We start from the raw sequence: 57,671 nt of genomic DNA on the forward strand, positions 1-57,671 counted from the left end.
GGTGAGAGTCTCGCACTCGAAATGGCAGATGCCTACGTCATTTTTAGATAATTCGGTCATAAGGTTAGGCTGATGAACTTTGTAGTGGTTCACCCAAGCCCCCCACCCAACTAGCCCGCAACACGCACTGTTTCCAAACGCTTTACCACAACCAACGCCCTCCATCACTTCTCCACTGTTTGTCCGCTTTCTCTCCCATCTTGGTGATCTAGATCCTTATTTAATGGCTCCACTTAAAAAAGGAGCTCGACATGAACTATCCACAGACCCTAACCACCGCAGCAGCAGTTGCACTCGTCCTTGGCTTTACCCAGAACGCTTTGGCGTCCGAATCCGCCGACCGATTACCCCAACACACGGGTGTCGGCGCCGGTGCCGTGATCGGTGCGCTACTGGGTGGCCCCGTTGGTTTGGTCGCCGGTGCCACCTTTGGCAACTTTATCGGCGTTGACCGCATCAAAGACAACGAATTGCAGACATCGGAATCGGCCCTCACCAAGACCCTGGGTGAATTGGCGGTTGCCAACCAAACCTTGGCACAACAGCGCGACCTGGTCGCCGAGTTAAAAGCCGAAGCGGGCGCCAAAGATGCCCAGGTTTTGGCGCTGCGCTCGCTGGTCACCGACATGCCCGTGGCCGTGCGCTTCGAGTCCAATTCGGCGGCGATCGCCGATACCTATACACCCACGTTGGATGCGCTGGCCAAAGCCGGCAAGGCCGTCGACGGTCTCAATGTGGCGGTAGTGGGGCACGCGGATCCGACTGGATCGGACAGCACCAATCAGGCACTCAGTGAAACCCGGGCCGCGGTAGTCGCCAGTGATTTGATCGCGCGCGGCATGAATGGCGAATCCGTGACCTGGATTGGGCTGGGTGAAACCGTCCCCACCGGACATGCGCAGCACGATCGCCGCGCTGAATTGCGTTTGAGCTTCGAGGTGCCGGTGCATGAAGGACTTCATTCTGCTCAGCAATAACGGCGTGCGGCGCCCTGTGGTGCCCTTTGATATCCAAAGCGTTCGCATAGTGCGTGCGCATTGGACCGATCAGGGGTTTGCGCTGGAAGTTCAGCGCGAAGTGCCAGGGCGCCACGCTCGACACCCTGCTAGGTCCGCGCGCTGACGGCGCGGCTTTAGGCCACTGTGACACTGCCGGTGGCCTCTTTTTTTCACGTAGGGACTGCGGTGCCCAATTGCCTGGACTTCGAGTAACGACGTTCCGATATTCACAGAGAGAAACCTATGCGCCACTTCCTTAGCTTAAGCCTATGGCTACTCAGCACTGCCGCGGCGGCTCAGCCATCGTTCAGCTGTGCCGGCACCGTTAACATGCCGGACCAAATGATCTGTGACAGCGTGACCTTGTCGGCGCTGGACAACGCGTTGGCCGAGGCCTACGCCGATGCCACGCGCAACACCGCCGAATTAATCGAACTGCGTAAACGGCAACGCGCGTGGGTCGTCGAACGCAACAACTGTCGCACCGACCCGTGTTTGGCGCAGTCCTATCAAGCCCGTATCAGCGCGGTGACTGCCTTGACGCGGCCGCTTGAAAATAGCGAATACAGCGCCGGGCGTGGCAAGGCCGAAGTCCGCTATGAATTGAAAAAAGCCATCGATCCGGCGGCCGCTTTGGGGCCCTTTGTGCGTGTTACCGACACGGCCGGGCGCGACGTCGAGCATGGCATTTTGTTGAAGGACCGAACCCTGACCATCACTGGGTTGGAGCCGTCCACCGACTACGACATCCGATTTCGAAAGGGGCTGCCGCTGAGTGCCGGCGCACTTAAAGCGGATCAAGTGGTACGCGCGAACACGCCGGCGCTGCGACCGGGCCTGCAGCTGGTCAACGGCCGTGGTGTCGTCACCTTGCCGGCGGGCAAGTCGCCTGTGGTTCAGTACCGGGCGACCGGGCGCGAGGCTTTGCATGTGCGGGTGTCGGGCATTTTGCCTGCGGTCGCCATTCGCGCGTTACAGTCCGGCGGGCTGGACCGGCTCGGCTACACGTCACGGGCGGATGAAAAATTATTGCACCAGCAAATCATCCAGCTAACGCCAGATCGCTATGGCCAAGCCGAGGGTTCGATTGCGCTGGGCTCGATGGGCCTGCCGGCGGGCACGGCGACCTTGATTGAAGTGTCATCGTGTCGCGACACGGCCTGTGATCGCCGCTATGACCGTGAATCGATCACGGTGGTGCCATCGGCCATGGCCCTATCGGCCGCGCGGGCCGGCGATGCGATTTGGGTGTCGATCCGTGACTACACAACCGCACAGCTGATACGAAGCGGCAGCGTGACCTTGTATGCGCGCAACTCAGAAGCCTTAGGTCGCTTCCCGATCGAGCAAGACGGCTACGCACGTATTCCCAGTGCGTTACTGGACGGTACAAACGGTCAGCGTCCGTCGCTGCTGGCGGCCGAGCATTCCCAGGGCCACAGCTACCTATCGCTACTGGATGCGCCATTGTCGCTAAGCCAACTGCCGGTTCAGGGCGCCCAATCCAGTGTATTAGGCAGTGCCTATTTGCGTACCGAGCGCGGTGTCTATCGCCCCAGCGAGTCGGTTCACTTTTCAGGCATTGCCCGGGCCACCGACCAACAGCCGTTGGCATCGACCGGCCTGCTGCTTGAAGTCGTGCGCCCCGATGGCAAGCGTATCGATCGCCGTCCCGTCCAAAGTGATCACAATGGACTGGTCACGGCCTCGCTCCAGCTCGGTGCCATTGCCAAGCGCGGCACGTACCGGGCGGTGCTAAAACGCGGCGAATCGGTCATCGGGCGCACCCGCTTTCAGGTTCAGGACTTTGTCCCCGAAACCATGGAGGTGGCGATCCATGATGTTCCGGTGGCGATCAGTCCGGCCGACACGCTGACGGTCAACACCCAAAGCGATTACTTGTTTGGTGCGCCGGGCAGTCACCGGCCGATTACGCTGACGTTGCGCCAACAGCCCGATCGGAGGGCGTTCGCCGCGTTTGACGGGTTTGTGTTTGGCGGGTTGGATGATCAAAACGATCGCATGGCGCTGCTGGATTCGACCACGCTGACCACGGCCCAGGGCGGTGAGGCCCGCTTTAGCTTTGCGCCGGCCGTGCTGTCAGCCATGGCCGGCGCGGCGGTACCGCAGCGGCTGTCGCTAACTGCCGAGCTGGAAGAGCTGTCAGGACGTATTACGCGCCAGGCCACATCGACCCTTGTCGCCACACAGCCGCGCTGGGTGGGTGTAAAGCCCGTGGACGGTGCGCGCTGGTATGCCACCAACAGCCAACCCCAATACAGCGTGATGGTCGCCGACAGTTTCACCGGCCAGGCCCATGACGGTGGTGTGCGTTGGCGGTTGATTAAAGAGGACTGGGATTACTACTGGTACACCCAAAATGGTGACTGGAATTACTCCGTCACCTATCAGGACGTCGGCATACGCGACAGCGGAACCGTCATGGTCGAAAACGGGCTTGGCACCTTGACGCTGCCGCCATTGGCGTATGGCCGCTACAAACTCGAGTTAATGCCCTCGGTCGGTCAGCCGACCCAGACCCGTTTGCAAGTAGGGTGGTGGAGCACCTCGGGTGCCAATGCCGCGATCCCCGACACCCTCGACATGGCGGTCTCGAACCCGACACCGGCGGCGGGTCAGGCCGTGACGGTGACCTTGGAAGCACCCTTTAATGGCCGCGCCGAAATCATGGTTGTGGGCGAGGGTGTTCATCAAACCTTGGACGTGGCGCTGGTGGATCGTAAAGCTGAAATCAGCGTGACACCGCCGGAGTCCGCCGATCAGGTCTATATCTTGGCCAAGGCCTACCGTGCCGGACAACCCGATGCCCCCGGGCCATCCCGTGCCGTGGGCGCGGCTCACCTAACGATTGAGCCGGAGCGGTTTTTGCAGGCGACCCGGCTAACGCTGCCCGACCTTGTCCGGCCCAACACCCGCGTCCAGATCGAAGTTGACGCGCCCGGTTCCCGTGATGGCGCCACGGTGGTGGCGACCCTGGTCGATGTCGGGATTTTGAACCTGACCGGCCATGCCAAGGCCGCACCGCATGATTGGTTTACGCGTAAACGTGCACTGGATGCGACGCTGTATGACGGCTACGGCTTGGTCGCCCGGATGCTGTCTGACTTTGGCGGGCAAACGCTGACCATTGGCGGTGACGAGGGTGGTGAAGCCGATGCACAGGCCACTTTCTTTGAAACCATCGCACGCCAAAGCAACCCGGTCCGGGTCAAAAACGGCAAGGCGCTGATCGGTGTGGATATCGGCCAGCTTAACGGCCGGGTGCGGGTCGATGTTATGGGCAGCGATGGCGCGCGATCGCTTCAAGCCAGCGGTGACATTACCGTGCGTGACCCGGTGGCGGTGACCTCGTCGGTGCCGCGAACCCTGGCCCACGGTGACCAGTTTATCGCCAGTGCCGGGCTGACGCTGACCGAAGGCGACGCCCAACGCGCGAAACTGACGTGGCGCACCGAAGGGCCCTTTAGCATCCAACGCCCCCTGGCCACCGTTGACTTCCAAGGTGCCGGGCAAACGCAAACGGTGCGCACGCCGGTCGCGGTGACGGCTAACGGCGCGGGGCGTATTGCACTGGACGTTGAGCTTGCGGACGGCGAGGTGTTGTCGTACGCCTGGCCGGTAACGGCGCGGGCACCTGGATCGATTATTACGCTGCGCGAACGCTTTGAGTTACCCGCTAACGGATCCAAATCGCTGCCAATGTCGATGCTGGAATCGCTCGAAGATGGCACCGCGTCGGTATCGGTCTCACGGGTGCCAATGCCGGATGCGTCGTCGCTGCTGGCGAGCCTGAGCCGCTACCCCTATGGCTGCTTGGAACAAACGGTGTCGAAGGCCATACCGCTGGCGTTGATGGACGCGGCCACGGCCGAATCCGTGGGCTTTGCACAGGCGCAGCGACAGTTGGCGCGCAGTTACCGGCGGCTGGCGGATCTGCAGCAACCGTCCGGCTTGTTTAACCTGTGGTCTTGGCGCGGCGACAGCGAACGCTGGCTCAGCCTGTACGCACTGGATTTCCTGCGCCTGCCGATACCCGACCGGGTGTTTGACAGCGCCGAGTTTGACTCACTGGAGCGCCTGCGCGTGAACATGATCGACGCCATGCGGCCGAACTTGAACAACCTGGCGCGCGCGTCCGATACCGATGTCAAAGCCTACGCGCTGATGCACCTAGCCGAGTCGGGCCAGCCGGACGTGGGTGAGATGCGTTATTTGCTGCAACAGGCCTCGGACCTATCACCGACCGCATTGGCGCAACTGGGTTACGGTTTTGCGGTGACGGGGGACGACGCGCGGGCGCGGGCGGCATTACGGGCCGCGACCCAGTCGAATACCACGGCGTATCGCTATTCCAGTTACCGCTCGCCGCTGCGAGCCCGTGCCGCGACCGCCTATTACGCGATCAAAGCCGAACAAGCGGCCCTTAGCCGCGATGCGATTGGCCTGATGGACCGTTCGTTTAGCGACGAGCGCCGGCTCAGCACCCAGGAAAAGGCCTGGGTGTATCGCGCGGTCAATGCAGCGGCGGTACTTGGTGGTGCGAATGACGCCGACTGGTCCTTGAGCGGTGATGCGCACCCCAATGTGATCCCGATCGACGACGTAAAGCGCGTGATCGAAAGCCGGATCGATACACCGCTGTACGTGACCTTTGCGGCCACCGGTGCCCGGGCCGATGCGCCTGCGCCGGATGCGTTGCGCCGGGCGATTGGCTGGTTGACCGATACGCCGGCCGCGGTCCGCACCGAGCGCACTCTGTATCGCTACGATGCCCAGTTCAACCCGTTGCCGCTGGCGACTGAGTCGCAACATATCGAGGTTAACCAGGGGGATCTGATCATGAGTGTGGTGACCACGCGCACCGAGGGTGTGCAGGTTGATGGCGAATGGCTGGTCGAGGAAAAAGCACCGGGCGGGTTGGAAGTCGAGAACCCGAATCTGGGCGGTTTAGATGCCATCGGGCTTTTGGAATCCATGGGCGAGGACACGCGCCAATACGACGAGGGCAACGCGGTCTACTTGGATGATCGCTATACGCGGGTGACCGAGATTACCCGGTTCCAAAAACGCTCGGATGCACTGACGCTAGCCAGCAATCCGCCAAAGTCCGGTTGGTTGCGGACGCTGTCGTTGTGGCGCGCGGTGACGCCGGGTGTGTACCGCTACCCGGGGGCGGCGGTGGAGAACATGCTAAACCCGAGCCTGAACGCGCAATCGCCGTCACTGACCTTGACCGTCCGTGCGCGCTAGCCTGAAGGCATGGTGGGGCGCCTGGCTGGGGGTCCTGGTGCTGGTCACGGGCCTGACTGGCGAGTGGCTCATTCACGCCTCGGCCCTGCCACTAACCGCGCTGGGTCAGCAAAGCCTGGTGTTAGCGACGGCGGAGGGTCATTGGCTGCACGTGCGGGTATCCGAGGATCGGTATCGGTTAGCGCCCCAGGGCAGGATCAGCCAGACCTACATCGATTTGTTGCTGGCCTACGAGGACCGCAGGTTTTGGACCCATGGTGGCGTTGATGCGGTCGCAATTGTGCGCGCGGCGACAAATAACTTGGCCCATGGCGGCATTGTGTCAGGGGCATCGACGCTGTCGATGCAGGTCAGCCGGTTGCTGCGGCCGCATGCGCGGACGTTGGCAGGTAAAGCCAGCCAAGCGCTCGGTGCTCTGTGGTTGGAGCGTCATTTTTCCAAGCAGGACATTTTGAATGCGTATTTCACCTTGGCGCCGTTTGGCGCAAACGTGGAGGGCATCGAGATGGCCAGCCGGTATTGGTTTAACAAAGCCCCGCGTGATCTGAGCCATGCCGAATCAGCGTTGTTGGTGGCGCTGCCACAGAGCCCGGCCCGGCACCGCCCGGACACACATCCGGTGCAGGCGAGGGCGGCGCGGGACCGTGTGCTGCGCAAGGGCTTTGAGAGCGGACTGCTGAGTTACCAGGCCTATCAAGACGCTATCCTGAGTCCGCTGCCAAGCCAGCCACACCGGTTTGCGCAGGGCAACCATCACCTGGCGGATCGCGCCCAGATGGCGGGGCATAGTGGGCGGGTGACGACGACGATCCAATCCGCGTTACAGGATCAGGTCAGCCAATTATCCCAGCGTTGGTGGCTGCCCGAGCGCGAGAACCTGTCGGTGTTGGTCGTTGGCCGCGACGGGGCCTTGCTGGCCCACGCCGGCTCCACGGGATATTTTGATAGCCAGCGCAAAGGCGCGATCGATTTTTCTCAGCGCTTTCGCTCACCCGGCTCGACGTTAAAGCCGCTGATATACGCCATGGCCGAAACGGCGGGGGTGCTGCGTTATGAGGAAGTCTACGTGGATGCGCCGCATGATTTTGGCGGCTACAGCCCGGTGAACTTTGATCGCTCCAACAAAGGCGCACAAACCTTTGGCAAGGCATTGGCGCAATCGCACAACCGGGCGGCGGTCGAGGCCTTGGACCGGTTATCGCCAGCCGCCTTCATGGCGCGGGTGCGCCAGGCGGGCATTGATGTCGAGGGTGAAACCAACTTGTCGGCGGCGGTTGGTGGCATCGGGGTGTCATTGCAATCCGTGGCGGGCCTGTATATCGCGTTTTTAAATGGGGGCGAGGCCAGGCGCGTTACTTGGGTCGCACGCGACCAGGCTGCGCCGGGTCAATCCATCATCGATGAACCATCCGCCGCCCGAACTAACTTCCATTTGCGCCAGGCCGCGTTGCCGGCGAATGTCCCACGTCGAGGCGTCCTAAATAATTTCGGATTAAAAACCGGAACAGGTCCGCGTGGCAGCGACACCTTAGCGATCGCCTACACCGATCATTTCGTGGTGGCGGTGTGGGTGGGCAGCCCAGACAACGACCCACGCCCGCACAGCACAGGGCTGGCATCGGCCGCCCCCTTGGCGCTTGAGGTGCTTGGGCTTTTGCCCGAGTCGGCCGCCCCCTATTCGGTGGCGACGGGGCCACCGATCCCGCGACACGACTCGGGTCGCCCATCAATACACCTGGCCTTCCCAGCGGACGGAACCGAGTTGGCGTTTCCACCCGGTGAACGGCGCATTACGCCTGTGATTGTCGGGGCGACGTATCCGGTCACGGTGGTGCTGAATGATCGATATGTGCAGACATTGGACAAACCCGGTGATGCGGTTGAGTTTCCAAGTGCTGGGTTCTGGGCGCTGGCGTATACGGATGCTGAGTCAAGTCAGTTGGCCGGGAAAGTTAGGGTGTGGTCGACCCACGATTGAGTCGATCGGTTTGACGTAACAAAGCCTTACGGCGAAGCCAACTGCACAAATTACGCACACGGCGCCGGTTATCCATGCCAAGACATGAAGTGATATAGGTACCGCTGCGGCCAATCGGACTGCCTGTGGTTCGAATCCACATCGGGGCGCCATACTGGGCTAAGTGCCTGCTTTGCGCAGGCACCCAGCGACACGCTACGCCAGATCTTGTGTCAGCGATCCCTGTGCTTCGGGTGAGATTTCGTCGACCCGGACGTTATAGGCCGCATGATCAATACCCATTGCGATGCTTTGACCGGCCTTGACCGCATTAATGCTGCCCGGGTCCAGCTCAAATCGGACAAAGTGCACGGCGGAGGTTTTGGTCTCATTAGCGCGTTCAAGGTCCTCATCGGCGATGGCGTAAATTCGATCACAGCCGGCGATTTGAACGTATAGGTGATTCTCGACGCCCTTAAGTTCCATCAAGCGTTGGGCTCGCTCATCGGCATCGACATACTCAATCATCATCGTCGCTTTCCAGTTGGTGCCATCTGGGATCAGCGGATTGTAGGCTTCCAGTTCATCCTCAATGCCCTCATCGTCGAAGGTTTTTTCAATCCGTAGCATCTCTTGAATTTGATAACGCAGGGTAACCTCGTTCTCAAATGCCAAGGTGACATGATCTCCAAGGTAGATACGGCGCTGATTTTTGCACTCAATCGCTTCGGTGCGAAGGGTGTCGCGCTGGCGGTGATACTGCTCAAGCGACAGCAGAGAGTCACGGCTGATATGTGGCATGTTGCCTCCTAAATTCCGTATGCCTTACGAACCAATGAAATGGGGTGCGCAAGGTCTGGGTTGTTTTGATGGTTTTGCTCAATTCCCTGGGCGATGTGCTGCCCTCCCAAGGGACAGTCCGAGCTGATGTAGTCGGGCTCTGCCTGATTCATCTGACGAAATACCGGACGGCCGATCTTCATCGACTTTTCATGGAACTCTTTCTTAATGCCGTAAGTGCCCGCGTGCCCACTGCAGCGCTCGGTGGTTTTGACCGTTACGCCGGGCAGCGTCTTCAAGAACGCCTCGGTCTTTTTGCCAATGTTCTGGACCCGGCCGTGACAGGGTGCATGGTAGGCAATGGTGCCGAGCTCGACGTTAAAGTCGTTTTTCAACAGACCATCCTTTGTTCGCTGCACCAGGTAATCAAAAGGGTCCCAAAAGGCGTCTTTGACCGCTTGCACATCCGCATCCTCGGGATACATCAGCGGTAATTCCTGTTTGAACATCAAGGTGCAGCTGGGGACTAAGCTGGTTAGCGCGTACCCTTCGCGGGCCAGTTTAGCCAGGTGAGGGATGTTAATGCGTTTTAACCGGTCCACCCCGTCAAGGTCGCCTTGTTCGAGCTTCGGCATGCCGCAGCAGACTTCTTTTTCGGCAACAGTCCACGGCACTTCGTTGTGTTCTAAAACGGCGACAAAATCATGGCCGATGCCAGGTTCGTTGTAATTGACATAACAGGTTGCGAACAAGGCAACTTTACCGGGTGTCCGTTTGCCGTCTTTTACGTCGAAGGACAGGTTGGGGTTGGCCGCGCTGCGGAATTTTTTGCTGGCAAACTCGGGCAGCCAGGCATCTTTATGAATGCCCAACGCCTTTTCTGCGACCGCACGAGCAGGGGACCATTTGTTGACCGCATTAATAGTCTCGGTCACCAGTGGAATACCGGCCATATGACCCAGCCCGTCAGTGCTCGACAGAACTTTATCCCGCACGCTTCCGCCGGATTCCTTAAATTCGATGGCTTTGTACTGAAGCATCAAGTGAGGAAAGTCGACATTAAAGGGGTGGGGTGGAACGTATGGGCATTTAGCGACGTAGCACATGTCGCACAGGTAACATTGGTCGACCACTTTCTTGTAGTCGGCTTTGTCGACGCCATCAACCTCGAGAGTCTCACTCTCGTCAATGAGGTCGAACAGCGTGGGGAAGCTGTCGCATAGGCTGACGCATCGGCGACAACCGTGACAGACATCAAACACGCGCTCTAATTCTTGGTTCAATGCTGCTTTGTCGTAGTAGGACTCTTCTCGCCACTTAAGCGGGTAACGAGTGGGTGCCTCTAAGTTGCCTTCTTTTGGGGGCGTGGGCATGGTCTGGACTCCGGTTTAAACAGACGCGCGCCCAACGCAGGCGCGCGCTGATCGACTTAGGCTTCTGCTTCTTCTTTGTAAGCGTCCAGAGTTTTCTGGAATTTGTTCGCGTGGCTGCGCTCGGCCTTTGCCAAGGTTTCAAACCAATCCGCGATTTCGTCGAACCCTTCATCGCGTGCGGCTTTTGCCATGCCTGGGTACATGTCCGTGTACTCATGAGTCTCACCGGCGATGGCAGACTCCAGCGCTTCTGCAACGTTACCTGCCGCCAGGCCGGTTTCCGGGTCGCCCGAACCCCCGTTGATTAGGTACTCCATGTGTCCATGGGCATGACCGGTTTCACCTTCGGCCGTGTTACGAAACACATTGGCTACCTCAGGTGCACCTTCGATGTCTGCCATGTTTGCGAAATACAGATACCGGCGGTTTGCCTTGGATTCGCCGGCGAACGCGGCCTTCAAGCTTTCTTCCGTTTTTGTTCCTTTCAGATCCATTATTTTTCTCCAACCTAGTGGGTGTTTTGGATTTCTGTGGGCACTGCCCACTCTTCGATAGTAGGGACGTAAGAAAAAAACGGAAGCCTGCAACGGGCGATTAAGTCAATAGCTCAACGCTATCGCCATGTGTCAGTTTGCAATTGTTCGCTGAATTCGGATCCTAAATTGGGAGGTAACCTGCCACCCAGCAAAGAGTGTTCGAGTGAGAAAGCGGCGTTCGTCTAGTCGAGAGTTCAAACGCGAAGTGGTGTCCATGGTTGTCGATCAGGGGTTTAGTGCCGGTGGCGTTGTAATACCCCCATTTGGAACGTGGCGTTTGACTCAAGCCTCAGCGGCACTTGAGTCGCCACCTTTTGGAGTATCGATCAATTTAACACCTAAACTACGTGCGGCTAACAGTGCTAAAATGATGCACAATTGATCCAGCTTCAGATAGTGGATCACCTCATGTTAAAAGCCATCGCAAACACATGTTTAGCTACCTTTATCGCTGGCGCTCATGCGTCTGATGCTCACTTCCAGTGCACCCAGACCGCCCATGCCCAGGTCAAGCCGAACCGGGTGAATTCGTATGACGTTGAGATGCGTTTGGACAGCAACGCAGGTCGCGTCATCCTGAAAGGGCGTGCCGTGATCATGCAAACACTGAGCCTACCCATTACGCCTCGAGTTGACCCGACGGGGCGGCTTAGGTTTCACGCGCAAATGTCGGATCCACAGGTGATCGTGAGTTATTCAGACGGGGAGCTGTCGTATGTCGACCTTGACTATTTGACGCGAGATAACCGACGCGTGATTAGCGCCTGGATTGCGGACTGCAGGTCGGTATAGGGCTGCGGGGTTAGGCTTCACCCAGTGCGCGTCCACCGCCACTGGCGGACGTCTTGCCTTTGGCGCCATACAAACGTTGGCCTTCGCCGCCGGAAATCACCGTTTTAATCGCATCGGCTTTTTGCTTCAGACGTTGCAGCACTTGGGCGTTGCCCTGGTTTAGATTTTGACAGCGCTCAATGGCCGCTTCAGCGTCCGCGGCACCGCGCTCTAGTTGCTCGGCCAACTCGGCCGTTAGGCTGCCCAGCAACTGACGATGTCCGTCGGCGTCGGGCGTCAAACCCGCATCCGTCAATAACTCACGGCGCAGTTCAATGTTCGTTTCAAGGGTTTTCAGTGCTTGGACTTTTTCGGTCAAGTTGGTCTTGACTGAGGCGGCACTTTGCGCCGCCATGTCATCGCGCTCGATCAGCAGGATCTTTTCGAGCGATTGCGCGCTACGGGTCATTTCACCCAACAGGGCGAGGTATCGCTGTACCGCTGCATTCATTTTGCTATCCGCCGTTTAAGCCCAGCATGGCCGATGCAACTTTATTGGCGTCCACGGTGAAGCTGCCATTGGCGATGGATGCACGAATCGCATCCACACGCGCCTGATCAACCTCACTGGTCGCCGCGGCCCGTTCCTGCACTGCCTGCATTTTCTGGGCTTCGCTGCTCAGCGTAACTGAATCGTTTGATTGCGGTGCCGCCAGCGGAGCAACCTGTGCCGGTTGCGCCGAAACACTAGCCGGCTGCTGTTTGTCAGCGGCCTGCGTGTTTGTCTGCTGGGGGCGACCCCCAATGCCATTAATATCGACTGCCATAATTTGAATTCCGTGATGGTACTCACACTGTTTCGGCAGTGTAGCGCATTTCTTTAACCTTATTTTACGGCATCTGAACGATGCCTTGGGCTAGCACGAAACCACGCACCGTGCGTCCGCTGGCCAAGTTTTTAACACTGACTTGCTCGCCTTGAACGGCGTCACTGAGGGCGGTTCCCATCACCGTGATCTGAATGCCTTGGCTACCGGCCTGAAGCTTTACCGTGTCCCCGCGGTTAACCAAGGTGGGCAGTTCGACCATGCGGCCAATGACGGGCTGACCCTCACGAATGTTGCGCTTGACCTGCTGGCCTAGTAAGCCGTCGAAATCGGTGTGCCACGATCCCCGCAGCTCGCGTTCCAGCACCGTTTCAAGGCGCAGGTCGCGGGCGCCGACGATGTCACCCCGATTCAGGCCACGGGCCGCGACCACCACATCAATTGACTTGGAATAGGTCGCCGATAGGTGGACTTGGGTGACCCCACAGGTGGCTTTGACCATGGCGCTGCCACGGCTTTTGGCCTTTAACGAAAAGTCCCAAGCCTCGTTGCAGTCGGGCAGTTTGACCCGACTGTCCAGCGGTCGAACCATGACCTCTAAGCGATCACCGCCGATCTCGACCTTTAGAAATTCCTCGGCCTGCCGTTGTAACCATTGGTTCAAGTCTGCTTGAGCGGGATGCGCAAGCACTAGCAATACAACGCTCAACATGCGTTTCATGGTGTCCCCCTGTCTGACCGAACCTATACTGTGCCGATCCATTGACGTTTTGATGGACAACGCAAAACCTGTGCCAGAGAGGAAACACATGTCAGGGTTGTTTGAGCGAGTTGACGCTAAAACCGATTACGTGGGTCAAAACCGAGTGGAGCTGCTGTTGTTTCGGCTGGCGGACGAGCAGGTGTATGGCATTAACGTGTTTAAGGTCAAAGAGGTCTTGCGTTGCCCCAAGTTGGCGACCATTCCCAACGGCAGCCCACGCCTGAAAGGCATTGCGCACCTGCGTGGGGAGGCTATTCCGGTTATCGATATGGCTGCGGCGACCGGCTTTGGCGAGCTTCAGGACATCGAAGAGCGCTACATCATTATCACCGAGTACAACTCGCAGGTTCAGGGTTTCCTGGTCCATAGCGTCGAGCGCATCATCAACACCACCTGGGACAAGATCAAAGCTCCGGACGCCGTTTTGGCCAAGGACAGTTATTTGACGGCAATGACCGAAGATAACGGCCGGTTGGTCGAAATCATCGATGTCGAACGGATTCTAAGCGAGTTGGACTACGGCGGTGCTGAGGTCAGCGAAACCTTGGTCCAGGAAGCGTTGCGCGCCAATGTCGGCGGTAATCGCGTGTTGATCGTCGACGATTCACTGGTCGCACGTAAGCAAATACAGCGAGCGCTGGAAAGCCTAGGCATCGAAACGACCATGCTGACCAACGGCCAGGAAGCGCTGGATCTATTAAAGAAGATGGTCGCGGCGGGGCGACGCCCGGCGGATCACTACCTGATGATCGTGACGGATATCGAAATGCCGATCCTAGACGGCTATACACTGACCGCCGAAATCAAATCCGATCCAATGATCCAGGATCTGTATGTATTAATGCACTCGTCCTTGTCCGGCGCGTTCAACGAAGCCATGGCGCTCAAAGTCGGCGCCGACAAATTGGTCGCCAAGTTCAAGCCCGACAGCCTGGCCGAAGCCGTCATGGACCAGATCGCACTGCGCTCGTAGCGCGCCGGAAAACCGGCATCACCGGCAACGCGTTGCCACCGTCAGGTTTCTGACGGACCCCAAAGCCTGCAATCGCGGGCTTTTTCGTACTTGGCACAGCCTTTGCTATTCACTTCATGTGACAAATCAACGTCGCGAGGAGCTTATGGCAATTTCATTCGACAGTGCGTTAGGAAATCAGGTCGCCGGCTTGCAGTTGCGAGTCAAGCGCAGCGAGCTGCTGTCTAACAACATCGCCAACGCCGAGACCCCGGGCTACCGAGCGGTCGACTTCGACTTCGCCAAGGTTTACGACCGCACCCGGGCCACGCCCAGCGGGGCAGTCACAGGCGCCAGTAACGGTCGCCACCTGTCCCTAGGGCTGGGTGCGGACGGGCTGGTGCGCTCCGATGACGTTGAGTTTCGTGACAGCAAATTTGGCTCTCTCGATGGCAACAAAGTCAGCATGGAGCAAGAGCGCGCACGGTTTATGGAAAACCAGATCCGCATGAACGCGACCAACATGTTTTTAAGTAAACGATTCAGCAGCCTGCAAAAAGCGCTGCGGGGAGTTAACGGCTAATGAGTATTGAACGCTTGATGATGACGGCGGCGTCGGCCATGGAGGCCAACAAGGTCCGGATGTCGACGACCGCGTCCAACCTGGCCAATGCCGAGACTTTGGCAAGTAACCCGGACGACGTTTACAAGGCCAAGAAACCGGTCTTTGAAACCCTGCGCGCCGAACAAGTGGCAATCATGGGGGGCCAGATGCCGACCGGCGCCACCGCCGGCGTTCAACTCAAAGCAATCGTCGAAAGTAACGAACCGGCCATCCGCCGCTTCGACCCCGGTCATCCGCTGGCTGACGGTGACGGTTATGTGTTTGCACCGAACGTCAACGTGATGACCGAAATGGCCGACATGATTGCAGCATCGCGGGCCTACCAAGCCAACGTCGAAGTGATGAAAGACGCACGTGAATTATCGCAGCAGCTGCTGCGCATGGGACAAAACTAATGACCAATTCTATCGGCGGCAGCAATGACATCAATTATCTGCAAAGTCAGCTAACCAGTACCCGCACCGAAGCGTCCCAGAACCAGTTGGATCAAGACGCCTTTATGCAGCTGCTGATTGCGCAAATGAAGAACCAGGACCCGACCGCGCCGATCGATGCCAACGAGCAGCTGGTGCAATTGGCCCAATTTAGTCAGGTCGAAGGGCTGGATAAAATCAACGCCAAGATGGAAGAGCTGGTATCGGCGCAATCGTCGGCCCAAGCGCTGCAGGCATCGAGCCTAGTTGGGCGAACGGTGACCGTTGAAACCAGTGCCTTTGACTACCGCGGCGGCCAGATGAACGCCCAGGTAGACCTGCCCAGCTCGACCGGCAACTTGGAAATCCAGGTCCTGGACCAGATCGGGCGCGAAGTCGACCGCATCAGTTTGGGCCAGGAGTCCGCCGGCACGATTAACTTTAATTGGTCCGGTGACAGCCGCGGCGCCCACCGATTTGTCGCCTTGGCGACCGAAGCCACCGGGGACACCTACGCGGTGCCGGTGTACCTGAATGCGAACGTTAACTCGGTCAGCTTGTCGGGCAATTCCACCACCTTGAACTTAAACAGCGTAGGACCCGTGGCCTTAGCCGACGTCCGCGCCATTACCGAATCCACCCAGGAGAACAACGATGTCAATTAACACGGCACTTACCGGCCTGCGCGCCGCACAAAGTCAGTTGGACGTGATTTCCAACAACATCGCCAACGCATCGACCACCGGTTTTAAGCGGTCGCGTGCGGAATTCGCGGACGTTTACGCCAGCGGCGTCGGCTTCTCGGGCGCTACCAGCGCCGGTAACGGTGTGACCCTGGCGGCGATCAGTCAACAATTTGACCAGGGCAACCTGAACTACACCAACAACAGTTTGGATATGGCCATGTCGGGCGAGGGCATGTTCATCCAGCGTGATGGCGACGTCACCACCTATACCCGCTCCGGTGCCATGCAGCTAGATGACGACGGCTTTATTATTTCCAACCAGGGCGCCAGCCTGATGGGCTACTTGGCGGATGCGCAAGGCAACGTCCAGGCCGAATTGAACCCGATTCGTATCGACAGCGCCCAACAGCCGCCGCAGGCGACCACCGACGTCCAAACCCAACTTAACTTGGATTCGGAATCGGCCGTGATCACCTCGGCGTTTGACCCCAGTAACGAGCAGACCTTTAACTACCTGACCACGGTGGCGGTCTACGATTCGTTGGGACGCGACTACACCATGCAACAATATTTCGTCAAAGACGCGGACAACAGCTGGCGCATGTACCCGCGCGTTGACGGCACCGATGTCATGGGCGGCGGTACGCCTTACGTCAATGTCGACTTTTCGGCGGACGGTCAAATCAGTGGCGTCGCCAGCGCCGGAACCGGGGCGGTCGATGTGGCGGCCAAAAATGCCGTCACCCTGACCATTCCGACCAGCATCACCGGCGCGGCCAGCACCTTGGCGTACGAATTCAACCTGACCACGACGACCCAGTACGGTACCGACTTTTCAGTCTCCGAAGTGTCCCAAGACGGTTACACCGCCGGTCGCTTGGCGTCGCTGGACGTCAACGACAACGGCGACATTTTGGCGCGTTACTCCAATGGCCGCTCGGCACTGATGGCGCAAATCGCGATTGCCGACTTTACCAACATGCAGGGCCTCAGCCCGTCGGGTGACTCGGCGTGGTTAGAAACCTCGTCCTCGGGACCTGCGCTGATTGGTAAGCCGGGCACCGGTACCTTGGGCAATATCCAGGCGGGTGCGCTTGAAGAGTCCAACGTCGACACGTCCGAAGAACTGGTCAGCTTGATTACCGCGCAGCGTAACTACCAGGCTAATGCCAAAGTGATCGAGACCGCCGAGACGGTGACTCAGGCAATTCTGAACCTGCGTTAACCCTCGGTACCTGTGAGCTGAAAGCCCCCTTAATTGGGGGCTTTTTAGTTTCTGGCACGCATTTTGTATTGCAATCAGTAGGCGTTGTTTTTTTGGCGTCTGACTGATTAAACCGGCAAAGGTTTGCCGATCGGAGGACAACATGGATAAAGCCATCTACATGGCCAGCCAGACCGCAACTAATATGATGCGGGCCCAGGCACTGGTGGCAAACAACATGGCCAACGCAGCCACCAGCGGCTTCAAGGCCGACCGTTTCACCATGGTCAGCCAAGAAATCACCGGTGGCGAGTACGGTGCACGGTCAACCGCGCGCCTGGCAGGCGGTGGTGTTGATCTGACCGCCGGTCCGATGCAGCAAACCGGTCGTGACTTGGATGTCGCCATCAGCGGTCGCTCGTTGTTCGCCGTTCAGGTCAACGAGGACCAGCAAGCCTTCACCCGTAACGGCGACTTCAAGGTGTCGCCTGAAGGGCTATTGACCACCCAGCAAGGCCAGCCGGTGCTGGGCGAGTTGGGGGTGATTCCAGTGCCGGTTTACGAATCGATTTCGATCGGCCAGGACGGCAGTGTCAGCGTGGTCCCCCCAGGCGGCGGCATGGTTCGGCTGGATCGTCTGAAAATGGTCACCCCGGTTGAAAATTTAGATGTGTTTAAAGGCGACGACGGTTTGATTCGATTCAAGGGCGAGGTGCCGGAACCGGACATTACCGCAACCCTTCAATCTGGATTTTTGGAAGGCTCGAACGTCAATGGCGCCTCCGCCTTGGTCGAGCTGATGAACCTGTCTCGCCAGTTCGAGATGAGTGTGAATTTGATGAGCCGTTTGGACGATGCTGAAAGCAGCGCCAACGACGCCATCTCTAGTAATTAAGCCAGGAGATAACCGATGAACGCAGCACTTTGGGTCGCAAAGACCGGATTGGCAGCCCAGGACAAGGCACTCGCCGTGGTGTCCAACAACCTGGCGAACGTGTCTACCAATGGATTCAAGAAAGACCGCGTCGTCTTTCAGGATTTGTTGTACCAGGTCGAACGTGCGCCGGGCGGCGCCAATGGTGACGATGCGCAGTTGCCATCCGGCATCCAGATCGGCACCGGGGTCAAAATCAGCGGCACCCGCAAGGTATTCAGCAACGGCTCCATGCAGGTCACCGGCCAAGCCCTGGACGTCGCCATTAACGGTCGTGGGTTCTTCCAAATTCAGCGCCCGGACGGCATTGTCGGCTACACCCGTGATGGCCAGTTTCAGGTCAACTCGGACGGTGCCGTGGTGACCGCCGAAGGCTACTTGCTCGAACCCCAGATCAACATTCCGGCCGGCTCATCGGTGATCACCATTGGTAAAGACGGTTCGGTTAGCGCAGTCGAACAGGGCACTGGGCTGTCGACCGTGGTCGGTAACATCACGCTGGCTGACTTTGCTAACCCGGAAGGGTTGTTGGCCATGGGCGGCAACAACTACGTGGAAACCGAAGCCAGTGGCCCGCCCAACATTGGCACGCCGTCCGAAATCGGCTTGGGCTCACTGGAGCAGGGCGCGGTTGAAAACTCCAACGTGTCGAGCGTCGAAGAGTTGGTCAACATGATCACCACACAGCGCGCTTATGAGATGAATTCGAAGGTCATTTCGGCCGCCGATCAGATGCTGTCTTACTTGAATCAACAATTGTAGGGGTCTGATTATGCTGCGAATTATATTGACTGTATCGGCACTCGCTCTGGTCGGATGCGGCGGTGGTGTAATCGCCCCTAAACCGGGCGACGAAGCCTACGCGCCGGTCGTCCAACAAAACGCGCTGCCGCCGGTGATCCCCAATGGATCCATCTACCAAACCGGCCGCACCATGGATTTATTTGCCGATTCCCGGGCGCGCAACATCGGCGATATCGTCACCGTGACCTTGCAGGAATCGACCCAAGCATCCAAAAGCGCCACCAGCAATTCCAGCAAAAGCTCAACCGCCAATATTTCGGCGCCGGTCATAGGCGGTATCGCGCCATCCATATTTGGCAAGCCGTTAACCGCCAGTTTCGGTGACAACGCCCGCGGCTTTAATGGCGCCGGTGCCGCCAATCAATCCAACAGTTTGTCCGGTCAAATTTCGGTCATGGTGGTCGATCGTCTGCCCGGCGGCGTCCTTCGCATCAGCGGCGAGAAATGGCTGGAACTTAACCAGGGCAAGGAATACATCCGCCTGACTGGATTGATTCGCGACCAAGACATTGACCCCAGCAATGGCATTTCCAGTACCAAAATTGCCGACGCTCGGATCGCCTATTCGGGCTCCGGTCCGATTGGCGACGCCAACCGTCCTGGCTGGTTGGCACGATTCTTCAATAGTCCTGTGTGGCCATTTTAGGAGCAGCCCATGAAACGCCTTTTGATTGCAGTATTAAGCCTCAGCGTCCTGACCGCGGATGCCGGTCAGCGCCTCAAAGACTTGGTCAAAATCCAAGGCGTTCGGTCCAACCCGATTTTGGGCTACGGATTGGTTGTCGGATTGACCGGAACCGGTGACAACAGCGCCCTGACCGACCAAACCTACCGCAACCTGGCGCGCGAACTAGGCATTACCCTGGCCGCCAACGCCCGGCCCGGCACCGACAATGTGGCCGTGGTGACCGTGCATGCGGACTTGCCGCCCTTTGCAAAACCGGGTCAAAACCTTGACGTCACCGTGTCCAGCATGGGCAACGCGGCGTCGCTGCGCGGTGGCACGCTGTTGATGACGCCGCTGAAAGGCGCGGACGGCAATATTTACGCGGTCGCCCAGGGCAACATGATTGTCGGCGGATTCGGTGCCAGTGGTGAGGATGGCTCGTCAATCCAAGTCAATATCCCCAGCGTTGGGCGTATCCCCAACGGCGCCATTATCGAACGCGCGGTCCCCAACGGATTTAGCCAGGGCGACGAGATCATCATGAACCTGCATGAGGCCGATTTCACCACCGCCCAGCGTGTCGCCAACGCCATCAACGATTTGTTGGGCGGCGGCGTGGCCGCGCCCATGGACGCGATCAGCATCCGTGTCACGGCGCCGCGCGATCCGTCACAGCGGGTCGAATTTTTAAGCCTGTTGGAAAACGTCGAAGTTGAACCCGATGCGTTCCGCTCGCGGGTCGTGGTTAACAGCCGCACCGGCACCATCGTGATCGGCGAAAATGTGCGGCTGCGACCGACCGCCATTACCCACGGCTCGATGGTCGTGACCGTCACGGAGGACCCCGCGGTGTCCCAGCCCGGTGCTTTTGCGGACGGTGGCACCACGGAAGTCGTGCCGCAATCGACGGTCGACATCGAACAAACGGGCGGTCGCATGTTCCTGTTTGGACCGGCCGTGACCTTGCGTGATCTGGTCGCGGCGGTTAACAAAGTTGGGGCGACGCCGTCGGATTTGATGGGGATTTTGGAAGCCTTGAAGCAGGCCGGCGCACTCGAAGCCGAGCTGGTTGTCCTGTGAACCTGGCGGACTCCAAGGCCGTCGTCGGCGGCTTCTATGACCTCAATGCAGTCACTGAGCTGAAGTTCGGCGACTCCAGCACCGAGACCGAGCGCCTGCAAAAGGTCGCCAAAGAATTCGAAACCCTGTTCGTCAACGAAATGTTGAAAAGCGCGCGCAAGGCCAACGAAGTGTTGGCCGATGACAACCCGCTCAACAGCGAGGAAGTGAAAACCTTTCAGGGCATGCTGGATAACGAGCTTGCGTTAACGCTGGGTCGTCAAGGCAAGCTGGGTGTTGCCGACATGTTAGTACGTCAGTTCGGCGGCGAGCCCAAGACGGCCGTGCCGGCAGAACAGATGGTTCAGCCGCTGCGCCCATTGGCGCGCGAACGTTCGGTCGACAGCGGCGCCATCAATCAAGTCGCACAGGCGGGGCGGGTCGATTTGGGCGGCGTCAAACCTGAGCAAACCCAGTTCGTCAAAAAGATAGCCGCCTTTGCCCAAGGTGCAGCCGACCGTTTGGGCGTGCCGGTCAGCCACATCGTGGCCCAGGCCGCGCTCGAAAGCGGTTGGGGCAAACACGTGCCCAAAGCCGAAGACGGCGGCAGCAGCTATAACTTTTTCGGTATCAAAGCCGGTGGCTGGGACGGTGACAAAGCCGTGATCAACACCCAGGAATACAAACAAGGTCTGTGGGTCACCGAGCAAGCGGCATTCCGTGCCTATTCCGGCATGCGCGAAGCGCTGAACGATTACGCCAGTTTCGTCGAGCGCCCGCGTTACCAAGACGCGATCAACAACCCCGCCGGCTACTTTGAAGCGCTGCAAACGGCCGGCTATGCCACTGACCCCAGCTACGCCGACAAAGCCCGCAGCGTATTAACTCAAGTGGAAAAGATTTTGGCCGTTAACCCCGGTAATCAGGAGACCGGTGCATGAGCATTCTTGGAACCGCGTTAACGGGCCTGCGGACAGCACAAACGCTGATCGACACGACCGGTAACAACATCGCCAACGCGAATACCCCCGGCTACGTTCGCCAGCGCGCGGACGTGTCGACGCTGGGCACGGTGGGTTACCAGTTGGGCGCTCAGGTTGCGCGTATTCGCCGCGATGTGCCGACTGAATTGCAGAACCAAGTGCGCCTGGACGGAGCAAAGAGCTATGCCAGTTCCGCCTACGCGGACGGTGCGACCCGCGTTGACCAGATTTTGGGCGACACTGAATCCGGTTTGAATTCGGTCATGAACAGTTTCTTTTCGTCGGCGCAGGCACTGACCCAAGACCCCTCAAGCACGCCAAACCGTCAAACCTTTTTGGCCCAGGCCGGGGCGATGGCGAATCGCATCAACCAGATGGGCGAGCAGTTATCGCGCGAAGAGGATTACCTCAGCAACTCCATGCGCGTCGGCGCAGATCGCCTCAATCAGCTGGCGGACGAGTTGGTTAGTTTGAATCGTCGTATCGCCGACCAGAGCAACCTACAAACGCCGCCATTGCAGCTGATGGATCAACGTGACCAAGTGCTGTTTGAAATGTCTGACTTGGCCGGCGTCGACGTGTTTCCGCTGGACGCAAATCAAGTCGCAGTCTACTTGTCGGGCGGCAGTGTATTGGTATCCGGGCAATCGAAAATGGATGTGGCCGCCGAAGCCTCGCAGTCCGACCCGACCCGTTTGCAGTTGGTACTGCAAAGCAACGGCAGTACCGTCGGCTTTGTCCCCAATGGCAGGCTGGAAGGCACGCTGGGTGGCCTCAATCAATTGCTGGACGACGTGGTGTTACCCGCACGCAACGAGCTTGGATTGATTGCGATGAGTATAGCCGACGCGGTTAACACCACCTTGGGCCAGGGTTTGGACATGAACGGGGACTTTGGCGCGCCGCTGTTCAAGGACCTGAACAGCGCCGGGTTCTTGCCCGGCCGCGCCATTCCGAACCTCACCAATGGCGCCAACGGTCAAATAACTGTCACGATTGATGACACCCAGGCCATGACGGGCAAAGACTACAACCTCGCGGTGGCCGCCGGTGGTGCCTTTACGGTGCTCGACCGCTTCGGCGCGCCGGTCACCTCGGGTACTCTCAATGCGGGCGCCGATACATCGGTCAGTTTCCACGGCATCACGCTGACCTTAGGCCCGAGCGGCGACTATGTCGCCGGCGATAAATTTGGTATTCAGCCGACGCGACGCGCGGCCGAAGCCTTGTCCGTGGCCCTACAAGACCCCAGCGCACTGGGCTTGGCGGCACCCGTCATTGGCACCGACTCGTTGGCAAATGGTGGCAGCGGTGCCGTCAGTTACGGCGCCACCCTGGCCGTTGGCACCGGCACCAACTTTACGACATCCCCGGCCGCCATGACGCCTGAGCTGAATGTCGAATTCGGCGCGGGCAATACCTATGTGGTTAAGAATGCCGGCACCGGCGCAACGCTTTGGTCATCGACCTATACGCCGGGGCAAACGCTGGACCTGTTTTCGAGCACGCCCGGGGACATCAGTTACACCGGTTTTAGCGCGACCCTGAACGGTTTGCCCGAGGTGGGCGATACTTTCAACTTTGGGTTTAACGCGGGCGGCACGGGCGATAACCGTAACGCTCAAGCCTTGGCCGGCCTGCAAACGGCTGGGTGGCTGAACGGTGGCGAAAAACGATTCAGCGATGCCTATGGTGGCTTGGTTGGGTCGGTCGGTTCCAAAGCGTCACTTGGGCAAATCACGGCGGCGGCGGATCAGTCAATTTACAGCGCCTCCGAGACCCGTTTGGGTGATATCTCGGGGGTCAATTTGGACGAGGAGGCCGCTAACTTGGTGCGCTACCAGCAGTACTACCAGGCATCGGCCCAAGTCATCTCCATTGCCAATGATTTATTCCAAACACTGCTGGGATCATTGAGGTAAGCCATGAATAGACTCTCGACGGCCGCATTCTTTCAACGCTCGATCGACCAAATGACCTCGGCCACCCAACGACTGGAAAAAGCACAGTCCCAAGTGGCTACGGGCAAACGCTTGCAGACCGCTGCGGATGACCCTATCGGGGCGCCTATCGCGGTCGCACTGCGTCAGGCGATGGCGCGGCGCGAGAATTTTGACGCCAACATCGAAAGTGCTCGGCGTACTTTGAATGCCACCGAAAGCAGCCTTAATGCGATCGAGACCGCGATCATGCGTTCGCGTGACCTGGCGTTAAACGCGGGCGACGGCACATTAAGTGATACCGACCGGGGCGCGATCGCGGTTGAATTGCGGTTACGAATCGACGAAATCATGAATCAAATGAACGCCCAAGACGCCAGTGGCGATTTCCTGTACAGCGGGTTCAAGACCAAGACCCAGCCTTTTGTTCGCCAACCCGATGGCACCGTGCAGTTCGCCGGGGACGGGGGTGTCCGTGAAATGCAGATCGGCTCCAATTTGTCGGTCAATGACCGAATCAGCGGTCGCAATACCTTTACGCGGATCCCTGCGCCAACCGCGGCAGCCGCAACCTTGGTGGGCGCGGGCCTTAGCCTGCAAGGCCCGGTTATCAGCGACGCCAGCGATTTTGCGGCGGTCGGGGGCGATAACCTTGAGCTTACTTTTTCCTCGGCGACGGAATTCACCGTCAAACTGGATGGGGTTGCGGTCGAGGTGTTGGTTGACGGCAGCCCGGTTGCAGCGGGCAGCAACGCATCATTTTCCAGCGGCGCGACCATCTCGATTCAGGGCGCATCGATCGAATTGTCCGGCACGCCCGCGGCCGGCAACACTGTGACCGTCACCACCGCAGCCAGCGGCCAGCAGGACCTGGCGTCTGGAATAGACGCACTGGCTGATCGTTTGGAGGCCGGATCAACTGGTTTTGCTGGGCAGTTTATCAGCAGTGACATTCAAGCCACGGTCAGCTTTTTGGACAGTGCGATGGATAAACTGAACGCCATGCGCAGCCAGGTCGGCGTGTCGCTGAACGTGTTGGACTCCGCTCAACAAAGCAACCAACTGGAGAGCATTATCGACCAAGAGCATTTGGGCAAAATTGAAAATGCTGACCTGGCCCAAGCGATCAGCGAGATGACGCTGGCGCAAACAACACTGCAAGCCTCACAGCAGACCTTTGCACGAATCAGCTCGTTGTCGTTGTTCAATTACCTGAACTAGTTCGGCCATTTAAACAGGCAAGAGCGCTGTGACTTCACTGCGTTTTTTCGCCAATAAAATATCAATATGACTTTGGTTATAACCATCCGCGCTTTATTTTTGTGATTTATTCCGTATTAATTAATGTCGGGATGATGCTCACCTGGACTTGGAACCTGAGCTTGGCAGCACCCCGCGTAAAAAAGACTTAATGATATTGCTTGTTCTGCCGAAATATTCCTTAGGCGGCCTTGGCCGACGAACTGTGTGGAAAGCGCTGGGTTGCCAGCTCATCCACAATTCGAATAGGGGAAAGACATCATGGCACTATACATCGGCACTAACTCTGCAAGCTTATCCGCACAACGCTCGCTGATCTCGTCACAAAACAATCTGCAAACCAGCTTTGAACGTCTGTCATCCGGCAGTCGTATCAACAGTGCGGCCGACGATGCCGCGGGCTTGGCGATCGCAAGCCGCTTAAAGGCACAGGCCAGCGGATTGCAGGTAGCACAGCGCAATGCCGCCAACGGCGTGAGCTTAGTCGAGACCGCTGACTCAGCCCTGGGCACAATGACGGACCTGTTGACCCGGGGCCGGGACTTGGTACTTCAATACTCAGACGGCACCTTAAGCGCATCGGACAAAACCGCAATTGACGCCGAACTGACGGACATCAACACCGAGTTGGAGCGCGTGCGCACTAAAACCAGTTTCGCAGGGGTCGACCTGTTAAACGGAGCGGTCACCACCGGTTTGGGTGGCACCAGCGTCAGCATTGGTATCGATGCGGCTGGCACGACCGTTGCCGTGGCCTTGGACACAGCCTTTGACGGTATGACCTTCGCTTCCACCGACGCCCTCAGCAACTCCAAAACTGTGGCTGCGATCGACACCTTGATCGATGAGGTCAACGCGCAACGTGCAAGTTTCGGCGCGCTGGCGAACACCTTTCAATCGGCGATTGAAAACTTGGCAGCCGTTGAACAGGGCGTGACTGCCGCCGCCGGCCGCATCATGGACACCGACTTTGCCCGTGAATCGGCGGAACTGGCAAAAAACCAGATCCTTCAGCAGGCGGGCACATCGATCCTTGCCCAGGCCAACCAATCAACGCAATCGGTGCTGTCGCTGCTTCAGTAAGCCGCATGAAGCGCCGCGACTGAGCGGCGCGCAGGGCAAGCAATAATGATGCAGGAGTGACCGCCAAATGGTCTGTCTGCGCAACCCGGAAGGAAATCAACATGGCCTTATACATTGGAACCAACTCATCGAGCCTATCGGCACAGCGCTCGCTGATATCGTCTCAGAACAACTTACAGACCAGTTTTGAACGGTTGTCCTCAGGCAGCCGTATCAATAGCGCCGCTGACGATGCCGCTGGCCTTGCGATTGCCAGCCGCTTGAAAGCGCAGGCCAGCGGTTTGCAAGTGGCCCAACGCAATGCCGCCAACGGTATCAGTTTGGTTGAGACCGCTGACGCGGCCATGGGCACCATGGTCGACCTGTTGACGCGTGGCCGCGATTTGGTATTGCAGCAAACGGACGGCACATTGTCGGGGGCTGACTTGGATGCCATCGATGCGGAGTTGTCGGACATTTCGACCGAGTTGGAACGTGTCCGCGAAAACACCAGTTTTGCCGGTGTCGATTTGCTGGACGGAACGCTGAGTTTAACTGTCGCGATTGATGCCGCGGGCACGACCCAAACGGTCGCCACCGGTGCGACATTTAATGCCTACGATTTTAACGACCCGACTAAGGACTCGTTAATTGATGCGGCGCTGGCCGCCGGTGCATCCGACGCCAACAAGACCGTGGCGGAAATCGACACATTAATCGACGGTGTTAACGCTCAGCGCGCTGAGTTTGGTGCGCTGGCCAACACCTTTCAATCCGCCATAGAAAACCTGGCGGCGGTCGAGCAGGGCGTAACTGCCGCGGCTGGACGCATCATGGACACTGATTTCGCTCGTGAATCGGCCAATCTGGCGAAGAACCAAATTCTGCAACAAGCCGGCACATCAATATTGGCCCAAGCCAACCAGTCGACTCAGTCGGTGTTGTCTTTGCTCCAATAAGCCGTTCGGCGACTGACGACGAAGCAGCCTAGGGGCTGCTTTTTTTTTGGCTCAAATATGGGCCTGAACAAAGCGCTCAACCCACCCATAAAACTAAGTATTAAATTCATATTTTAACGCAAATTGACCATTAAATTGGGCGCACGCCTAAACCTTCGGATTCTGCCGCCGTTAGCCCCCTTGTAACAGCAACGATCAAACAGTGCAGAAAGGCCCAATACTGGGTTGTCTGCGGGTTCAGGGGATTAAAGATGGCTCTATATATCGGCACCAACACATCCAGCATGGCGGCGCAGCGTTCGCTGATTTCATCGCAATCTAACTTGCGAACCAACTTCGAGCGCTTGTCGTCGGGCAGTCGCATTAACAGCGCCGCCGACGATGCCGCGGGTCTATCAATCGCCAGCCGACTAAAGGCCCAGGCCAGCGGTTTGCAGGTCGCTCAAAAGACCGCTGCGAACGGCATCAGCCTGGTTGAAACCGCCGACGCGGCATTGGGTACGATGACTGATTTGCTGACGCGTGCTCGCGACCTCGTTCTTCAATACAGCGACGGGACTCTGAGTACCAGCGATAAAGCGGCGATTGAATCGGAGCTTGGGGACATCAATACCGAGCTCACACGAGTTTACGAGAAATCCGAGTTTGCCGGCGTAAATCTACTTAACGGTGCGGGCACTGGGATTGGCGCGGCTGCCGGCGTCAACGTAACCGTCGATTCGGCGGGAACGACTGTGGCCGTAAAGCTGGAGACCGCATTTAAAGGGATGCTGTTCGGTAGCACTGACACAATAGATAAAGATAGCACTGTCACGGAAATTGACACATTGATCACCGAGGTCAATGCGCAACGCGCAGGTTTTGGCGCATTAGCCAACACATTTCAGTCGGCGATCGAGAACCTGGCGGCAGTTGAGCAGGGCGTATCCGCCGCAGCCGGCCGCATCATGGACACTGATTTTGCCCGCGAATCCGCAGAGCTGGCCAAAAATCAGATTCTGCAGCAAGCCGGCACGTCGATCTTAGCCCAGGCCAACCAGTCCTCGCAGGCCGTGTTGAGCTTGCTCCAGTAATCAGACCCAACCTTTTATGCGCCAAGCGCGAGTAATCGCACAGGCTCAAGGAGCACATCATGGCCCTTCAAATAGGCACCAATTCGTCAAGCTTGGCCGCCCAGCGCAGCTTGATTACGTCTCAATCTAACTTACAAACCAGTTTCGAACGGTTATCGTCGGGTAGCCGCATTAATAGTGCAGCCGACGATGCCGCCGGCCTGTCGATCGCCAGCCGCCTAAAGGCCCAAGCCAGCGGTTTACAGGTCGCTCAGCGCAACGCGGCTAACGGCATTTCATTGGTCGAGACCGCGGACGCGGCGCTGGGTACCATGACGGACTTGCTGACGCGGGGACGTGATTTGGTCCTGCAGTACTCAGATGGCACCCTCAGCACCTCAGACAAGTCCGCCATCGATGCCGAGCTCGCTGACATCAACACCGAACTTGACCGGGTCCGCACGAAATCTACCTTTGCCGGGGTCAACTTGTTGGACGGGTCGTTTCCGGACGGGGCGGAGGTGTCTAACCTAGGCACCGGCGTATCCATCGCCATTGATGCAGCCGGCACCACAGTGTCTGTGGCTCTGGATTCCACGTTAGGCGGTTATTCATTCACCACCGGAAACGAATCGGTCGGTGACAGTGCGGCCGCGGCGGGTGATGCCGCGCAGGCACTGACCAACGCCACCACGGTGGCCACATTTGACACCTACATGAACGCGGTTAACAAGGCCCGCGCCGAATTCGGCGCCTTGGCGAACACCTTTCAATCCGCGATCGAAAACCTAGCGGCGGTTGAGCAAGGCGTGACCGCAGCGGCCGGGCGCATCATGGACACCGACTTTGCACGAGAATCGGCGGAACTCGCCAAAAATCAGATTTTACAACAGGCCGGAACCTCGATTTTGGCGCAAGCTAACCAGTCGACCCAGTCTGTATTGAGCCTGCTTCAGTAGGCCATTGCCGGGGGCGGCTGGCGCTGTCCCCGGCTGATCGAGCTACCGATTAGAAACTGGATTTAAATGCTTGCTAAATAAATACCTAGCTTTGCCGTAAACCTTCGTAGGCAACTTCGCCTTGGTGTGCCAAAGGTCATCGATTGACCTGGGCCCGGAAGTCGTTACGGAGAGCAACGTATGGCACTTTACATCGGTACTAATTCAGCCAGCCTGTCAGCGCAGCGCAGTCTGATCAGTTCGCAAAACAACCTTCAGACCAGTTTTGAGCGCTTGTCATCGGGCAGCCGCATTAACAGCGCAGCTGATGACGCCGCCGGGCTCGCAATCGCCAGCCGCCTAAAGGCCCAGGCCAGCGGGCTTCAGGTCGCTCAACGTAACGCCGCCAACGGCATATCCCTGGTCGAAACCGCCGATTCGGCGCTGGGCACCATGACGGATTTGCTGACACGTGGGCGTGATTTGGTCCTGCAGTACTCAGACGGCACCCTCAGCACCTCAGACAAGTCCGCCATCGATGCCGAGCTCGCTGACATCAACACCGAACTTGACCGTGTCCGCACGAAATCTACCTTTGCCGGGGTCAACTTGTTGGACGGATCGTTTCCGGACGGGGCGGAGGTGTCTAACCTAGGCACCGGCGTATCCATCGCCATTGATGCAGCCGGCACCACCGTGTCTGTGGCTCTGGATTCCACGTTAGGCAGTTACTCATTCACCACCGGAAACGAATCGGTCGGTGACAGTGCGGCCGCGGCGGGTGATGCCGCGCAGGCACTGACCAACGCCACCACGGTGGCCACATTTGACACCTACATGAACGCGGTTAACAAGGCCCGCGCCGAATTCGGCGCCTTGGCGAACACCTTTCAGTCCGCGATCGAAAACTTGGCTGCGATCGAGCAGGGTGTGACCGCCGCTGCGGGACGGATCATGGACACTGACTTTGCTCGGGAATCGGCGGAACTCGCCAAAAATCAGATTTTACAACAGGCCGGAACCTCCATTCTGGCGCAGGCCAATCAATCAACGCAGTCGGTGCTGAGCTTGCTCCAGTAACGGCGCCTAGCCTTGGCCGAGATTGAGTGTTTTTTTTTTGCATTTTGGACTAAAGCCTTGGACGCGGCGGTCGTTAACAGTACTGAGGGCATGTATTTGCCTTGATGTGGCAAGTGCACAAGACGCACAGCGACGGAAGATATTTGACTGACAGCGGTCAGTGTTTTGAGAGATATGTCTCAAATGCGCTTCCCTGTAAGCCTTTAACTCTCTGGAGCCGTTCAGTTCGATCGGCACCTGATTGGCAGCTCTGGCTGTCAATTTTGACGAGGTACAATCATGAACTCCATTAACACCACTAATGTGAGTAGGGTCCCGGTCAGCAGCGCTCCTGCGGACGTGAAACCGGTAGCACAGCCTAATGTGGCGCCTACACCGGCGGACGCACCGTCGCAGATGCAGCTGGATCAAGTGGTCAGAAAAATTCGGTCGGCATTAGATCGTCCGGATCTTAAAGTTGGCCTTGCAGTCGATAACAACACCGATCGGCTGGTGATCTTGGTGACCAACCCGGACTCCGGCGAACTGATCAAGACTATTCCGTCTGAGGAAGCCTTAGCGCGCTCGGAACGCATGGAAGAAATGCGGAATCTGCTAATCAGCGACCAGGCTTAATGGTATGGCGATCGACTTTGGTAATACCGACTACAAGTCGCTGATCGCAAACCTGGTGGCGGCGGAGCGGAGCTCGCGATCATCCATCGTCGTGAGCAAAGCCGAAACCTATGGCAGCAAGGTCGATGCACTCGCGGCTATTAAAACTACCGTGTCGTCGTTGGGCGCGGCGGCCGGCAAACTGGATTCCTCGCTCGACTTTAAGAAATTCAACGTCACCACCTCGACCGACGGCTATGCCAACGTAATTTCCACCGGCTCTGCGCCGCCCAGCAGTCTAGATATCGAAGTGGTGGCGGTCGGCAAACCTTACCGTGGCTTGTCGTCATTTGACTTGGGCGGATCTGCATCGACCAGTGGCACCTTCTCGTTGACGGTTGGCACGGGGGCGAGCGAGCAAACCATTGCGATTGCCGGCGCTACGTCGCTGCAGGACCTGGCGAGCCAAGTCAACGCATCAGTAGACAATCCTGGCGTCCGCTTGACGGTGATCAACGATGCGGCCGGATCTTCAAAGTTATATGTTGAAAGTACCGAAATCGGTACCGTCAATGCCGTGACCGGGATGAGTGGAACGGGTGATTTTGGTGATCTTGGCGCGCTCGACACGACCGGTTTTGACGCGGCATCCAGCGCCTCGATCAAGGTCAACGGGGTCACCATCACCAATGACGCGAGCAACACGTTTGACAGTGCCATTTCCGGCATCACGATCGAAGCGCTTAAAGCAACCACGGGGGTGGCTGACATTCCGGCCAGCGTCCAAGTCGACGTTAGCCGAGATAAGGAAAGCGTCACCGCCGCCGTCAGCGCTTTTGTGCTGGCCTACAATGAACTTCGTTCCGAAATCCGTGAGGGCCTTAGCTACGACGTGGACACTCAGTCCGCCGGCACGCTTTACGGCGAAAGCCGTATCAAGCAATTAGAGCGCGAACTGACGGCATTAATGAGCAACACCTTTGGCCTGACCGGTGGCGACTTTACCAGCGCTACACAGCTTGGCATCAGCTTCGATAAAGCCGGCAACCTAACGCTAGATACTGACAAGCTCGACAGTGCATTGGACACCGACTTCAATGAAGTGGTCGCCATGTTTGCCGGCGCCTCGTCGGGCCAAGGGGTCACCGAGGGGTTGGCCGACGTATTCGCCGACATGGCCGATCGATACAGCCAATTTAATGGCTACCTAGACAGCCGCCGCACGGCACTGCTGGACTCACTGGACCAGCTTCAATCCAAGCAGGACCGCATCGACCTGCAGTTACTGGGCTATGAAGCCGTGCTGGTTAAGCAGTTCGCGGCGCTCGAAGCGCTGCAGTCTCAGATCGAGGGCACGTCAAGCTTTCTCGACAGTCAGTTCAACGGTACAGACTAATTTAGTTGTACCTGAGTGGCAGTTCGCGCTTAAGCAAACACCGGGTTCGCCGATAACCTTATTACGCAAACTAATGACTCAGGAGTCGCTCACGTGACTGGAACACTTGCAGCCAAGGCCTACTCGAATGTAAATGTCAGCAGCCAATCGGGGGCCAGCAAATCGCGTTTAATCTTAATGCTATTAGACGGCGCTCTTGCGCGAATGGGCGCGGGTGAAGCGGCAATCCAGCGCAAGGACTTCGAAGCCAAGGCGACCAATTTGACCCGGGCGATGGACATTACGCTGGCATTGAAAGCGAGCTTGGATATGGAATCAGGCGGCAAGTTGGCCAGAAACCTCAAAAACGTATACGACTTCGTCGAACGGACTTTGCTACTGGTAATCGCACGCAACGACCTCGAAAAACTAGCCCAGTGTCGCCTGCACCTCAACACTATTCGCGAAGGGTGGGTCACGGTTGTCGATTCTGAACTTAACCCAGGCTAAACGCGCATTGGTCGACATGCTCATTTGTGTCGATAAAAATGAGCTGGACCAAGCGGCCAGGCACGATTCGGATATCGTTCGCTACCTGACTGGATGCGACAAATCCGCCCCGGAAATACGCCAGTTTGTTTCTGATCTGATGTCCGCCTACGAGCGATTGCAGGGGCAACTTAGCGCCGCCGCTATCGACGCGCGGGCCGAGACGCTTCGATCAACAAAAGCCAAGAAATCGGTTACTGCCTACCAAAAAGCGTCACGGTACTAGGTTTCAGCGTCAACCTTTTGACAATCCTTAACTGACTGCTAGATTCAAATCATAACTAAGGAAGGTCAATGGCCCACCAACATGCACTCTTGCTGATCGACAACGACGCTGCCAGCGCACGTGACCGCTCCTTGCTCATGGACTTTGTCGGTGAATCCTATGCACTCGCCGAATCCCATAATTGGGAAGAGTGCGCGGCGCCCATCGGCGGCATTGAAAACGTCCGCATGACCATCATTAGCCGCGTTTCACATTCAAAATTGGCGCCACTGCTGACTGCGATTTTAGACGCCGACCCGACCATGCCGTTCGTCCGCATCGGCGATCATGACCTATCCGGCGTCTCGGACCCGGTCAGACGTGCCTGCATCGCACGGATTGACGAAAAAGGCGGGTACAACCAATGGGTCGACGCCACCCACCGCGCCCAGGTCTACCGCGAACACCTGGCACGCGCGGCTAGCACCGAACGCCGCGAAGTGCACCTGTTTCGATCCTTAGTCGGCACCAGCCGCGTCATCTGCGATGTCCGTGAAATGATGGGCCGAGTCGCCGATTCCGACGCCACCGTCTTGGTGTTGGGTGAATCCGGCACCGGCAAGGAAGTCGTTGCGCGCAACCTGCACTACAACAGCAGCCGCAAAGACAAACCCTTTGTACCGGTCAACTGCGGGGCGATACCGGCCGAGCTGCTAGAGTCCGAACTGTTTGGTCACGAAAAGGGCGCCTTTACCGGGGCCTTCAGCGCGCGGACCGGGCGTTTCGAGCTGGCCCAGGGCGGCACCTTATTTTTAGATGAGATCGGTGATATGCCGCTGACCATGCAGGTCAAGTTGTTGCGGGTTTTGCAGGAACGCACCTTTGAACGCGTCGGCGGCAACAAGGTCATCAAGGCCGATGTGCGCATTATTGCGGCCACTCACCGCAACCTGGAAGACATGGTCCGCGACGGAAAATTCCGCGAAGACCTGTATTACCGCCTTAACGTATTCCCAATTGAAATGCCGGCATTGCGTCAGCGCACCGAGGACTTGCCACTGTTATTGCAGGATCTGATGCGACGGCTGGAAACCGAGGGCCGTGGCAGTATTAAATTTAACAGCGTGGCGCTAATGAGCCTGACCCACCACGCCTGGCCCGGTAACGTGCGCGAGCTGGCTAACCTGATAGAGCGGTTGGCGATCATGCATCCGTATGGGGTCATTGGCCTCAAAGAATTGCCGACCAAGTTCCGTTATATCGAAGACGATGATGCCGAAGAAGCGGCCATTATTGAGGCGGCCAAGACTCAGGGCGCGCGCGCCTCGGTCAGCACCGATCCCAGCGCCGGGCACACCTTGCCGGTCACTGGCATGGACTTGAAACACTACCTGGCGGACATTGAAAAGACCCTGATCGAGCAGGCCCTGGACGACGCCCACGGCGTTGTCGCACGGGCCGCCGAGCGTCTGAAGCTGCGCCGAACTACGCTGGTCGAAAAAATGCGCAAATACGAACTTAGCGCCGAAAAATAGACTGGCACGCATCCTGCTTTGACATTGCCTAAGTATCCGATTTTTGACGGGGTAGGGAATGTCCAATTTAGCAGTGCTGACACCGACGCAGTCCAACTCGCGCTTCGATTCGCTGATCCATGTATTGCCCGACGCGGTATTGGTGGTCGGTGCGGATGGTCGTGTTGAGCAACAAAACCCAGCCGCGTTTGAATTGCTCGGCACCAGCCTCCTCGGTGACCTGTGGTCCGACGCGATCGGCCACTTATTCGCCCCCAAGCCCGATGATGGCCACGAAATATCCTTGGCCAATGGCCGCCAGGTGTCCCTGAAAACGGTTGCGCTCCCGGCCGGTGATGGTCAGCTGGTGGTCATGACGGACATGAGTCAAACCCGAGCGCTGCAACGCGCGCGCGCTCATCAAGACCGGCTCGCGCAGATGGGCCAGATGGCCGCGTCCTTGGCTCACCAAATTCGAACACCGCTATCGACAGCGATGTTGTACGCCGAACAATTAAATGCGCCACACCTGATGGCCGACCAGCGTAAACGCTTTGCCGGCCGGCTGTCCGCCAGCCTCAGCGGCCTGTCGGCGCAGCTGGACGACATGCTCAGCTATTCCCGGGGCGAGTTAAAACGTGACGATAGGCTGAGCGTTAGTGAATTTTGGCGCGCACTGCGCACCAGCATTGGCAGTCAGTTACCCGCCACCGCACGCGCCACCTATGCGCTGGATGACAGTTTACGCCCGATTCAGATCGCCAAAAGCGCGCTGACCGGTGCACTGCTCAATCTGGTGCGTAACAGCATTCAAGTCGCCGACGGGCGGGGCCGTCTGTTGCAGCTAATGCTGCGTGGGCGGATCGAGGGCGACACCTTGGTGCTGACCTTGACGGATAACGCCGGCGGCCTGCAGGGGATTAATGCGCGCGAGTTGATGCAGCCCTTCAAAACAGCCCGTAAGGGCGGTACGGGTTTGGGGCTATGTGTCGCCGACGGCATTATCCAGGCCCACCAAGGCAGTCTGCACATCCGCGAGATCGGTGATGGCGTTCGGGTCGACGTGCGTGTGCCGCTGGAGGTTGGATGAGCCGCATTCTATTGATCGAAGACGATCCGGCTTTAGCCGAGGCACTGTCCGACATACTGTCAATCCAAGGCCATAGGGTCGATCATTGCGACACCGTCAGTGCCGGGATCGCGGCGCTGGGCGAAGCGGACTTGGTGTTGAGCGATATTAATTTGGGTCACGGGCCGGATGGCTTTGATGTACTGCGCGCCGCCGCAACCGCTGCGCCGGGCACACCGGTGGTGTTAATGACCGCCTACAGCGACGTCCGCGGGGCAGTCAATGCGATCCAACTCGGCGCGCGCGATTACTTGGCCAAACCGTTCAAACCCTCAGATCTGGCGCGCATCATCGAGCGCCATACCCATGCCAGTCAAAGCGAGCCGATCGCCGCATCTGAGGCGGCGAAACAGGTGCTGCTATTGGCCAAACGTATCGCCGCCAGCGACGCCACCGTCATGGTCAGCGGCGCGTCCGGCACCGGCAAAGAGGTCCTAGCGCGCTATGTCCACCAGCACTCCAAGCGGGCCGGCCAACCCTTTGTCGCCATCAACTGCGCGGCGATTCCGGACAACCTGTTAGAGGCGACCCTGTTTGGCTACGAAAAAGGTGCTTTTACCGGCGCAGTCAAACGCATGGCCGGTAAGTTCGAACAGGCCTGCGGCGGCACCTTGCTGCTGGACGAGATCACCGAGATGGATATCGCACTGCAATCAAAATTGCTACGGGTGCTGCAAGAACGTGAAGTCGAGCGACTTGGGTCAACCCAGCCGATAGCGGTTGACGTGCGCATCATTGCCACCAGCAACCGGGTGCTGGCGGACGCGGTTAGTGACGGAGTGCTGCGCGAAGACCTCTATTATCGCCTGAATGTAATGCCGCTGGCGTGGCCGGTTTTGGCCGAACGCCGGGGGGACATTGAGCCTTTGGCACAACACTGTTTGGCCAAACATGCGGCCCAATCCGGTGTTCCCCAGCCAACCTTGAGCGCCGCGGCGATTCGCCGTCTGATTGCCCATGACTGGCCGGGCAATGTGCGCGAACTGGACAACGTCATGCACCGCGCGCTGGTGCTGTCGGTCAACGGCGTGGTTGAGGCTGCGGATTTGCTGATGGATTCGGCGCCCGTCACCGCCAACGAATCGGCACCCGTTGAACTGGCCCAGTCCAACCAGCTGTCCGAGTGGCACAGTCTAAAAGCCGCGCTGATCGCCGAGAACGGACGCAAAGAACGCGCCGCGCAACGGTTAGGTATCAGCCCACGCACGCTGCGCCACAAACTGGCGAAATATCGCGAGCAGGGCATGACCCTCTAAACTTGGCACACAACCTGCATTGTTCTGACTACGAGAGAAAACCGTCAGGAGAATGACACATGGTTGAACGCGCCGACATTTCTAGTGTGTTAACCCAGATCCGGAGCATGCAGTCGCAAATGCCGCGACCCGAGGGCGTCACCTCCCCGATCAAACCGGGCGTCAACGGTGTCTCTTCGACGCAAAAAACCAACGCTCCCGGGTTCGGTGAAATGATGACGAATGCCATCAACGAAGTGAACGGCCTCTCAAAATCCTCTGGCGAACTGCAGAACTCGTACATGCGCGGTGACGAAGGTGTCGACCTGGCGCGCGTTATGATCGCGATGAACAAATCCAGTGTCGCCACGGAAGCGCTGATCCAAGGGCGTAATCGCCTGGTTCAAGCATACGAATCCATCATGAAAATGCCCATTTAAGGATCTGACCCATGGCTGCTAACTTGAACGAAGCGTCCTCGCCTGACTTCTTATCCGGGCTTGGAAACCTGACACTAATTCGCCAGCTGGGTCTGATGATCGGCTTGGCGGGCGCCGTTGCGCTGGGCGTTTGGGTGGTCATGTGGAGCCAAGAACCGAGCTGGCGCCCGCTGCTGCGAGACATTCACACCACGGATTCGGCCGAAGTCACCTCGATTTTGGCCGGCCAACAAATTCGCTACAAAATCGATGGCAACGGCCAGTTGCTGGTTGACGAAGGCGGCTTTCACCAGGCTCGAATCGCCTTGGCCGGTGCTGGCATCACCGATCAACGCGACCTCGGCTTTGAAATCCTTCAGCAAGACAGCGGATTTGGCACCAGTCAGTTCATGGAGAGCGCCCGTTACTTACGTTCCATCGAAGGGGAACTGGCGCGCACCATCTCGTCGTTCCGTCAGGTTCGTGGCGCCCGCGTTCACTTGGCGGTGCCGCGTCAGTCGGTGTTTGTACGTGACCGTCGTCCGCCCAGCGCCAGTGTGTTTTTGGAACTTGCCGGTAGCACACCGATCTCGAACGGCCAAATTCAGGCGGTCGTCAACTTGGTCGCCAACTCCGTCCCCGAACTGACGGTAGATGCCGTCAGTGTGGTCGACCAGCGCGGCCGTTTGTTAAGCGCGCAATCCGATGACCCAGGCATTCAGTTGGCGGCACGTCAATTGAAGTACCAGCAAGAGGTTGAGGATCGTTTGCGCTTGCGCGTCGAATCGTTATTGAACCGGATTGTCGGCGCCGAACGTTTCCGGACGGAGTTAACCGTCGCAATGGACTTCACCCAGGTCGAAACCGCGGTCGAAAGCTACGATCCCACCAAATCCGTGGTCCGCAGCCAACGCCTGGTCAGCGAGGGCGGGGTGTCGACGTCAACGGTCGGGGGCATTCCCGGTGCACTCAGCAACCAGGTTGGGGAAGAACCCGTTGAAGGCGAAGCCAATGCCGACGGCGCCGCACCGATCGCGCAGACCGTCGCATCGCAGTTCAACAGCGGCGTTCAAACGGGAACTGACGGTAAGTACGAAGAGGTCAAAAACTTCGAACTCGAACGCCAGATGACCTACCGCCGCGGCCAACAAGGGCAGATTTTGCGGATGTCGGTGGCCGTTGCCGTTGATGACATTGTTTCAGTCGACCCGGATACGGGCGAAACCCTGCGTGAGTCCTGGACCAAGGCAGACCTTGAGCGCTTGGAGCGTTTGGTACGTGAAGCGGTCGGCGTCAGCGAAAATCGTGGTGATACGCTGAGCATTGAGAACACCCCATTCGCAGCGCTGCCGGAGGAGCTGGAACGCGCCGAGACCCCGATTTGGCAGCAGCCGTGGGTATTGAACCTGGCCAAACAGGGTGCGGGTGCTTTATTCGTATTGTTCCTAGCCTTTGGCGTGCTGCGGCCATTCCTGAAGCGAGTCACTGAAGTCGGCTCGGCTGGGATGATGGTGCCCGCAGGCGCTGGCGCTGGCATGGCCGGGGGAGGCTCCATGGGCGGCGGCGAATCCGCTGCGGCCAACCCGAACAACTTGTTGGGCCTACCCGGCCCCGACATCAAAGAAGCTGACGTTGACTTGCCCGGCCGCAATTCGGGATACGAAAAACAGCTCGACGCGATTCGTTCCCTGGTCGCCGAAGACCCCGGCCGTGTTGCCCAGGTCATCAAAGAATGGACGATTGAGGACTAACCATGTCAGCACGCATTGAACAAGCAGCGATTCTGCTGATGACCCTAGGCGAATCGGACGCCGCGCAGATCCTTAAACAGTTGGGGCCCAAAGAAGTCCAGGCCGTGGGCGCCGCGATGGCCTCGTTGGGCAGCATCCAGCGCAGCCAAGTCCAAGAAGTAATGGGCGATTTTTTAGAGGCCGTCAGTAACCAGACCGGCTTGACCAGCGAATCGGACACCTTTATTCGCAACATGATGACCGAGGCCTTGGGCAGCGAAAAAGCCAACGGCCTGATCGATCGCATCTTGGTCGGTGCCAACACCAAGGGTTTGGACACGCTCAAATGGATGGACTCGCGTGCGGTCGCCGAGCTGATTCGCCACGAGCACCCCCAGATCCAAGCGATTGTGGTGAGCTACTTGGATCCGGACATGGCCGCCCAGGTGCTGGGTGTGTTTGACGAGCGTGTACGTGTGGACTTGATCATGCGCATTGCCAATTTGGACCAAATCCAGCCCCAGGCCCTGCAAGAACTCAACGACATTTTGGAAAAGCAGCTGAGTGGCAACAGCGGCAATGCGACGACCTCGATCGGCGGCATCAAAACCGCAGCCAACATCATGAACTTCGTCGACAGTGCCGTCGAGGCCAGCATGATGGAGCAAATACGCGAAGCGGACGAACCGCTGGGCGACCAAATCCAAGAGCTGATGTTTGTGTTCGAAGACCTCAAGAACATCGAAGATCGTGACATGCAACGGCTGCTGCGTGACGTCAACAACGACGGCCTGTTGTTGGCGCTTAAAGGCTCGGACGACGAACTTAAGGCCATGGTGTTCGGCAACATGTCCGAGCGTGCGGCTGAAATGCTCAAAGACGACTTGGAAAACAAGGGCCCGGTCAAAGTGTCCGAAGTCGAAACCGCCCAAAAAGAAATCCTGACGCTGGCACGCAGATTGGCCGACGATGGCGAACTCAGTCTAGGCGGCGGCAGCGGCGAGGACATGTTGTAAATGTCACGCTTTGAATGGCCGTCGATCGGCGCCGACGGCCGCGTTATTGAGCGGCCCAGGTCGCAAGCGACCCAATTGCGGCCACCGACGGCGGACGAGCTAGAAGCCGTCTACGAGCAAGCACGGCGCGAAGGCCATGCCCAAGGCATGAGTGAGGCCGCGGTCGCCGCAGAGCAGGCCCAGGCGGCGCAGCTGCAAACACAGCAACAGGCCTTTGAAACAGCCTTGGCCGAGGGCATTGCTAGGATTAATGAACAGATCGAACGTGACGACATGGCGCTGCGCAGTTCGATCGAATGGCTGTGCCGCGAAACGGTCGAACAGGCGCTATTGAATGTATTGTCCGAACCCGAATCCATGCCGACGCTGGTCGATGCTCTGTTGCAACAAATTCCCGGGCGGACCGACCCACTGACCGTGTTTGTGCACCCCGACCAGGCCCACCGGGTCACCGGTGCCGTGGCCGATCCGGGCCTGGCCAGTTTTGCCATACGCATTGAAACTCAAGACGCGTCGCTGGAGCATGACCCAATGGCGGCGGTACACGATGAGCCGAACTGAGCGAATCGCCAGCACCTTGCCGGTTAGTCTGGCGGTGCGGTCACCACACCAACGCGGCAAACTGAGCCGCCTGATTGGTTTAAGTTTAGAGGTACGCGGCATCCGGTTGGCGCTCGGTGACCGGATCCTGATCGACGCCCAACCCAGGCCCGTGCGCGCCCAAGTGGTCGGGTTTCGGGACGACACCAGCATTGTTATCCCAATGGACGATGCCAGTGGGTTGACCCCTGGGGCAGCAGTGACCCTTGACGGCGATGCCGGGTCAGTCCACCTAGGCATGGGTCTTTTGGGCCGAGTGGTTGATGCCGAAGCGCAGCCCATCGACGGACTCGGCCCGATCACCGACACTCACCCCGAGTCGTGGCTGACGCCGGCGCTGAATCCGCTGACCCGTAGCCCGATCAATCAAGCGCTGGACGTCGGTGTCAAAGCCATCAACGGCTGCCTGACCATTGGCAAAGGCCAACGGATGGGGCTGTTTGCCGGATCCGGCGTCGGCAAGTCGGTGCTGATGGGCATGATGACCCGCTTTACCGAGGCCGAAATTGTGGTGGTCGGATTGATTGGCGAACGCGGCCGCGAAGTGCGTGAGTTTGTCGAGGACGCCCTGGGCGAGCAGGGCCTACGCAAGGCCGTGGTCGTTGCCTGCCCGGCCGACGCCTCGCCGCTACTGCGCTTGCGCAGCGCCGAGCTAGCCACGCGGATTGCCGAGTATTTTCGCGATCAGGGCGCACATACGCTGATGCTGATGGATTCACTGACGCGTTTTGCCCAGGCCCAACGCGAAATTGGCTTGGCGTCGGGCGAGCCACCGACGACAAAGGGCTACCCGCCCAGCGTATTTGCCAAACTGCCGGCACTGGTCGAACGTGCTGGCAACAGCGACAGCGCCGGATCGTTGACGGCGATCTATACCGTTTTGACCGAAGGCGACGACCAACAAGATCCGATCGCCGATGCTGCGCGGGCGATCCTAGACGGCCACATCGTGCTGGATCGTAAAATTGCCGAAACCGGTCAGTACCCGGCGATCGACATTGCCCAGTCCATATCGCGGGTGATGCCAAAGATCACCACCCCCGAGCACGCCAGTGCCGCCATGCGCGTCAAACAATGGTTGGGGGCGTACGAATCACGCCGTGATTTGATCGATGTTGGCGCCTACCAGCGCGGTGCCGACACGGTGGTCGACCAGGCCATCGTCAAACTGCCGGCGATCCGAGAGTTTCTGGCCCAGCCGATGAATCAAGGCAGTGATTTCGAACAGACCCAGCAGCAGCTGCAAACGCTGGTGTTGGGGTAGTGGACCCCAAGCGCCTTGAAAAGTTGAGGTGGCTCGCGGAATTGCGTGTCGACAAAGCCGCACGCCAACTTGCAGAGCACCAGCAGCGGATACGCGAGACGACCCAACAAATTGAAGATTTTCAACAATTTAAAGCCATGAGTGAAGCCCCATTACGGGAGCATGAAACGCTCAATGCGGCGGGACTACGGGCACGCCAAAATCGTTTGGGCTTCTTGAAAAAACTGGAGTCGGCGATCGAAGCGAGCGCGCGAAAGCTTGATAACCAACGCAGCGACCACGACCGCGCCGAGGACCTGTGGCGGCTGCAACGCCAAAAAGAGCAGGGCTTGGAGTCACTGGTCGACAGCGCACGCGACGCACTGGAACGCGCTGACACCCAACGTGCCGATCGGGACGCCACCGAACAGTGGCGACATACTAGGCCACGCTAACTTGGGCGGCGCTGACATCCAATAGGTCCGACAATGAATCGAACTGTTCAGCATTCATCGACAGCACCGTCCCTTTAACTTCACAGTCCGCCATCACGTCGCGGGCCTGAAACAGGTCGTGGTGGTCATCCCACCATTGCTGGGCGTCATCCAGTGCGCACGGCCAGCAGACAATAAACTCGTCGCCATCGATACGGCCGTATACCGATCCTTCGGGTGCGTTATCAATCAGCGCATGCCCGATGCTGACCAGAATGCGGTCACCATAATCGACGCCATTGGTGTGATTGATTTGCTCCAACTCCATGACGTCCGTTCGGATCAGGCTGACCGGTTGGTCGTCACGCCGGCAATCACGCCACAGCCGCAGCAGCTTTTCGATCAAAACCGTTTTGCCTGGCACGCCGGTTAAGGGATCGTTGCGGTAACTAGCCAGCTGGGCCTGAGCCGACAATAGGTCACGGCGCATATTGCTGATGCGCGACATGGCCACCAGTTTGGCGCGCAATACGGTCGGGTTAATCGGTTTGGTCAGGTAATCGTCGCCGCCGGCTTCTATGCCGCGTTCGATCAGTTCGGCTTCTTGGCGGGACGACAAAAACACAATCGGAATCCAGTCGTTCGCCAACCGCTCACGCAGCGCCCGGGTTAGCTCAAAGCCGTCCATACCTGGCATCTCAACATCCACCAGAACCAGGTCAATCCGCTTTTCGGAAAAGTACTGCAGCGCGGCGTCGGCATCGCGTGCTGTCAAGGCCCGGTGACCCAGTTCGCGTAACACCGCGCCGATCAAGTGGCGCATGGATTTGCTGTCGTCAACGACCAGTACGTTCATGGCGCGTTGCGTGAGGGTAGCGTCGGACATGCTGTTTTTCCTGAGTAATACTGATCGTAACCACTCCACAGGTTAGCACCGGGCTGACCGCGGGGAGATTTTTTCCTCAAGTTAACTAACGCCAGGCCGATTACTGTCTAGTCTTAGACAAAATCAGTTAGGAAGAGCCATGGCAGCGGTCGAAACGATCAAGCTTGAAAAGCAACTACAGATCATGCTGGTTGAATCGCTTCACGAGGAACTCGAGGAGCTGATCAACGGCGGAGCCGAGCTTGAAATCGATGGATCTCAAGTAGAGCGCTGCGATACCGCAGCCCTGCAGTTATTGGTTGCCGTGCAAGCTTCGCTAACCGGCCGTGACAGTGAAATTCGTTGGACCGGTGTGTCGGAGCCCCTTTTGGATGCCGCGCGCCGCCTGGGTCTGACCAACGCTTTAAACCTATCTGAAATTCGCGCTGAAGCGCACGAGGACAATTAATAATGGCTACGATTTTGGCAGTGGACGACTCGGCATCGATGCGTCAGATGGTCACCTTTACCCTAAAAGGTGCTGGATTTGATGTGATTGAAGCCGTGGACGGCGTCGAGGCCCTCTCCAAAGCCCAAACAGCGAAGGTCGACCTAGTATTGACGGACGTCAACATGCCCAACATGGATGGTATCCAGTTGGTCAAAGAACTCCGCGGTCTACCGAGCTTCAAATTCACACCCATGCTTATGCTGACGACCGAGTCAGCTGGTGACAAAAAAGCTGCGGGCAAGGCGGCCGGCGCGACTGGCTGGATCGTTAAGCCTTTCAACCCCGATCAGCTACTGAACACCATCAAGCGGGTCCTAGGTTAAGGAATCCCCATGTCGGTTGATATGTCGCAGTTCCATCAAGTGTTCTTCGAAGAGTCACTTGAAGGTTTAGACATCATGGAACAAGGTCTGTTGGCCCTTGAACCAGGCAGTCAGGATCTAGACACAATCGGTGCGATCTTTCGCGCCGCTCACAGCATCAAGGGCGGAAGTGGCACCTTTGGATTTAGCGAAGTCGCTGAATTCACCCACATTCTGGAAACCTTGTTGGACGAGATCCGCGACGGCCAACGGCTGTTAACCGGCGACGCCATTAACCTGTTCCTACAGTCGGTTGACTGCTTGCGGGCCATGTTCGATGCCCTGCAGACCGAGTCACCACTGGACATGGAAAGCGCACACGCGCTGAACAAACAGTTTCAAGCTATGCTCAATGGCGAGGCCGTAACCGTTGATACGGGTATGGGCAGCGAGCCGGTCCCGACACCGGCCACGGCGGCGGATAGCAAAGGTCAATCCGGTGTTCGGGGGTGGGTGGTGACCTTTAAACCCGACCTTGATTTGCTTCGGACCGGTAATGAGCCCGTCCGGATGTTCCGCGAACTGGAAGTCTTTGGCGAGGTCACGGCCCGCTGCGATCTGAGCAAACTACCGTCCTTAGGCACGCTGACTCCCGAAGAATGCTACCTGTCTTGGACGCTGGAAATCGTCACCGATGAAGCGCTGGAATCGATCAAAGAAGTCTTCGAGTGGGTTGAGGACGAATCAGACCTGACTTACGCCGCCTTGGGCGACCACGATAGCCCCGATCAGGCTACCGAGGTCTTACAGCCGGCACCTGCGGCCATTGAACCTCTGGACGCTGCGCCGGCGCCCGCGCTTGTTGATGACGCTAGCCGGACCCAAGCGGCGGCCGCTGTCGTGAAAGCTAACAGCGGCAAAAAGGCCGACACCTCGATTCGGGTATCGACCGACAAAATTGATGCGCTGATCAACATGGTGGGTGAGCTGGTGATTACCCAGTCGATGCTCGGCACCTTGGGCGAAAGTTTTGCCATGGCCAACCTGCACAAGTTGCAGCAAGGGCTAGAACAGCTCGAGCACAACACCCGTGAACTGCAGGAATCAGTCATGCGCATCCGCATGCTGCCCATCAGCTTCACCTTTAACCGTTTCCCGCGTTTGGTGCGTGACATGTCCCAGGCCATGGGCAAAAAGATCGAACTGATCATGGACGGCGAGGGCACCGAGCTCGACAAAACCGTCATGGAAAAAATCGGCGATCCGCTGGTGCACTTGGTTCGCAACTCGCTGGACCACGGTATCGAGATGCCACAGGATCGCTTGGATGCCGGCAAGCCAGAAACCGGACAGATCAAACTGAACGCCTTTCACCAGGGCGGCAGCATCGTGATCGAGATCAGTGATGACGGCAAAGGCTTGGATGCGGACGCCATTTTAGCCAAGGCGCGCCGCAATGGGTTGGTCGGCCCGGACCAAGAATTGTCGTCCAACCAAATCCACGAGCTGATTTTTGAAGCCGGCTTGTCAACCGCAGCGGCCGTCACGGACGTCTCCGGTCGCGGTGTCGGCATGGACGTAGTTCGCAAGAATATCAACGAGTTGGGCGGCGGAATCGAGATTGAATCGGCCAAAGGTGTCGGCACGACGATGCGCGTGCGATTGCCGCTGACACTGGCAATTTTGGACGGCCAGTTGGTCCGAGTTGGCACTCACACCTACATCTTTCCCATCATCAACATTATCGAGTCGTTGCAGGTTAAAACCGAGCAAATCAACCAGATTGCCGGCGGCGCCGAGGTCATGCGACTGCGCGATGAGTACATCCCAGTCGTCCGTCTTTACGACGTCTTCAGCATTACAGCCGACAGTACGCGTCTGGAAGACGGTTTGGTCGTAGTGCTTGAATTTGACAACGAAAAGGTCGCCATCGCGGTCGATGATCTGTTGTCACAACAACAGGTTGTGATCAAAAGTTTGGAAACGAACTACGAGAAGGTCGATGGCGTCAGCGGCGCGACCATTTTGGGCGACGGCACCGTCGCCATGATTTTGGATGTCCAAAGCCTGATTCGCATGGCCGGCGTCCGTCAAAGCCACATTCAGCGGACGATCAGTCTGTGAGTAAGGAGAATTCGATGGAAGCAGCAGCTGCCGAACGGAAAGCCAACGGCGTTGCCGGGGCACTGGAGCAGTACCTAACCTTCATGCTGGATGGTGAAGAGTACGGCGTTGATATCTTGAGCGTTCGTGAGATTCGCGGCTGGGATTCAGCAACCCCGGTGCCCAACGCGCCCAAACACGTTAAAGGCGTGATCAATCTGCGCGGTACCATCGTTCCGCTGATTGATTTGCGCGAGCGGTTCAACTTGGAACCGCTGGACTACGGGCCAATGACCGTGGTTATCGTGTTGAACGTCAACACCGAAAAAGGCGAAAAAACCATGGGGATTGTGGTCGATGCGGTCAGCGACGTTTACAGCATCAGCCCCGACGACATGCGTGATCCACCAGATTTGGGCGACAGTGTCGATACCCACTACATCAAAGGCTTGGTCAACGTCCAAGAAACGATGGTCATCCTTTTGGAAATCGATCGCTTTCTAAATGCCGACCGCCTGCCAACGTCCAGCGACTACGCCGCCGAGGCCTAGACTCAACGCAGCAGACAACAAAGCCCGCCCCGTGCGGGCTTTTTTACGCTACGCAAAAATATCAGTTAAAGATCAATCAACTAGTGCCGATAACTTATAAATCCCCCGAGCTGTTCGCGGGGTTTGAGAAGAATTAGGAGTCAAGGATGTTGAGCCGCGTCAATAATCTACGAGTTGGGGTCAAGCTGTGGCTGATCGTCGGCTTGCTTACTGCGATCGTGCTGGGGTTTTCGGGCGTGTACTACCTTCAAACCAGTGACAGCATCCACTTCAGCGAGAAAGAAGAATACGGCAACCACTACATTCAAGCGCTAAGGCCCATCTACAAAGGCGCGACCGAACACCGCGAGGCGGTCGTTGGGCGACTGTTACACTCGCCCCTGGGCAGTGTTGAAGCCGCCAGCGCGCAAGCCGTCGAGCAAGGATTTGCCGGCGCCCGCGACTTTGACGCCTACCAAGCCGGCGAGCTAAAGATCGGATCGCGGCTGGACGATTTGGCGCGCGAATGGCAATCCGTAATGGCGCTGTCATCCACGTCCAAAGACATCGACGCGGTGGTCACCGCGCATACCCACTTCACCGACAACATGGTGTCGTTGGTGGCTTACGTCGGCGACACCTCGAATCTAATTTTGGATCCGGACTTGGATTCCTTCTATCTGATGGACTATGTGGTCTTGCGCGAGCCGGCACTGCAAACGTTGGCGGGCTTGGCCGGCAATATCGGCGCCAAAATTATCTCCAACGGCGTTGTCTACCCTGATTTGGCCCGCGAACTGACGGTCACACAGGTTCGCCTGGAAGACGCCTTCGGTGCGGGCACCACCGCGCTGCTGACGTCGGGCGACAATAACGCCACCGTCAAAGGCATCGTCGCGCCCTTGGTCAGTGACCTAAATCAAGCCCGCGACGACGCACGCACGGCAATCAATGATGTGCTGGCGGGACGCTATCAGGGTGAGCCTTCGGATTTCGCGACCTTGATGCTGCAATTGGCCGGCGCCAACGAGCGAGCCGGCGACGTCGCCTCTCAATGGCTGGACTTACTGCTCGACGCGCGGATTGCCAGCATGCAAAACACGATGTTCAGCGTGCTGATTGGCGTGTTCGTTTTGCTAAGCGCGACCCTGATCATTGGATATTTTGTCCTGCGCAGCATCGCCCATCGCATGACGCTGATTTCGGGCTACTTCGCCGGCATTCAAAATGGCGATCTAAACCAAACGATCGTCATCCGCACCCAAGATGACATGGGTGCGTTGATGGGCAATCTGTCAACTATGCAGACCCAACTGCGTGAAAAAATCGAGCGCGAAGCCATTGTTTCGGCCGAAAACAGCCGAATCAAACAGGGGCTGGACAATGTCTCGACCAGCGTCATGATCGCAGATGGCGATGGCAACGTGATTTACTTAAACGATTCCGCCCACGCATTGATGCGCACGTCCAGCGACAACCTGAGCAAACAGATCAGCGGGTTCCGCCACGACGCCATCGTGGGCACCCGCTTTGACGATTTTCACGCCAACCCAGGACACCAACGCAATATACTGGGGAACCTGCGCGGTACCCATCGCACCGAAATCACGGTCGGCAACCAGGTCTTTTCATTGATCGCCAATCCGGTTTACGACGACAACGAAGTGCGTTTGGGCACCGTGGTTGAATGGGCCGACAAAACCGAAGAACGAGCGGTCGAAGCGGAAATCGGTGAAATCGTAGAAAAAGCCGCCAACGGCGATTTGTCTGCACGTTTGGACACGGCCAACAAATCCGGCTTCTTCAAAGCGCTGGGCAGCGGCTTGAATAAACTGACCGAAGGTTCGCAGGCCATTATCGCCGACACCAACCGCGTCATGTCGGGCATGGCACGAGGTGACCTAACCGGTCGCATCGACGCCGACTACCGTGGTGAATTTGGTGACCTGGCGGACGCGGTGAACCAAACCATTGCCCAGATGACGGGGGTGATCGAGCAGATCACCAACTCTTCCGAACAGATCCGCGCCGGCGCCGAAGAAATCGCACAGGGCAACTCGGACCTGTCGCACCGCACCGAACAACAGGCCTCGAGCCTGGAAGAAACCGCGTCCAGCATGGAAGAGATGACCGGGTTGGTTCGCCAGACCGCGGAAAACGCGCGTAACGTCAATGAGCTTGCGGGCGGCGTGCGCGACAACGCCTCCGAAGGCGGTCGTGTAGTCGAGCAAGCAGTGACGGCGATGGAGGCGATCAGCGATTCGTCCAAGCGCATCAGCGACATTATTACGGTGATCGACGAGATCGCTTTCCAAACCAACTTGCTGGCATTGAATGCTGCCGTCGAAGCCGCCCGAGCGGGCGAGCAAGGGCGTGGATTTGCCGTGGTTGCCGGTGAAGTCCGCAGCCTGGCACAGCGCAGTGCGGAGGCCGCCAAAGAGATCAAGGACTTGATCCGCGACTCGTCGGCAAAGGTCGACGACGGCACCCAGCTCGTCAACAAATCAGGTGAAACGCTGCAATCCTTAGTCGGTTCGATCGCCGAAGTCGCAGACCGAGTCGCCGAGATCACCCGGGCGGCCGAAGAGCAAAGCTCGGGCATCGAGCAGGTCAACACCGCCGTATCGCAAATGGACGAGATGACTCAACAAAACGCCGCCTTAGTCGAGGAGGCCAGCGCCGCCGGCGAGAACATGGCCGAACAAGCGCGCAGCATGAACCATGCGGTTGGCTTCTTTAAGGTCGCAGAGGGCGCAACCGGCGCTCGTACGGCAACGACCCACGCTCGCGCCGTGCCAAAGGCTGCAACACCCAAGGATGCCTCGGCACCCACCGGTGTCCGCGCCACGGCGGCGGTGCACACCGCCAGTGACGACGACGATTGGGACGAGTTCTAGTCAACTGCTACAGGTTGTAACCGTGAAGGGCTGCACAATTTGTGCAGCCCTTTTTCGTTGCACCTCAACCTAGGCATCAAGCACCCGTTAACAAAGGGGTGCCCCAGGGAACGGCGGCACATCATTGGCTTAAAGGAGTCCAGCATGTTGGCGCGCTTATCATCGATCCCAGTCGGCACCAAACTAAAAGTCTCATTTGCTTGGCTAATTGCGATCATTCTGGTGTTCGCGTTCTCGTACTATCAACAGACCGATGACGACATCCACTTCAGCCGCCAGGAGCTTTACGGCAACGCCTTTATTGGCGACTTGCGCCCACTACTGCGCGATATCCCCGAGCACCGTAGGCTGACCCATGCGGTAGAGCTGGGGAACGGCACCCTGGCTGGGCAATTGCCCGCGATTCGGGCGTCAATCGGCGATACCTTTGAGCAACTGCACCGGTTTAATCCGGCGTGGGCCGCGGACATTCAAATCGGCACCCAGGTGGACAGCCTCGAACAGGCATGGACGCAACTGCGCTTGGATGCTGAATCGCATAATCGGGCCGAGCAATTTACGGCCCACAATCAGTTGATCGGCCAGATCCAGGCCACCATTTTCCAGGTCGGCAAAACCTCAAACCTATTGTTAACGCCCGACCTTGACTCGCACTTTTTGATGGACAACATCGTCCTGCGCTCGCCGGCGATGGGCTAATACGTCGGCCAAGCGCGCGGCATGGGCGCCGGCATTATCGAACGTCAGTTCATTTCCGCGAGCGAGCGTAGCCAACTGGAGGCCATCCGAGTGCGCCTGCACGATGCCTTGGTTGGGGCGGTCGCCTCGTTGCACGCCGCCGGCGAAAGCACGCCAGAACTTGCCGGACAGCTAGCGCAGGTCACCCAGCAGCTGGAGCTGCGCGGGGCTGAGGCCGAGGGTTTGTTGCAACGCGTGGTCGCCGAAGATTTTAGCGGCCTCACCAGCGCCAGCTACGTCGACGCCATGAGCGCGGTCATCGCGGCCAATAACCAAGCCGTCGAGCAGTCAGCAACCTTGATTGAAGCAGTCGTCAGTGGCGTCTCGGCCGGCGACCTGTCCAGCCGGATAAACGAGGGCGATAAGGTTGGGTTTTCGTTAAGCCTTGCACGCGGTATTAACACCATGGCCACCGGTGCTGCCCAAATCATCGACGAAACCAACGGCGTGATGGCCGCGATGGCCCAAGGTGACCTGACCGGCCGTGTCAGTGAAGGCTATCAAGGTCAGTTTTCAGATTTGGCCGACAACGTCAACCGCAGTATCGAACAGATGACGGCGACCATTGACAAGATCTTGCAATCGTCCGAACAAATCCGCGCCGGCGCCGAAGAAATCGCTCAGGGCAACTCGGACCTGTCGCTGCGCACCGAACAGCAAGCCTCTAGCTTGGAAGAGACCGCGTCGAGCATGGAGGAAATGACCGGGCTGGTGCGTCAAACCGCTGACAATGCCCGTAACGTCAACGAGCTAGCCGGTGCTGTCCGTGACAATGCCGCCGACGGCGGTCGCGTGGTACAGCAAGCCGTGACGGCAATGGAGGCCATCAACGACTCGTCCAAACGCATCAGCGACATTATTACCGTGATCGACATTACCGTGATCGACGAAATCGCCTTTCAAACCAACCTGTTGGCCTTGAACGCGGCGGTCGAAGCCGCGCGTGCCGGTGAACAGGGCCGTGGCTTTGCGGTCGTCGCCGGCGAAGTCCGAAGCCTTGCCCAGCGCAGCGCCGAAGCCGCCAAAGAAATCAAAGACCTGATCCGTGACTCCTCAACCAAAGTCGACGACGGCACCGCCTTGGTCAACCGATCCCGTCCAACCCCAGCCGAAGGCCATCGGCTAACCGCCGCACGCGACGGACTGATGACGCCGTGCGACGTTGCACGGCTTTTTTATAAATAAGTATTTAGTTAGCAAAACATCGGCCGTTACCTACTTTAATGCTGTCCAACCATCGGTCCGTGATGGCACATCTATTTGGAGAATCCAATGTTCAGTCGTTTACCCATCGTGCCGGTCGGCACCAAGCTACGCATCGCGTTCACCTTGCTGGTGGTGATTATTTTAGGCTTTGCCGGTGCGTATTTTATGCAGACCAAGCAGACGGTCGCATTTAGTCAAAAAGAAGTGGTCGGCAACGCCTACATCCGTGCCGTACGCCCACTACTGACGTACATTCCACAGCACCGCGGCACCACCAACGCGGTCTTAGCGGGTAACGACAAACTCGCCAGTCGCTTGCCGGGGCTGCGCTCGAAAGTCGCGGCATCGTTCACGGCGCTGGAAAACGTGGACCCGGACTGGGCGGACCTGTTGGCGATCGGTAGCCGAGTCAACGACCTGAAACGCCAGTGGGCGTCACTTAGCCAAGGCGACCAAGGACGCTCGGCGGCGGATGTTTTTGCCGCGCACACGGCCTTGGTGTTAAACGTCAAAGACTTAATCAGCTATGTCGGTGACACCTCGAACCTGATTTTGGACCCGGATTTAGATTCGTATTATCTGATGGATAACATCGTAGTGCGCTCCCCAGCATTGGGTGAGTTCGCCGGCCAAGCGCGTGGACTCGGCGCGGGCATTGTCGCCCGCGGCGTACTGACGGCGACCGAAGCGGAAAAACTCCAGGGCCTGCAAATTCGCATCGAGGATGCATTTGCCGGTGCCATGAATGCGCTACAAACTGCTGGCAATAACAACGCCGACGTTGCCAAAAAAATACAAGGCCAGCTCACCACCTTGAGCGCCCGTGGCAACGAAGCGGAGGCCCTAATCGCACGGATCATGAATCGCGACTTTACCGGCATGACCTCGGCCAGCTACTTTGACGCCATGACCGCAGTCATTGCCGCCAATGGCGCCGCGGTGACCGAGTCAGCCATTCTGCTGGACGGTTTGCTGGCGGATCGGATCGATGATTTCAACAATGCCCTTTACACCACCTTGGCGGTGGTCGCGGTCATGGTGGTTTTCGCGGCTGCCTTCACCCTGAAAACGATGGCGTACCAAAATGCGCTACTGGCGCGGGTCAACAACCACTTTGAGGAAATCCGCGCGGGCAATTTGGACCAGAGCATCATCGCGCGGACCACGGATGCCTTTGGCAAGCTGTTTCAAGGGTTGGCTGAGATGCAGGACAGCCTGCGCGAAAGGCGCGCCCAAGATCGATTGGCGCTCGAAACCAGCAGCCGTATCAAGCAAGGCTTGGACAGCGTTAACACCAGCACCATGATCGCCGATGCCGATGGCAACATCATTTACTTGAACCGATCGGCGCAGGCATTGATGACCTCATCAAACGACAACCTGCGCGCCATCCTGCCGAACTTTGACCACAACACCGTGCTCGGTTCCAACTTTGATATTTTCCACGCCAACCCCGCGCATCAGCGCAACTTGTTGGGCAACCTGACCGGCACGCATACGTCCGAAATAAGCGTCGGCACTCAGATCTTCCAGCTGATCGCCAACCCCGTGTTTGATGATGACAAGCAGCGTCTGGGTACCATCGTTGAGTGGGACGAGCGCACGCTGGAACGCGCAGTCGAAAAGGAAATCGAATCAATCGTCGGCCAAGCCTCAAACGGTAACCTGTCCGCCCGAATTGCCGAGCACGACAAGGATGGCTTTATGCTGACGCTGGCCCAAGGCGTCAACAAAATGGCTGAAAGCGCCGAGGCTATTGTCGGCGAAACCAACACTGTGATGTCAGCGATGGCGGCGGGCGATTTGACCCAACGCATCACCAGTAACTTCGAAGGCCAGTTCGGCGAGTTGGCTACCAATGTCAACCAAACCATCGCCCAAATGACCTCGACGATTGAACAGATCTTGCAGTCGTCCGAGCAGATCCGTGCCGGCGCCGAAGAAATCGCCCAGGGAAACTCGGACCTGTCACACCGTACCGAAGAACAGGCCTCGAGCCTGGAAGAAACCGCGTCGAGCATGGAAGAAATGACCGGTTTAGTCCGTCAAACCGCGGAAAACGCACGCAACGTCAACGAGCTTGCCAGTGGCGTACGTGATGACGCCGCAGCCGGCGGCGATGTGGTCAAAAAGGCAGTGGATGCCATGGGCGCCATCAGCGAGTCGTCCAAGCAAATCAGCGACATCATCACCGTCATCGATGAAATCGCTTTCCAAACGAACCTGTTGGCGTTGAACGCCGCGGTCGAAGCGGCACGGGCGGGCGAGCAGGGACGCGGGTTTGCCGTCGTCGCCGGTGAGGTGCGTAGCCTAGCTCAACGCAGCGCCGAAGCTGCCAAGGAGATCAAAGACCTGATCCGCGACTCGTCAAACAAGGTCAGTGATGGCACCCAGCTGGTCAATCAATCCGGAGAAACCCTGCAGTCATTGGTCACCTCAATCGCCACGGTGGCCGACCGTGTCGCCGAGATCACACGGGCCGCGGACGAGCAGAGCTCGGGGATCGAGCAGGTCAACACCGCGATTTCGCAGATGGACGAGATGACCCAGCAAAACGCCGCGTTAGTTGAGCAGGCCAGTGCCGCCGGCGAAAACATGGCCGAACAGGCTCGCCAGATGGTCGCCGCAGCAAACGTCTTTAAAGTCGACGGCAGCGGCGGTACCGGAGCTCGCACTCCCGCCCAGGTGACACCAGCGCCGCCACGCGTACAGCCCAAACCGGCGCCCGTCTCCAGCCCGAGTCGACACGACGCCCACTCGGTCTCGGACGACGACGAATGGGATGAATTCTAACGCGCGACAGGTCGCCAAAAGCCCAGCAATCGCTGGGCTTTGCTACGGAACCAGGTCTTACAAACGTGTCGATGCGGTTCAAGTTCAACTAATCCTCGCCGTTAACAAGTAGGAATCCTGCGGTTCGGACCGGCTGGTTCGACACCCCAACAACCAAGGTCGAAGCTACGTGAATCAAGCAGTGAGCGCATTCGGCGCCGAAGCCAACAAACGCGAATTTCTGATGACCCAGTCAGACTTCAATCGAATCGTGCGTATTGCCCACGAATCGACCGGAATTGTGCTGTCTGATCACAAAAAAGAAATGGTCTACTCACGCTTGGCCCGACGTATTCGCCGCTGCCAACTGGGAAGCTTTTCTCAGTACTTGGAGTTGATTGGAAAGGACCCTGAGGAAACCAACGAGTTCGTTAATGCGCTGACGACGAACCTGACCTCGTTCTTCCGCGAAAACCACCACTTCGAACACATGCTGGCGACGTCACTGCCGGACCTACTGAAACGCAACGGTGGCAGTCGGCGACTGCGGGTGTGGAGCTGTGCCGCGAGCACCGGCGAGGAGCCTTATTCAATTGCCATGATGCTCCGCGAGTTTGGCTTTGATCGGTCGTGGGACATAAAACTGTTGGCCACGGACTTGGACAGTGCCGTACTAAACACCGCACGCGCTGGGCTTTACAACGAAGATCGGGTCAATGGCATGAACCCGGAGTGGCGCGACAAGTACCTGACGCGTCAGGGCGATGGTCACTGGAGCGTCAACGATGACGTGCGTCGTCTGGTCAGTTTCAAACGGCTGAACGTGCTTGAAAAGTGGCCCATGAAAGGCCAATTCGACATCGTTTTTTGCCGCAACATTGTGATCTATTTCGACAAAGACACCCAACGCGTTTTATTCGATCGGATTGCCAATCAAATGGCACCCGAGGCATGGCTGTACATTGGCCATTCCGAGACGCTGCACCGCGTAACTGAGCGTTACCAAGGGCACGGGCAAACTATTTATCGGAAAATAAAATGAGTATTTTGACGCCGCGCCCGGCCAAGGTCGACTTCCCCAAAACCTTACCCGGGTTCGAGCACGTCAATCGCTTTTGGGACAACACCCACCAGCGCTATGCCGCCAAGATCATGCCAGGCGAATTCTATGTCTCCAGTCGCACGGACGAGGTCATCGCAACCGTATTGGGTTCGTGCATTAGCGCCTGTGTCCGTGACCCCATCGCCAAAGTCGGCGGCATGAACCATTTCATGTTGCCGGCCACCGAAGAAGCTAACTTTTTAGGCGCAGCCACCCGTTACGGGCAGTGGGCAATGGAGTACCTGATTAACGAGGTGCTTAAGCAGGGTGGGCGACGCGAACGCCTCGAAGTCAAGATATTCGGTGGCGGTCAGGTGCTGTCAAACATGACCGACATTGGCAAAAAGAACATCGATTTTGCCCGCGACTACCTGCAAAACGAAGGTTTGCGCATTCAAAGCGAAGACGTCGGCACGGTGTTCCCGCGCAAGGTTTTGTTTTTTCCTGACTCCGGTCGGGTCCGCGTAAAACGCTTGAAATCGACGCGCAACGACACCGTCGTCAAACGCGAAACTGAATACCTACGCACCATTCAAAAGCCGACGGACACCGCCGGCGAAATCGAATTGTTCTGAGGATTACACGTGGCAAAAATACGAGTTTTGGTGGTCGACGATCAGGCACTGGTTCGGCGCATGGTGACCGCAATTTTAGAGCAGGATCCGGAAATTGAGGTGGTCGGCTTGGCCGCGGATCCACTTGAGGCACGTACGCTGATCAAGCGGCTCAACCCCGACGTGGTCACGCTGGACGTGGAAATGCCAAAAATGGACGGCATTACCTTTTTAAAGAACTTAATGCGGTTGCGGCCAATGCCGGTGGTCATGATCTCGACGCTGACACAAAAGGGCGCACCAACCACCCTAGAGGCCCTCGAAGTCGGCGCGGTCGACTATGTGGCAAAGCCGTCCAACCAATCGCCGGGACAAATCGAAGCCTACGGCGAGGAAATCATCAGCAAGGTCAAGGCGGCTGCCAGCGCCCGGGTCAGCATCGCCCGTGCAGATACGCCAACGCCTCGCGTTGCGCTGGAAAGCCAGCGCTGGGACACCCGCCGCCTGATTGCCATTGGTGCCTCTACCGGCGGCACCGAAGCCATTCGCAATTTATTACAGGGCATCAGCGCCGACTGCCCGCCGATCGTGATTAGCCAACACATCCCGCTCGAATTCAGTGAGTCCTTTGCCAACCGTCTGGATCGCCAATGCCCGATGAAGGTCTACCACGCCGAGGACGGCATGCCGATCAAACCCGGCTGCGCGTACGTCGCACCAGGTAGCCACCATCTACTGATTTCCGGCCGCGGCGACGCGCTCACCTGCAAGCTCAGTGACAGCGAACCGGTCAATCGCCACCGCCCAAGCGTGGACGTCATGTTTGACAGCGTGGCCGAAAAAGTCGGCGATCGTGCGATCGGCGTCTTATTAACGGGCATGGGTGCTGATGGTGCGCGCGGATTGCTAAAGCTAAAGGAAAACGGGTCGATGACCTATGCACAAGACAGGGACAGTTCAGTCGTTTGGGGAATGCCCGGCGCTGCGGTATCGCTTGGCGCGACCGACGGTGTTTTTCCCCTGGACCACATGGCAGACGTCCTAGTCAAAGCCGCTTCCAAGAAATGAGAGTTCTATGAATCAATGGATCGAGCACAAATGGACAACCCCGGCACTGTTAGGTGCCACCGCGGTGGTCGCCACTCCGTTCAGTGTCCCGGCTGGTGCCGCGCTGATAGCTGGGGCGGGTCTGTCCGTCGTCCTCACGATGCTGCGACGCTCGGATGAAGAGATCCGTTTGGCTGCGGACAACGGCGCTTCGCCGACCGACGACGCCGAAGCGCTGCGCGAGTTGGTTGAGGCCGTCGGCGCCCACATGCTCATTAAGGTCGCGGACACGTCAAATTTTGTGTCGGCCGACTTGACCAAGACGCATGACCTCGTGGGTGATGCCATGGCTAACTTGAACACCTCGTTCATGGGCCTTAACAGCCAAACCTCCGTCCAAGACCAGATGGTTCAAGCGCTGATCTCAAAGCTGTCCGGCGTGGTTCAAGACTCCGACGCACCGGATGCGTTAAAAATCGAGGACTTCGTCACCGAAACCGAGGAGGTCCTGACTTACTACGTCAACATTTTGATTCAGGTTGCCAAACACGGCGTTCAAACCGTAGAGAAAATTGACGACATGGTGATGGAGATGGAACGCATCCAACAGCTGGTTGTCGACATCAAAAGCATTGCCGACCAAACCAACTTGTTGGCGCTGAACGCGGCGATTGAAGCGGCGAGGGCGGGTGAAGCTGGCCGCGGATTTTCAGTCGTGGCGGATGAAGTACGTAAGCTAAGCGCGGATTCGAACAAGTTTTCGGACCAGATCGACTCGCAAGTTCACACCATGAAGCGCACCGTCAGCGACGCCAAAAAGATCGTTGAAGCGATGGCGGCCACCGACATGACCACGGCCATTAACAGCAAGGGCCGTATCGAGGACATGCTGACGCGGCTGAATGCATTGTCGGAATCATTCTCGTTTGAGCTCGAAAAAGTCGGCGGAATCAGTCAGGACGTTAACGAAAGCGTCAATTTGGCCGTTCAGTCCATGCAGGTCGACGATATCGTCAGCCAGTTGTTGATGCAGGCCCATCGTGCATTGGAGAGTCAGGACACTATTTTGACCGAATTCATGCCGGTACTGGTACAGGCTGCAAACGG

At 58.0% G+C, this 57,671-nt stretch carries 53 protein-coding genes (1 of these 53 running past the window's edge); 46 read left to right on the forward strand and 7 right to left on the reverse strand.

Annotation, left to right across the window (positions count from 1 at the left end):
* Nucleotides 1-251 precede the first annotated feature (251 nt).
* The 3 genes from GH975_RS06260 (at nucleotide 252) to GH975_RS06270 (ending at nucleotide 8,247) form a co-directional block, all read left to right on the forward strand.
* Nucleotides 252-977 carry an OmpA family protein gene (locus GH975_RS06260; RefSeq protein ID WP_153713702.1) on the forward strand — a complete coding sequence of 242 codons (726 nt, stop codon included), beginning with the start codon at nucleotides 252-254 and terminating at the stop codon, nucleotides 975-977.
* 264 nt (nucleotides 978-1,241) lie between these two features.
* Nucleotides 1,242-6,269 (forward strand): MG2 domain-containing protein, encoded by a 5,028-nt coding sequence (locus GH975_RS06265; RefSeq protein ID WP_153713703.1) that lies wholly within the window; start codon nucleotides 1,242-1,244, stop codon nucleotides 6,267-6,269.
* A complete protein-coding gene (locus GH975_RS06270) occupies nucleotides 6,259-8,247 on the forward strand; it encodes a transglycosylase domain-containing protein (protein WP_153713704.1) in 1,989 nt (662 codons plus the stop codon). Before GH975_RS06265 ends, GH975_RS06270 begins: the two co-directional genes overlap by 11 nt.
* Before the next feature lie 195 nt (nucleotides 8,248-8,442).
* Here the strand turns inward: GH975_RS06270 and GH975_RS06275 are convergent, their stop codons facing one another.
* The 3 genes from GH975_RS06275 to GH975_RS06285 are packed head-to-tail and all read right to left on the reverse strand — an operon-like array spanning nucleotide 8,443 to nucleotide 10,873.
* A complete protein-coding gene (locus GH975_RS06275) occupies nucleotides 8,443-9,027 on the reverse strand; it encodes a DUF3501 family protein (RefSeq protein ID WP_153713705.1) in 585 nt (194 codons plus the stop codon).
* An 8-nt stretch (nucleotides 9,028-9,035) separates the two neighbouring features.
* The gene (locus GH975_RS06280) at nucleotides 9,036-10,379 is read right to left on the reverse strand and encodes a heterodisulfide reductase-related iron-sulfur binding cluster (protein WP_153713706.1); all 1,344 of its coding nucleotides are present in this window, start codon (nucleotides 10,377-10,379) and stop codon (nucleotides 9,036-9,038) included.
* A gap of 56 nt (nucleotides 10,380-10,435) precedes the next feature.
* The gene (locus GH975_RS06285) at nucleotides 10,436-10,873 is read right to left on the reverse strand and encodes a rubrerythrin family protein (protein WP_153713707.1); all 438 of its coding nucleotides are present in this window, start codon (nucleotides 10,871-10,873) and stop codon (nucleotides 10,436-10,438) included.
* A gap of 450 nt (nucleotides 10,874-11,323) precedes the next feature.
* Between GH975_RS06285 and GH975_RS06290 the strand changes: the two genes are divergently transcribed.
* The gene (locus GH975_RS06290) at nucleotides 11,324-11,707 is read left to right on the forward strand and encodes a hypothetical protein (protein WP_153713708.1); all 384 of its coding nucleotides are present in this window, start codon (nucleotides 11,324-11,326) and stop codon (nucleotides 11,705-11,707) included.
* 10 nt (nucleotides 11,708-11,717) lie between these two features.
* On the opposite strand, the gene flgN is transcribed toward GH975_RS06290, so the two are convergent.
* From flgN to flgA, 3 genes are all read right to left on the reverse strand, one after another.
* Nucleotides 11,718-12,197, reverse strand: a complete 480-nt coding sequence (gene flgN, locus GH975_RS06295) for a flagellar export chaperone FlgN (protein ID WP_153713709.1) — start codon at nucleotides 12,195-12,197, stop codon at nucleotides 11,718-11,720.
* A 4-nt stretch (nucleotides 12,198-12,201) separates the two neighbouring features.
* Nucleotides 12,202-12,513 carry a flagellar biosynthesis anti-sigma factor FlgM gene (flgM, locus tag GH975_RS06300; RefSeq protein ID WP_153713710.1) on the reverse strand — a complete coding sequence of 104 codons (312 nt, stop codon included), beginning with the start codon at nucleotides 12,511-12,513 and terminating at the stop codon, nucleotides 12,202-12,204.
* A 64-nt stretch (nucleotides 12,514-12,577) separates the two neighbouring features.
* Entirely contained in the window at nucleotides 12,578-13,234 is a 657-nt protein-coding gene (gene flgA / locus GH975_RS06305; RefSeq protein WP_170272571.1) for a flagellar basal body P-ring formation chaperone FlgA, read from the reverse strand.
* 88 nt (nucleotides 13,235-13,322) lie between these two features.
* Here flgA and GH975_RS06310 point away from each other — a divergent pair, with 88 nt between their 5' ends.
* The 30 genes from GH975_RS06310 (at nucleotide 13,323) to GH975_RS06455 (ending at nucleotide 41,958) form a co-directional block, all read left to right on the forward strand.
* Entirely contained in the window at nucleotides 13,323-14,249 is a 927-nt protein-coding gene (locus GH975_RS06310) for a chemotaxis protein CheV (protein ID WP_153713712.1), read from the forward strand.
* Between the two features lie 145 nt (nucleotides 14,250-14,394).
* Nucleotides 14,395-14,811, forward strand: coding sequence for a flagellar basal body rod protein FlgB (flgB, locus tag GH975_RS06315; RefSeq protein WP_153713713.1), 417 nt, complete (start codon nucleotides 14,395-14,397; stop codon nucleotides 14,809-14,811).
* Entirely contained in the window at nucleotides 14,811-15,248 is a 438-nt protein-coding gene (flgC, locus tag GH975_RS06320) for a flagellar basal body rod protein FlgC (RefSeq protein ID WP_153713714.1), read from the forward strand. Before flgB ends, flgC begins: the two co-directional genes overlap by 1 nt.
* Nucleotides 15,248-15,931 carry a flagellar hook assembly protein FlgD gene (locus GH975_RS06325; protein WP_153713715.1) on the forward strand — a complete coding sequence of 228 codons (684 nt, stop codon included), beginning with the start codon at nucleotides 15,248-15,250 and terminating at the stop codon, nucleotides 15,929-15,931. Before flgC ends, GH975_RS06325 begins: the two co-directional genes overlap by 1 nt.
* Nucleotides 15,921-17,177: a flagellar hook protein FlgE gene (gene flgE / locus GH975_RS06330; RefSeq protein ID WP_153713716.1), complete on the forward strand. Its 1,257-nt coding sequence runs from the start codon at nucleotides 15,921-15,923 to the stop codon at nucleotides 17,175-17,177. The genes GH975_RS06325 and flgE overlap by 11 nt, the downstream gene beginning before the upstream one ends.
* Before the next feature lie 142 nt (nucleotides 17,178-17,319).
* Nucleotides 17,320-18,051 carry a flagellar basal body rod protein FlgF gene (locus tag GH975_RS06335; protein ID WP_153713717.1) on the forward strand — a complete coding sequence of 244 codons (732 nt, stop codon included), beginning with the start codon at nucleotides 17,320-17,322 and terminating at the stop codon, nucleotides 18,049-18,051.
* Nucleotides 18,052-18,066: 15 nt separating this feature from the next.
* The gene (gene flgG, locus GH975_RS06340; RefSeq protein WP_153713718.1) at nucleotides 18,067-18,852 is read left to right on the forward strand and encodes a flagellar basal-body rod protein FlgG; all 786 of its coding nucleotides are present in this window, start codon (nucleotides 18,067-18,069) and stop codon (nucleotides 18,850-18,852) included.
* A 10-nt stretch (nucleotides 18,853-18,862) separates the two neighbouring features.
* Nucleotides 18,863-19,540 (forward strand): flagellar basal body L-ring protein FlgH, encoded by a 678-nt coding sequence (gene flgH, locus GH975_RS06345; protein WP_153713719.1) that lies wholly within the window; start codon nucleotides 18,863-18,865, stop codon nucleotides 19,538-19,540.
* A 9-nt stretch (nucleotides 19,541-19,549) separates the two neighbouring features.
* Nucleotides 19,550-20,641, forward strand: coding sequence for a flagellar basal body P-ring protein FlgI (locus GH975_RS06350; RefSeq protein WP_153713720.1), 1,092 nt, complete (start codon nucleotides 19,550-19,552; stop codon nucleotides 20,639-20,641).
* Nucleotides 20,638-21,561 (forward strand): flagellar assembly peptidoglycan hydrolase FlgJ, encoded by a 924-nt coding sequence (gene flgJ / locus GH975_RS06355; RefSeq protein WP_153713721.1) that lies wholly within the window; start codon nucleotides 20,638-20,640, stop codon nucleotides 21,559-21,561. Before GH975_RS06350 ends, flgJ begins: the two co-directional genes overlap by 4 nt.
* Nucleotides 21,558-23,525: a flagellar hook-associated protein FlgK gene (gene flgK / locus GH975_RS06360; RefSeq protein WP_153713722.1), complete on the forward strand. Its 1,968-nt coding sequence runs from the start codon at nucleotides 21,558-21,560 to the stop codon at nucleotides 23,523-23,525. Before flgJ ends, flgK begins: the two co-directional genes overlap by 4 nt.
* 3 nt (nucleotides 23,526-23,528) lie before the next feature.
* On the forward strand, nucleotides 23,529-24,764 hold the full coding sequence (flgL, locus tag GH975_RS06365) for a flagellar hook-associated protein FlgL (protein ID WP_153713723.1): 1,236 nt from the start codon (nucleotides 23,529-23,531) through the stop codon (nucleotides 24,762-24,764).
* Between the two features lie 300 nt (nucleotides 24,765-25,064).
* Complete coding sequence (locus GH975_RS06370; RefSeq protein WP_153713724.1) at nucleotides 25,065-25,886, forward strand: flagellin N-terminal helical domain-containing protein; 822 nt, start codon at nucleotides 25,065-25,067, stop codon at nucleotides 25,884-25,886.
* A gap of 101 nt (nucleotides 25,887-25,987) precedes the next feature.
* Complete coding sequence (locus GH975_RS06375; RefSeq protein WP_153713725.1) at nucleotides 25,988-26,824, forward strand: flagellin N-terminal helical domain-containing protein; 837 nt, start codon at nucleotides 25,988-25,990, stop codon at nucleotides 26,822-26,824.
* 251 nt (nucleotides 26,825-27,075) lie between these two features.
* Nucleotides 27,076-27,897, forward strand: a complete 822-nt coding sequence (locus tag GH975_RS06380; protein WP_153713726.1) for a flagellin N-terminal helical domain-containing protein — start codon at nucleotides 27,076-27,078, stop codon at nucleotides 27,895-27,897.
* A gap of 59 nt (nucleotides 27,898-27,956) precedes the next feature.
* Entirely contained in the window at nucleotides 27,957-28,835 is an 879-nt protein-coding gene (locus GH975_RS06385; protein WP_153713727.1) for a flagellin N-terminal helical domain-containing protein, read from the forward strand.
* 180 nt (nucleotides 28,836-29,015) lie between these two features.
* On the forward strand, nucleotides 29,016-29,894 hold the full coding sequence (locus GH975_RS06390; protein WP_153713728.1) for a flagellin N-terminal helical domain-containing protein: 879 nt from the start codon (nucleotides 29,016-29,018) through the stop codon (nucleotides 29,892-29,894).
* A 339-nt stretch (nucleotides 29,895-30,233) separates the two neighbouring features.
* Nucleotides 30,234-30,509, forward strand: a complete 276-nt coding sequence (locus GH975_RS06395; RefSeq protein WP_170272572.1) for a flagellar protein FlaG — start codon at nucleotides 30,234-30,236, stop codon at nucleotides 30,507-30,509.
* 4 nt (nucleotides 30,510-30,513) lie between these two features.
* The gene (fliD, locus tag GH975_RS06400; protein ID WP_153713730.1) at nucleotides 30,514-31,884 is read left to right on the forward strand and encodes a flagellar filament capping protein FliD; all 1,371 of its coding nucleotides are present in this window, start codon (nucleotides 30,514-30,516) and stop codon (nucleotides 31,882-31,884) included.
* A gap of 93 nt (nucleotides 31,885-31,977) precedes the next feature.
* Entirely contained in the window at nucleotides 31,978-32,373 is a 396-nt protein-coding gene (gene fliS, locus GH975_RS06405; protein WP_170272573.1) for a flagellar export chaperone FliS, read from the forward strand.
* The gene (locus GH975_RS06410; RefSeq protein WP_153713732.1) at nucleotides 32,345-32,638 is read left to right on the forward strand and encodes a hypothetical protein; all 294 of its coding nucleotides are present in this window, start codon (nucleotides 32,345-32,347) and stop codon (nucleotides 32,636-32,638) included. Before fliS ends, GH975_RS06410 begins: the two co-directional genes overlap by 29 nt.
* 68 nt (nucleotides 32,639-32,706) lie before the next feature.
* Nucleotides 32,707-34,152, forward strand: a complete 1,446-nt coding sequence (locus GH975_RS06415; RefSeq protein WP_153713733.1) for a sigma-54 dependent transcriptional regulator — start codon at nucleotides 32,707-32,709, stop codon at nucleotides 34,150-34,152.
* A 58-nt stretch (nucleotides 34,153-34,210) separates the two neighbouring features.
* Nucleotides 34,211-35,221, forward strand: a complete 1,011-nt coding sequence (locus GH975_RS06420) for an ATP-binding protein (protein WP_153713734.1) — start codon at nucleotides 34,211-34,213, stop codon at nucleotides 35,219-35,221.
* Nucleotides 35,218-36,516 (forward strand): sigma-54-dependent transcriptional regulator, encoded by a 1,299-nt coding sequence (locus GH975_RS06425; protein WP_153713735.1) that lies wholly within the window; start codon nucleotides 35,218-35,220, stop codon nucleotides 36,514-36,516. The genes GH975_RS06420 and GH975_RS06425 overlap by 4 nt, the downstream gene beginning before the upstream one ends.
* 59 nt (nucleotides 36,517-36,575) lie before the next feature.
* Complete coding sequence (gene fliE, locus GH975_RS06430) at nucleotides 36,576-36,935, forward strand: flagellar hook-basal body complex protein FliE (RefSeq protein ID WP_153713736.1); 360 nt, start codon at nucleotides 36,576-36,578, stop codon at nucleotides 36,933-36,935.
* An 11-nt stretch (nucleotides 36,936-36,946) separates the two neighbouring features.
* Complete coding sequence (fliF, locus tag GH975_RS06435) at nucleotides 36,947-38,665, forward strand: flagellar basal-body MS-ring/collar protein FliF (protein WP_153713737.1); 1,719 nt, start codon at nucleotides 36,947-36,949, stop codon at nucleotides 38,663-38,665.
* 2 nt (nucleotides 38,666-38,667) lie between these two features.
* The gene (gene fliG / locus GH975_RS06440) at nucleotides 38,668-39,660 is read left to right on the forward strand and encodes a flagellar motor switch protein FliG (RefSeq protein ID WP_153713738.1); all 993 of its coding nucleotides are present in this window, start codon (nucleotides 38,668-38,670) and stop codon (nucleotides 39,658-39,660) included.
* Nucleotides 39,661-40,221 carry a FliH/SctL family protein gene (locus GH975_RS06445; RefSeq protein ID WP_153713739.1) on the forward strand — a complete coding sequence of 187 codons (561 nt, stop codon included), beginning with the start codon at nucleotides 39,661-39,663 and terminating at the stop codon, nucleotides 40,219-40,221.
* Complete coding sequence (locus GH975_RS06450; protein WP_153713740.1) at nucleotides 40,208-41,524, forward strand: FliI/YscN family ATPase; 1,317 nt, start codon at nucleotides 40,208-40,210, stop codon at nucleotides 41,522-41,524. The genes GH975_RS06445 and GH975_RS06450 overlap by 14 nt, the downstream gene beginning before the upstream one ends.
* 23 nt (nucleotides 41,525-41,547) lie before the next feature.
* Nucleotides 41,548-41,958, forward strand: coding sequence for a flagellar FliJ family protein (locus GH975_RS06455; RefSeq protein ID WP_170272574.1), 411 nt, complete (start codon nucleotides 41,548-41,550; stop codon nucleotides 41,956-41,958).
* Here GH975_RS06455 and GH975_RS06460 read toward each other — a convergent pair.
* Nucleotides 41,945-42,823: a GGDEF domain-containing response regulator gene (locus tag GH975_RS06460; RefSeq protein ID WP_153713742.1), complete on the reverse strand. Its 879-nt coding sequence runs from the start codon at nucleotides 42,821-42,823 to the stop codon at nucleotides 41,945-41,947. The two genes, GH975_RS06455 and GH975_RS06460, sit on opposite strands and share 14 nt — an antisense overlap.
* Nucleotides 42,824-42,962: 139 nt before the next feature.
* Here GH975_RS06460 and GH975_RS06465 point away from each other — a divergent pair, with 139 nt between their 5' ends.
* From GH975_RS06465 to GH975_RS06520, 12 genes are all read left to right on the forward strand, one after another.
* Nucleotides 42,963-43,271 (forward strand): STAS domain-containing protein, encoded by a 309-nt coding sequence (locus GH975_RS06465; protein WP_153713743.1) that lies wholly within the window; start codon nucleotides 42,963-42,965, stop codon nucleotides 43,269-43,271.
* 2 nt (nucleotides 43,272-43,273) lie between these two features.
* Complete coding sequence (locus GH975_RS06470; RefSeq protein ID WP_153713744.1) at nucleotides 43,274-43,636, forward strand: response regulator; 363 nt, start codon at nucleotides 43,274-43,276, stop codon at nucleotides 43,634-43,636.
* A 9-nt stretch (nucleotides 43,637-43,645) separates the two neighbouring features.
* Nucleotides 43,646-45,739, forward strand: coding sequence for a chemotaxis protein CheA (locus GH975_RS06475; RefSeq protein WP_153713745.1), 2,094 nt, complete (start codon nucleotides 43,646-43,648; stop codon nucleotides 45,737-45,739).
* Nucleotides 45,740-45,753: 14 nt separating this feature from the next.
* On the forward strand, nucleotides 45,754-46,269 hold the full coding sequence (locus GH975_RS06480) for a chemotaxis protein CheW (protein ID WP_153713746.1): 516 nt from the start codon (nucleotides 45,754-45,756) through the stop codon (nucleotides 46,267-46,269).
* Nucleotides 46,270-46,415: 146 nt separating this feature from the next.
* Nucleotides 46,416-49,145, forward strand: coding sequence for a methyl-accepting chemotaxis protein (locus tag GH975_RS12235; RefSeq protein WP_153713747.1), 2,730 nt, complete (start codon nucleotides 46,416-46,418; stop codon nucleotides 49,143-49,145).
* Nucleotides 49,146-49,289: 144 nt separating this feature from the next.
* Nucleotides 49,290-49,844: a hypothetical protein gene (locus tag GH975_RS06490; RefSeq protein ID WP_153713748.1), complete on the forward strand. Its 555-nt coding sequence runs from the start codon at nucleotides 49,290-49,292 to the stop codon at nucleotides 49,842-49,844.
* A 21-nt stretch (nucleotides 49,845-49,865) separates the two neighbouring features.
* Nucleotides 49,866-51,068, forward strand: a complete 1,203-nt coding sequence (locus tag GH975_RS12240; RefSeq protein WP_153713749.1) for a methyl-accepting chemotaxis protein — start codon at nucleotides 49,866-49,868, stop codon at nucleotides 51,066-51,068.
* Between the two features lie 87 nt (nucleotides 51,069-51,155).
* Nucleotides 51,156-53,882 (forward strand): methyl-accepting chemotaxis protein, encoded by a 2,727-nt coding sequence (locus GH975_RS12155; protein WP_246164690.1) that lies wholly within the window; start codon nucleotides 51,156-51,158, stop codon nucleotides 53,880-53,882.
* 169 nt (nucleotides 53,883-54,051) lie between these two features.
* A complete protein-coding gene (locus GH975_RS06505) occupies nucleotides 54,052-54,903 on the forward strand; it encodes a CheR family methyltransferase (RefSeq protein WP_246164691.1) in 852 nt (283 codons plus the stop codon).
* Nucleotides 54,900-55,538, forward strand: coding sequence for a chemoreceptor glutamine deamidase CheD (cheD, locus tag GH975_RS06510; RefSeq protein ID WP_153713750.1), 639 nt, complete (start codon nucleotides 54,900-54,902; stop codon nucleotides 55,536-55,538). Before GH975_RS06505 ends, cheD begins: the two co-directional genes overlap by 4 nt.
* A gap of 9 nt (nucleotides 55,539-55,547) precedes the next feature.
* Entirely contained in the window at nucleotides 55,548-56,585 is a 1,038-nt protein-coding gene (locus GH975_RS06515; protein ID WP_211365780.1) for a protein-glutamate methylesterase/protein-glutamine glutaminase, read from the forward strand.
* Between the two features lie 7 nt (nucleotides 56,586-56,592).
* On the forward strand, nucleotides 56,593-57,671 hold the 5' portion of the coding sequence (locus tag GH975_RS06520; RefSeq protein ID WP_153713751.1) for a methyl-accepting chemotaxis protein. 121 nt of this gene lie beyond the right edge of the window; the window shows 1,079 of its 1,200 coding nt (coding positions 1-1,079); it begins with the start codon at nucleotides 56,593-56,595; its stop codon lies off the right edge, out of view.

The sequence above is a fragment of the Litorivicinus lipolyticus genome, from assembly GCF_009650135.1.
Lineage (GTDB): Bacteria > Pseudomonadota > Gammaproteobacteria > Pseudomonadales > Litorivicinaceae > Litorivicinus > Litorivicinus lipolyticus.

What these genes read in the sequence shown, in the direction of transcription:
- GH975_RS06380 (WP_153713726.1), top strand. Translation starts at nt 27,076, where the DNA reads ATGGCTCTATATATCGGCACCAACACATCCAGCATGGCGGCGCAGCGT.
- GH975_RS06450 (WP_153713740.1), top strand. Translation starts at nt 40,208, where the DNA reads ATGAGCCGAACTGAGCGAATCGCCAGCACCTTGCCGGTTAGTCTGGCG.
- fliD (WP_153713730.1), top strand. Translation starts at nt 30,514, where the DNA reads ATGGCGATCGACTTTGGTAATACCGACTACAAGTCGCTGATCGCAAAC.
- GH975_RS06265 (WP_153713703.1), top strand. Translation starts at nt 1,242, where the DNA reads ATGCGCCACTTCCTTAGCTTAAGCCTATGGCTACTCAGCACTGCCGCG.
- GH975_RS06350 (WP_153713720.1), top strand. Translation starts at nt 19,550, where the DNA reads ATGAAACGCCTTTTGATTGCAGTATTAAGCCTCAGCGTCCTGACCGCG.
- flgL (WP_153713723.1), top strand. Translation starts at nt 23,529, where the DNA reads ATGAATAGACTCTCGACGGCCGCATTCTTTCAACGCTCGATCGACCAA.
- GH975_RS06445 (WP_153713739.1), top strand. Translation starts at nt 39,661, where the DNA reads ATGTCACGCTTTGAATGGCCGTCGATCGGCGCCGACGGCCGCGTTATT.
- GH975_RS12240 (WP_153713749.1), top strand. Translation starts at nt 49,866, where the DNA reads ATGGGCGCCGGCATTATCGAACGTCAGTTCATTTCCGCGAGCGAGCGT.
- flgK (WP_153713722.1), top strand. Translation starts at nt 21,558, where the DNA reads ATGAGCATTCTTGGAACCGCGTTAACGGGCCTGCGGACAGCACAAACG.
- GH975_RS06285 (WP_153713707.1), bottom strand. Translation starts at nt 10,873, where the DNA reads ATGGATCTGAAAGGAACAAAAACGGAAGAAAGCTTGAAGGCCGCGTTC.
- GH975_RS06415 (WP_153713733.1), top strand. Translation starts at nt 32,707, where the DNA reads ATGGCCCACCAACATGCACTCTTGCTGATCGACAACGACGCTGCCAGC.
- fliE (WP_153713736.1), top strand. Translation starts at nt 36,576, where the DNA reads ATGGTTGAACGCGCCGACATTTCTAGTGTGTTAACCCAGATCCGGAGC.
- GH975_RS06480 (WP_153713746.1), top strand. Translation starts at nt 45,754, where the DNA reads ATGGAAGCAGCAGCTGCCGAACGGAAAGCCAACGGCGTTGCCGGGGCA.
- GH975_RS06475 (WP_153713745.1), top strand. Translation starts at nt 43,646, where the DNA reads ATGTCGGTTGATATGTCGCAGTTCCATCAAGTGTTCTTCGAAGAGTCA.
- GH975_RS06490 (WP_153713748.1), top strand. Translation starts at nt 49,290, where the DNA reads ATGTTGGCGCGCTTATCATCGATCCCAGTCGGCACCAAACTAAAAGTC.
- GH975_RS12155 (WP_246164690.1), top strand. Translation starts at nt 51,156, where the DNA reads ATGTTCAGTCGTTTACCCATCGTGCCGGTCGGCACCAAGCTACGCATC.
- flgE (WP_153713716.1), top strand. Translation starts at nt 15,921, where the DNA reads ATGTCAATTAACACGGCACTTACCGGCCTGCGCGCCGCACAAAGTCAG.
- GH975_RS06275 (WP_153713705.1), bottom strand. Translation starts at nt 9,027, where the DNA reads ATGCCACATATCAGCCGTGACTCTCTGCTGTCGCTTGAGCAGTATCAC.
- fliF (WP_153713737.1), top strand. Translation starts at nt 36,947, where the DNA reads ATGGCTGCTAACTTGAACGAAGCGTCCTCGCCTGACTTCTTATCCGGG.
- GH975_RS06290 (WP_153713708.1), top strand. Translation starts at nt 11,324, where the DNA reads ATGTTAAAAGCCATCGCAAACACATGTTTAGCTACCTTTATCGCTGGC.
- GH975_RS06310 (WP_153713712.1), top strand. Translation starts at nt 13,323, where the DNA reads ATGTCAGGGTTGTTTGAGCGAGTTGACGCTAAAACCGATTACGTGGGT.
- flgC (WP_153713714.1), top strand. Translation starts at nt 14,811, where the DNA reads ATGAGTATTGAACGCTTGATGATGACGGCGGCGTCGGCCATGGAGGCC.
- GH975_RS06375 (WP_153713725.1), top strand. Translation starts at nt 25,988, where the DNA reads ATGGCCTTATACATTGGAACCAACTCATCGAGCCTATCGGCACAGCGC.
- flgM (WP_153713710.1), bottom strand. Translation starts at nt 12,513, where the DNA reads ATGGCAGTCGATATTAATGGCATTGGGGGTCGCCCCCAGCAGACAAAC.
- flgG (WP_153713718.1), top strand. Translation starts at nt 18,067, where the DNA reads ATGAACGCAGCACTTTGGGTCGCAAAGACCGGATTGGCAGCCCAGGAC.
- GH975_RS06425 (WP_153713735.1), top strand. Translation starts at nt 35,218, where the DNA reads ATGAGCCGCATTCTATTGATCGAAGACGATCCGGCTTTAGCCGAGGCA.
- fliG (WP_153713738.1), top strand. Translation starts at nt 38,668, where the DNA reads ATGTCAGCACGCATTGAACAAGCAGCGATTCTGCTGATGACCCTAGGC.
- flgB (WP_153713713.1), top strand. Translation starts at nt 14,395, where the DNA reads ATGGCAATTTCATTCGACAGTGCGTTAGGAAATCAGGTCGCCGGCTTG.
- cheD (WP_153713750.1), top strand. Translation starts at nt 54,900, where the DNA reads ATGAGTATTTTGACGCCGCGCCCGGCCAAGGTCGACTTCCCCAAAACC.
- flgA (WP_170272571.1), bottom strand. Translation starts at nt 13,234, where the DNA reads ATGAAACGCATGTTGAGCGTTGTATTGCTAGTGCTTGCGCATCCCGCT.
- GH975_RS06335 (WP_153713717.1), top strand. Translation starts at nt 17,320, where the DNA reads ATGGATAAAGCCATCTACATGGCCAGCCAGACCGCAACTAATATGATG.
- GH975_RS06465 (WP_153713743.1), top strand. Translation starts at nt 42,963, where the DNA reads ATGGCAGCGGTCGAAACGATCAAGCTTGAAAAGCAACTACAGATCATG.
- GH975_RS06390 (WP_153713728.1), top strand. Translation starts at nt 29,016, where the DNA reads ATGGCACTTTACATCGGTACTAATTCAGCCAGCCTGTCAGCGCAGCGC.
- GH975_RS06460 (WP_153713742.1), bottom strand. Translation starts at nt 42,823, where the DNA reads ATGTCCGACGCTACCCTCACGCAACGCGCCATGAACGTACTGGTCGTT.
- GH975_RS06260 (WP_153713702.1), top strand. Translation starts at nt 252, where the DNA reads ATGAACTATCCACAGACCCTAACCACCGCAGCAGCAGTTGCACTCGTC.
- GH975_RS06470 (WP_153713744.1), top strand. Translation starts at nt 43,274, where the DNA reads ATGGCTACGATTTTGGCAGTGGACGACTCGGCATCGATGCGTCAGATG.
- GH975_RS12235 (WP_153713747.1), top strand. Translation starts at nt 46,416, where the DNA reads ATGTTGAGCCGCGTCAATAATCTACGAGTTGGGGTCAAGCTGTGGCTG.
- GH975_RS06280 (WP_153713706.1), bottom strand. Translation starts at nt 10,379, where the DNA reads ATGCCCACGCCCCCAAAAGAAGGCAACTTAGAGGCACCCACTCGTTAC.
- flgN (WP_153713709.1), bottom strand. Translation starts at nt 12,197, where the DNA reads ATGAATGCAGCGGTACAGCGATACCTCGCCCTGTTGGGTGAAATGACC.
- GH975_RS06325 (WP_153713715.1), top strand. Translation starts at nt 15,248, where the DNA reads ATGACCAATTCTATCGGCGGCAGCAATGACATCAATTATCTGCAAAGT.
- flgH (WP_153713719.1), top strand. Translation starts at nt 18,863, where the DNA reads ATGCTGCGAATTATATTGACTGTATCGGCACTCGCTCTGGTCGGATGC.
- GH975_RS06385 (WP_153713727.1), top strand. Translation starts at nt 27,957, where the DNA reads ATGGCCCTTCAAATAGGCACCAATTCGTCAAGCTTGGCCGCCCAGCGC.
- GH975_RS06370 (WP_153713724.1), top strand. Translation starts at nt 25,065, where the DNA reads ATGGCACTATACATCGGCACTAACTCTGCAAGCTTATCCGCACAACGC.
- GH975_RS06420 (WP_153713734.1), top strand. Translation starts at nt 34,211, where the DNA reads ATGTCCAATTTAGCAGTGCTGACACCGACGCAGTCCAACTCGCGCTTC.